This is a genomic window from uncultured Microbacterium sp. (assembly GCF_947489255.1).
Taxonomy (GTDB): domain Bacteria; phylum Actinomycetota; class Actinomycetes; order Actinomycetales; family Microbacteriaceae; genus Microbacterium; species Microbacterium phycohabitans.
The window spans coordinates 229,074-286,208 of the sequence record NZ_CANLCY010000004.1 but is presented as its reverse complement, the minus strand read 5'-3'; the positions used below and the strand labels follow the sequence as shown (position 1 = coordinate 286,208).

Annotated in this window: 54 protein-coding genes, 1 tRNA gene and 1 riboswitch (2 of these 56 running past the window's edge); of the genes, 17 read left to right on the top strand and 38 right to left on the bottom strand. The window is 70.6% G+C overall.

What is annotated here, in order from left to right; genetic code table 11:
• From prfA to Q0818_RS11660, 20 genes are all read right to left on the bottom strand, one after another.
• On the bottom strand, positions 1-614 hold the 5' portion of the coding sequence (prfA, locus tag Q0818_RS11755) for a peptide chain release factor 1 (RefSeq protein WP_298875755.1). The gene continues 463 nt to the left of window position 1, outside the view; only the first 614 of its 1,077 coding nucleotides appear in the window; it begins with the start codon at positions 612-614; the stop codon falls past the left edge of the window.
• A 33-nt stretch (positions 615-647) separates the two neighbouring features.
• Positions 648-2,828 (bottom strand): transcription termination factor Rho, encoded by a 2,181-nt coding sequence (gene rho, locus Q0818_RS11750; RefSeq protein WP_298874891.1) that lies wholly within the window; start codon positions 2,826-2,828, stop codon positions 648-650.
• 150 nt (positions 2,829-2,978) lie between these two features.
• Positions 2,979-3,911 (bottom strand): homoserine kinase, encoded by a 933-nt coding sequence (thrB, locus tag Q0818_RS11745; RefSeq protein WP_298874889.1) that lies wholly within the window; start codon positions 3,909-3,911, stop codon positions 2,979-2,981.
• Entirely contained in the window at positions 3,908-4,990 is a 1,083-nt protein-coding gene (gene thrC, locus Q0818_RS11740; protein WP_298874887.1) for a threonine synthase, read from the bottom strand. Before thrC ends, thrB begins: the two co-directional genes overlap by 4 nt.
• Position 4,991: 1 nt before the next feature.
• A complete protein-coding gene (locus Q0818_RS11735) occupies positions 4,992-6,317 on the bottom strand; it encodes a homoserine dehydrogenase (RefSeq protein WP_298874885.1) in 1,326 nt (441 codons plus the stop codon).
• On the bottom strand, positions 6,314-7,744 hold the full coding sequence (gene lysA / locus Q0818_RS11730; protein ID WP_298874883.1) for a diaminopimelate decarboxylase: 1,431 nt from the start codon (positions 7,742-7,744) through the stop codon (positions 6,314-6,316). Before lysA ends, Q0818_RS11735 begins: the two co-directional genes overlap by 4 nt.
• Before the next feature lie 300 nt (positions 7,745-8,044).
• On the bottom strand, positions 8,045-9,118 hold the full coding sequence (locus Q0818_RS11725; RefSeq protein ID WP_298874880.1) for a hypothetical protein: 1,074 nt from the start codon (positions 9,116-9,118) through the stop codon (positions 8,045-8,047).
• Between the two features lie 86 nt (positions 9,119-9,204).
• Entirely contained in the window at positions 9,205-13,620 is a 4,416-nt protein-coding gene (locus Q0818_RS11720) for a hypothetical protein (RefSeq protein ID WP_298874877.1), read from the bottom strand.
• Positions 13,621-13,821: 201 nt separating this feature from the next.
• Complete coding sequence (locus Q0818_RS11715) at positions 13,822-16,119, bottom strand: M60 family metallopeptidase (RefSeq protein WP_298874875.1); 2,298 nt, start codon at positions 16,117-16,119, stop codon at positions 13,822-13,824.
• Positions 16,120-16,230: 111 nt separating this feature from the next.
• On the bottom strand, positions 16,231-20,634 hold the full coding sequence (locus Q0818_RS11710; protein WP_298874872.1) for a hypothetical protein: 4,404 nt from the start codon (positions 20,632-20,634) through the stop codon (positions 16,231-16,233).
• A gap of 375 nt (positions 20,635-21,009) precedes the next feature.
• The gene (locus Q0818_RS11705; protein ID WP_298874869.1) at positions 21,010-21,780 is read right to left on the bottom strand and encodes a DUF2993 domain-containing protein; all 771 of its coding nucleotides are present in this window, start codon (positions 21,778-21,780) and stop codon (positions 21,010-21,012) included.
• A 2-nt stretch (positions 21,781-21,782) separates the two neighbouring features.
• Entirely contained in the window at positions 21,783-23,447 is a 1,665-nt protein-coding gene (locus Q0818_RS11700) for an arginine--tRNA ligase (RefSeq protein WP_298874867.1), read from the bottom strand.
• A gap of 130 nt (positions 23,448-23,577) precedes the next feature.
• Positions 23,578-24,390, bottom strand: a complete 813-nt coding sequence (locus Q0818_RS11695; protein ID WP_298874864.1) for a transglutaminase family protein — start codon at positions 24,388-24,390, stop codon at positions 23,578-23,580.
• Positions 24,391-24,468: 78 nt separating this feature from the next.
• Entirely contained in the window at positions 24,469-24,951 is a 483-nt protein-coding gene (locus tag Q0818_RS11690; protein WP_298874862.1) for a hypothetical protein, read from the bottom strand.
• Entirely contained in the window at positions 24,948-26,096 is a 1,149-nt protein-coding gene (locus Q0818_RS11685) for a serine/threonine-protein kinase (RefSeq protein ID WP_298874860.1), read from the bottom strand. Before Q0818_RS11685 ends, Q0818_RS11690 begins: the two co-directional genes overlap by 4 nt.
• A 34-nt stretch (positions 26,097-26,130) precedes the next feature.
• Complete coding sequence (locus Q0818_RS11680; RefSeq protein ID WP_295836307.1) at positions 26,131-26,385, bottom strand: DUF6458 family protein; 255 nt, start codon at positions 26,383-26,385, stop codon at positions 26,131-26,133.
• Positions 26,386-26,503: 118 nt separating this feature from the next.
• The gene (locus Q0818_RS11675; RefSeq protein ID WP_298874857.1) at positions 26,504-26,758 is read right to left on the bottom strand and encodes a hypothetical protein; all 255 of its coding nucleotides are present in this window, start codon (positions 26,756-26,758) and stop codon (positions 26,504-26,506) included.
• Positions 26,759-27,011: 253 nt separating this feature from the next.
• A tRNA-Arg gene (locus tag Q0818_RS11670) sits at positions 27,012-27,087 on the bottom strand.
• A gap of 114 nt (positions 27,088-27,201) precedes the next feature.
• Complete coding sequence (locus Q0818_RS11665; protein ID WP_298874854.1) at positions 27,202-27,372, bottom strand: hypothetical protein; 171 nt, start codon at positions 27,370-27,372, stop codon at positions 27,202-27,204.
• A gap of 80 nt (positions 27,373-27,452) precedes the next feature.
• Positions 27,453-27,902: a hypothetical protein gene (locus Q0818_RS11660; RefSeq protein ID WP_298874851.1), complete on the bottom strand. Its 450-nt coding sequence runs from the start codon at positions 27,900-27,902 to the stop codon at positions 27,453-27,455.
• Between the two features lie 100 nt (positions 27,903-28,002).
• Here Q0818_RS11660 and Q0818_RS11655 point away from each other — a divergent pair, with 100 nt between their 5' ends.
• The gene (locus tag Q0818_RS11655; RefSeq protein WP_298874848.1) at positions 28,003-28,398 is read left to right on the top strand and encodes a DUF5684 domain-containing protein; all 396 of its coding nucleotides are present in this window, start codon (positions 28,003-28,005) and stop codon (positions 28,396-28,398) included.
• Between the two features lie 42 nt (positions 28,399-28,440).
• Here Q0818_RS11655 and Q0818_RS11650 read toward each other — a convergent pair whose 3' ends face one another.
• The 5 genes from Q0818_RS11650 to Q0818_RS11630 all read right to left on the bottom strand — a co-directional run bounded on the left by Q0818_RS11650 (position 28,441) and on the right by Q0818_RS11630 (position 31,595).
• A complete protein-coding gene (locus Q0818_RS11650) occupies positions 28,441-28,743 on the bottom strand; it encodes a hypothetical protein (RefSeq protein WP_298874846.1) in 303 nt (100 codons plus the stop codon).
• Positions 28,744-28,897: 154 nt separating this feature from the next.
• Positions 28,898-30,067, bottom strand: coding sequence for an RtcB family protein (locus tag Q0818_RS11645; protein WP_298874844.1), 1,170 nt, complete (start codon positions 30,065-30,067; stop codon positions 28,898-28,900).
• Between the two features lie 370 nt (positions 30,068-30,437).
• On the bottom strand, positions 30,438-30,794 hold the full coding sequence (locus Q0818_RS11640) for a hypothetical protein (RefSeq protein WP_298874840.1): 357 nt from the start codon (positions 30,792-30,794) through the stop codon (positions 30,438-30,440).
• A 70-nt stretch (positions 30,795-30,864) separates the two neighbouring features.
• Positions 30,865-31,002, bottom strand: coding sequence for a hypothetical protein (locus tag Q0818_RS11635; RefSeq protein ID WP_298874838.1), 138 nt, complete (start codon positions 31,000-31,002; stop codon positions 30,865-30,867).
• Positions 31,003-31,040: 38 nt separating this feature from the next.
• Positions 31,041-31,595, bottom strand: coding sequence for a MarR family transcriptional regulator (locus Q0818_RS11630; RefSeq protein ID WP_298874835.1), 555 nt, complete (start codon positions 31,593-31,595; stop codon positions 31,041-31,043).
• A 114-nt stretch (positions 31,596-31,709) separates the two neighbouring features.
• Here Q0818_RS11630 and Q0818_RS11625 point away from each other — a divergent pair, with 114 nt between their 5' ends.
• From Q0818_RS11625 to Q0818_RS11615, 3 genes are all read left to right on the top strand, one after another.
• A complete protein-coding gene (locus tag Q0818_RS11625) occupies positions 31,710-32,087 on the top strand; it encodes a hypothetical protein (RefSeq protein WP_298874832.1) in 378 nt (125 codons plus the stop codon).
• Between the two features lies 1 nt (position 32,088).
• Positions 32,089-32,430, top strand: a complete 342-nt coding sequence (locus Q0818_RS11620; RefSeq protein ID WP_298874829.1) for a hypothetical protein — start codon at positions 32,089-32,091, stop codon at positions 32,428-32,430.
• A 189-nt stretch (positions 32,431-32,619) separates the two neighbouring features.
• Positions 32,620-32,769 (top strand): hypothetical protein, encoded by a 150-nt coding sequence (locus tag Q0818_RS11615; protein WP_298874826.1) that lies wholly within the window; start codon positions 32,620-32,622, stop codon positions 32,767-32,769.
• Between the two features lie 62 nt (positions 32,770-32,831).
• Here Q0818_RS11615 and Q0818_RS11610 read toward each other — a convergent pair whose 3' ends face one another.
• The 5 genes from Q0818_RS11610 to Q0818_RS11590 all read right to left on the bottom strand — a co-directional run bounded on the left by Q0818_RS11610 (position 32,832) and on the right by Q0818_RS11590 (position 38,017).
• The gene (locus tag Q0818_RS11610; RefSeq protein WP_298874823.1) at positions 32,832-33,902 is read right to left on the bottom strand and encodes a spore photoproduct lyase family protein; all 1,071 of its coding nucleotides are present in this window, start codon (positions 33,900-33,902) and stop codon (positions 32,832-32,834) included.
• 9 nt (positions 33,903-33,911) lie between these two features.
• Positions 33,912-34,691, bottom strand: coding sequence for a DNA-formamidopyrimidine glycosylase family protein (locus Q0818_RS11605; RefSeq protein ID WP_366943175.1), 780 nt, complete (start codon positions 34,689-34,691; stop codon positions 33,912-33,914).
• Positions 34,692-34,738: 47 nt separating this feature from the next.
• The gene (locus Q0818_RS11600; protein WP_298874817.1) at positions 34,739-36,220 is read right to left on the bottom strand and encodes an NAD(P)/FAD-dependent oxidoreductase; all 1,482 of its coding nucleotides are present in this window, start codon (positions 36,218-36,220) and stop codon (positions 34,739-34,741) included.
• On the bottom strand, positions 36,217-36,720 hold the full coding sequence (locus Q0818_RS11595; protein ID WP_298874815.1) for an SRPBCC family protein: 504 nt from the start codon (positions 36,718-36,720) through the stop codon (positions 36,217-36,219). Before Q0818_RS11595 ends, Q0818_RS11600 begins: the two co-directional genes overlap by 4 nt.
• Positions 36,721-36,859: 139 nt before the next feature.
• Positions 36,860-38,017: a GAF domain-containing sensor histidine kinase gene (locus tag Q0818_RS11590; RefSeq protein WP_298874813.1), complete on the bottom strand. Its 1,158-nt coding sequence runs from the start codon at positions 38,015-38,017 to the stop codon at positions 36,860-36,862.
• 128 nt (positions 38,018-38,145) lie between these two features.
• Here Q0818_RS11590 and Q0818_RS11585 point away from each other — a divergent pair, with 128 nt between their 5' ends.
• On the top strand, positions 38,146-38,409 hold the full coding sequence (locus Q0818_RS11585) for a hypothetical protein (protein ID WP_298874809.1): 264 nt from the start codon (positions 38,146-38,148) through the stop codon (positions 38,407-38,409).
• A gap of 82 nt (positions 38,410-38,491) precedes the next feature.
• Here the strand turns inward: Q0818_RS11585 and Q0818_RS11580 are convergent, their stop codons facing one another.
• From Q0818_RS11580 to Q0818_RS11560, 5 genes are all read right to left on the bottom strand, one after another.
• Positions 38,492-39,808 carry a hypothetical protein gene (locus tag Q0818_RS11580; protein WP_298874806.1) on the bottom strand — a complete coding sequence of 439 codons (1,317 nt, stop codon included), beginning with the start codon at positions 39,806-39,808 and terminating at the stop codon, positions 38,492-38,494.
• A 130-nt stretch (positions 39,809-39,938) separates the two neighbouring features.
• Positions 39,939-40,262, bottom strand: coding sequence for an SMR family transporter (locus tag Q0818_RS11575; RefSeq protein ID WP_298874803.1), 324 nt, complete (start codon positions 40,260-40,262; stop codon positions 39,939-39,941).
• Positions 40,263-40,275: 13 nt separating this feature from the next.
• Positions 40,276-40,339, bottom strand: a riboswitch (guanidine-III (ykkC-III) riboswitch).
• Between the two features lie 290 nt (positions 40,340-40,629).
• Entirely contained in the window at positions 40,630-41,490 is an 861-nt protein-coding gene (locus Q0818_RS11570; protein WP_298874800.1) for a CPBP family intramembrane glutamic endopeptidase, read from the bottom strand.
• Positions 41,487-42,212 (bottom strand): tRNA (guanosine(46)-N7)-methyltransferase TrmB, encoded by a 726-nt coding sequence (gene trmB / locus Q0818_RS11565; RefSeq protein ID WP_298874797.1) that lies wholly within the window; start codon positions 42,210-42,212, stop codon positions 41,487-41,489. Before trmB ends, Q0818_RS11570 begins: the two co-directional genes overlap by 4 nt.
• 104 nt (positions 42,213-42,316) lie before the next feature.
• Positions 42,317-43,150, bottom strand: coding sequence for a DUF3097 domain-containing protein (locus Q0818_RS11560; protein WP_298874794.1), 834 nt, complete (start codon positions 43,148-43,150; stop codon positions 42,317-42,319).
• A gap of 126 nt (positions 43,151-43,276) precedes the next feature.
• Here Q0818_RS11560 and Q0818_RS11555 point away from each other — a divergent pair, with 126 nt between their 5' ends.
• The 4 genes from Q0818_RS11555 to Q0818_RS11540 all read left to right on the top strand — a co-directional run bounded on the left by Q0818_RS11555 (position 43,277) and on the right by Q0818_RS11540 (position 47,552).
• The gene (locus Q0818_RS11555) at positions 43,277-45,379 is read left to right on the top strand and encodes a TPM domain-containing protein (RefSeq protein WP_298874792.1); all 2,103 of its coding nucleotides are present in this window, start codon (positions 43,277-43,279) and stop codon (positions 45,377-45,379) included.
• Between the two features lie 89 nt (positions 45,380-45,468).
• On the top strand, positions 45,469-46,224 hold the full coding sequence (locus Q0818_RS11550) for a PspA/IM30 family protein (protein WP_076674533.1): 756 nt from the start codon (positions 45,469-45,471) through the stop codon (positions 46,222-46,224).
• A gap of 63 nt (positions 46,225-46,287) precedes the next feature.
• Positions 46,288-47,100 (top strand): arginase family protein, encoded by an 813-nt coding sequence (locus Q0818_RS11545; RefSeq protein ID WP_298874787.1) that lies wholly within the window; start codon positions 46,288-46,290, stop codon positions 47,098-47,100.
• On the top strand, positions 47,097-47,552 hold the full coding sequence (locus Q0818_RS11540; protein ID WP_298874785.1) for a Fe-S oxidoreductase: 456 nt from the start codon (positions 47,097-47,099) through the stop codon (positions 47,550-47,552). Before Q0818_RS11545 ends, Q0818_RS11540 begins: the two co-directional genes overlap by 4 nt.
• A 119-nt stretch (positions 47,553-47,671) precedes the next feature.
• Here the strand turns inward: Q0818_RS11540 and Q0818_RS11535 are convergent, their stop codons facing one another.
• From Q0818_RS11535 to Q0818_RS11525, 3 genes are all read right to left on the bottom strand, one after another.
• Positions 47,672-48,136: an SIP domain-containing protein gene (locus Q0818_RS11535; RefSeq protein ID WP_298874783.1), complete on the bottom strand. Its 465-nt coding sequence runs from the start codon at positions 48,134-48,136 to the stop codon at positions 47,672-47,674.
• 69 nt (positions 48,137-48,205) lie between these two features.
• Positions 48,206-48,919 (bottom strand): tyrosine-protein phosphatase, encoded by a 714-nt coding sequence (locus tag Q0818_RS11530; protein WP_298874782.1) that lies wholly within the window; start codon positions 48,917-48,919, stop codon positions 48,206-48,208.
• On the bottom strand, positions 48,916-49,461 hold the full coding sequence (locus Q0818_RS11525; protein WP_298874780.1) for a carboxymuconolactone decarboxylase family protein: 546 nt from the start codon (positions 49,459-49,461) through the stop codon (positions 48,916-48,918). The genes Q0818_RS11530 and Q0818_RS11525 overlap by 4 nt, the downstream gene beginning before the upstream one ends.
• A 152-nt stretch (positions 49,462-49,613) precedes the next feature.
• Between Q0818_RS11525 and Q0818_RS11520 the strand changes: the two genes are divergently transcribed.
• The 8 genes from Q0818_RS11520 to Q0818_RS11485 all read left to right on the top strand — a co-directional run.
• Complete coding sequence (locus Q0818_RS11520; RefSeq protein ID WP_298874778.1) at positions 49,614-50,537, top strand: alpha/beta hydrolase; 924 nt, start codon at positions 49,614-49,616, stop codon at positions 50,535-50,537.
• A 149-nt stretch (positions 50,538-50,686) separates the two neighbouring features.
• A complete protein-coding gene (locus Q0818_RS11515; protein WP_298874776.1) occupies positions 50,687-52,198 on the top strand; it encodes an ABC transporter substrate-binding protein in 1,512 nt (503 codons plus the stop codon).
• Positions 52,195-53,145: an ABC transporter permease gene (locus Q0818_RS11510; RefSeq protein ID WP_298874773.1), complete on the top strand. Its 951-nt coding sequence runs from the start codon at positions 52,195-52,197 to the stop codon at positions 53,143-53,145. The genes Q0818_RS11515 and Q0818_RS11510 overlap by 4 nt, the downstream gene beginning before the upstream one ends.
• Positions 53,142-54,011 carry an ABC transporter permease gene (locus Q0818_RS11505; RefSeq protein ID WP_298874770.1) on the top strand — a complete coding sequence of 290 codons (870 nt, stop codon included), beginning with the start codon at positions 53,142-53,144 and terminating at the stop codon, positions 54,009-54,011. Before Q0818_RS11510 ends, Q0818_RS11505 begins: the two co-directional genes overlap by 4 nt.
• Complete coding sequence (locus tag Q0818_RS11500; protein ID WP_298874767.1) at positions 54,008-54,877, top strand: ABC transporter ATP-binding protein; 870 nt, start codon at positions 54,008-54,010, stop codon at positions 54,875-54,877. Before Q0818_RS11505 ends, Q0818_RS11500 begins: the two co-directional genes overlap by 4 nt.
• The gene (locus tag Q0818_RS11495) at positions 54,874-55,665 is read left to right on the top strand and encodes an ATP-binding cassette domain-containing protein (protein ID WP_298874764.1); all 792 of its coding nucleotides are present in this window, start codon (positions 54,874-54,876) and stop codon (positions 55,663-55,665) included. Before Q0818_RS11500 ends, Q0818_RS11495 begins: the two co-directional genes overlap by 4 nt.
• Before the next feature lie 161 nt (positions 55,666-55,826).
• A complete protein-coding gene (locus tag Q0818_RS11490) occupies positions 55,827-56,885 on the top strand; it encodes a M4 family metallopeptidase (RefSeq protein ID WP_298874760.1) in 1,059 nt (352 codons plus the stop codon).
• A protein-coding gene (locus tag Q0818_RS11485; RefSeq protein ID WP_298874758.1) for a protealysin inhibitor emfourin crosses the window boundary here: on the top strand, positions 56,872-57,135 show its 5' portion. 69 nt of this gene lie beyond the right edge of the window; 264 of the gene's 333 nt are visible here — the first part of the coding sequence; it begins with the start codon at positions 56,872-56,874; the stop codon falls past the right edge of the window. Before Q0818_RS11490 ends, Q0818_RS11485 begins: the two co-directional genes overlap by 14 nt.

The window sequence follows — 57,135 nt, the reverse complement described above, 5'->3', positions numbered from 1 at the left end:
AAGACGAGCACACCCGTCGTCGAGGTGTGGATGCGCCCCTGCGACTCCGTCGCGGGCACGCGCTGCACCCGGTGCACGCCGCCCTCGTACTTCAGGTGCGCCCACACGCCCTGGGCCGGGTCGCTCGAGGAGCCCTTGATCGCGACCTGGACGTCTTTGTACCCGCCGAGGTCGGACTCGGTGCGTTCGAGCAACTCCGTCTTCCACCCCATGGATGCCGCGTACTGCAGGTACATGCGCAGCAGATCGGCCGCGAAGAGGGCGCTCTCGGCGCCGCCCTCGCCGCCCTTGATCTCCATGATCACGTCGCGCGCGTCGTCCGGGTCGCGTGGGATGAGCAGGCGTCGCAGGCGCTCCTGCGTCTCGGAAACGCGCTCTTCGAGCGCGGGGACCTCTTCGGCGAAGGCGTCGTCTTCGCGGGCGAGCTCGCGCGCCGCCTCGAGATCATCGGATGCCGCCGTCCACGCGTCGTACGCGTGCACGATGCGGTTGAGTTCGGCGTACCGCCGATTCACCCGCTTCGCGCGCGCCGCATCCGCGTGGACGGCCGGGTCGTTGAGCTCGAGCTCGATCTGCCGGTGCTCATCGAGCAGCCCGCGGACGGACTCGAAGATGCCGGACGTCTCGGCAGGCTCAGCGGCCACGGGTCAGCGGATGCTGTTGTCGTCACCGCCGCGCGCGGGCGCCGGGATCGACTTCTGCATCTGCACGAGGAACTCGACGTTGGACTGCGTCTCCTTGAGCTTGCCGAGCACGACCTCGAGGGCCTGCTGGGGCTCGAGACCGGCCAGGGCCCGGCGCAGCTTCCAGGTGATCTTGACCTCGTCGGGCGACAGCAGCATCTCTTCGCGACGGGTGCTCGACGCGTTGACGTCGACGGCCGGGAAGATGCGCTTGTCGGCGAGCTGGCGGTTCAGGCGCAGCTCGCTGTTGCCCGTGCCCTTGAACTCCTCGAAGATCACGTCATCCATCTTGGAGCCGGTCTCGACCAGCGCCGTGGCGAGGATGGTGAGCGATCCGCCGTTCTCGATGTTGCGCGCCGCGCCGAAGAAGCGCTTTGGCGGGTACAGCGCCGAGGCGTCGACACCGCCGGAGAGCACGCGGCCCGAGGTGGGGGCGGCAAGGTTGTACGCGCGGCCGAGACGGGTGATCGAGTCGAGCAGCACGACGACGTCGCGACCGAGCTCCACGAGACGCTTCGCGCGCTCGATCGCCAGCTCGGCGACCGTCGTGTGGTCTTCGGCCGGACGGTCGAACGTCGAGGCGATGACCTCGCCGCGGACGGTGCGCTGCATGTCGGTGACCTCTTCGGGGCGCTCGTCGACGAGCACGACCATGAGGTGGACCTCGGGGTTGTTCGTGGCGATCGCGTTGGCGATCTGCTGCAGCACGATGGTCTTGCCGGCCTTCGGGGGCGCGACGATCAGTCCACGCTGGCCCTTGCCGACCGGGGCGACCAGGTCGATGATGCGCTGCGTGAGCTTCTCGGGGCCGGTCTCCAGGCGCAGGCGCTCCTGGGGGTACAGGGGGGTGAGGTTGTTGAACTCCACGCGGGCGGCGGCGTCGTCCACCGACAGGCCGTTGATGGAGTCGACCTGCACGAGCGCGTTGTACTTCTGGCGCCCCTGCTGCTCGCCCTCGCGGGGCTGCTTGATGGCGCCGACGACGGCGTCGCCCTTGCGCAGGTTGTACTTCTTCACCTGGCCGAGCGAGACGTACACGTCGCTCGGGCCGGGCAGGTAGCCGGTGGTGCGGACGAACGCGTAGTTGTCGAGCACGTCGAGCACACCGGCGATGGGGACGAGCACGTCGTCCTCGCCGATCTCGGTCTCGAACTCGTCGCCCGTCGTGTTCTGGCCGCGGCGCTTGTTGCGCTGACGGTTGCGGCTGTTGGCCGCACCGCCCTGCTGCTGCTGGGCCTGCTGGCCGTTCTGGCCGGCGTTGTCACGCTGGCTCTGACCGGCGTTCTCGCGCTGGCCGGCGTTGTCGCGCTGGGCGTTCTGCGCGGGGGCCTCGGCCTCGTCGGCGGAGCCGGTAGCCGTCGCGGCGTCGTTCTTCTCGGCGCCGTCGGCCTTGTTGCGGTTGCGGTTGCGCGACCGGCTCCGGCCACGGCCGCGGGCCGGGGTCTCGTCGGTCTGCTCGGCGGAGTCGTTCGCGTCGGCGGTCTGCTCGGACTGCTCGGTGGCGGTCTCGGCGGAGGCGTCTGCGGGGGCCTCGGGTGCGGCGTCGGCCGCGACGTCAGCCGCGGTGGTGACGGGGGTGGTGGGCTCCTCGGCCGTGGCGTCGGCGGCCGGGGCGTCGGATGCCGGGGCATCGGCGGCGTTCGCGTCGGAGGCCACGGCGTCGGTGGGGGCCTCCGCGGTCTCGGCGGAGGCAGCCTCGGCGGCAGCGGCCTCAGCGGCAGCGGCGTCGGCGGCGGCCTTCTCCTCGGCGGTGGCGCTCTTGGCACGACGCGGAGCGCGCTTGCGAGGAGCGCGAGCGGGCTTCTCGGCCGGGGCCGGCTCCTCCGCGGCGGGCGCCTCGACGGCGTCGGCAGCCGGAGCTTCGGCAGCGGCCGGGGCCTCGGCGGCAGCGGCGGGCGCCGGCTCCTCGGCCGGCGTCTCGACGGCCTCGGCCGGGAACAGCGCCTCGGGCTGCGCCTCGGTGGCGGCCTCGGCGGCCGGGGCGTCAGTGCCCTCGCCGTCGGTGGCCTCCGCCTCAGTGTCGGCGGCGGACGTGGCGTCCGTCGCGGGGTCGGTGCCCTCCGCCGCAGCCGTGGGCTGCTCTTCGGTGGGGTTCTCCGCGCTCTCGGGCGCGTCGACGGACTGGGTCTCGGAGATGGACTCCACGAGTGCTCCTCAGAAATGAAACGTGATCAGATCGCGCTTCGCCATGCAGAACGCAGACGAAGAGACACCAGCGGTTCGGGAGACTGCAGCCGATACCGGGTTCGCGATGTGTTGCGGATTTCGCAGGTGCAGAGGCTCAGATTCGCGAATTTACGCGGAACCCTCTGCGTTTTTCACTGTACCACCCTTGACGTCGACGGCGAGCATGAGTGCCTGCCACGGGGTGTCGACCACGGATGCCATAAGATCCGCCGCCGCCAGTCGCTGTCCCGGCCCGTCGGCGAGCACGAGCACACTGGGGCCGGCGCCCGACACGACCGCCGCATATCCCTCGGCGCGCAGGGCGCGCACGAGCCGATCGGTCTCGGGCATGGCCTGGGCCCGGTAGTTCTGATGCAGTTTGTCTTCGGTCGCCGCCATCAGCAGCTCGGGGCTCTGCGTCATCGCCGCGATGAGCAACGCCGACCGCGACACGTTGAACACCGCGTCCTCACGGGGCACCTGGAGCGGCTGCAGGCTGCGCGCCACGGCAGTCGACATCGTGAAGCTCGGGACGAACACGAGAGGCGAGACACCGCGGTGCACGATGAGCTGCTTGTGCTGCGGGCCCTCGGCATCCATCCACGCGATCGTCAGTCCGCCGAACAGACCGGGGGCGACGTTGTCGGGGTGCCCTTCCATCTCGGTGGCCAGGCGCAGCAGATCGACGTCGCTGAAGGCGACCTCGCCCTCGAGCAGGCCCTTCGCGGCCAGGATGCCGGCCACCACCGCCGCGCCCGACGAGCCCATGCCGCGCCCGTGCGGGATGACGTTGTGCGCGGTCAACCGCAACCCGGGAAGGGTGCGACCGACCGAGGCGTAGGTGTGCGCGATGGCGCGGACGACGAGGTGCGAGGCGTCGCGAGGGACGTCGGCCGTCCCCTCCCCCGCGACCTCGATCTCGAGGCGATCGCCGTCGAGCTGCTCGACGACGAGCTCGTCGTAGACGCTGAGGGCGAGACCCAGGGTGTCGAAGCCGGGACCGAGATTCGCGCTGGTGGCGGGAACGCGGACGGCGACCCGGCGACCGGGGCCTGAGCTCACGCGGTCACCGGCTGCAGGTCGAGCACGGAGGCGACCTCCGAGGTGGTGGCGTCGACGACGGTGGGCTCGACCGTCGTGCCGTCGGCCTTGCGCAGGGCCCACTGCGGGTCCTTCAGACCGTGACCGGTGACGGTCAGCACGACCTTCGCCCCGGCCGGGACGACGCCCGCCTCGGCGCGGCTGAGCAGACCCGCCACGCTGATCGCCGACGCGGGCTCGACGAAGACGCCGACCTCGCCCGCGAGGATCTTCTGCGCCTCGAGGATGCCCTCGTCGTCGATCGCGCCGAACCAGCCGTCGGTGGCCTCGCGCGCCTCGAGAGCGAGGTCCCACGAGGCGGGGTTGCCGATGCGGATCGCGCTGGCGATCGTCTCGGGGTTCTTCACGACCTCGCCGCGCACGAGAGGCGCAGAGCCGGCCGCCTGCAGACCGAACATGCGGGGAACCTTCGTCGCGACCCCGCGCGCGGCCTCTTCGCGGTACCCGCGCGAGTAGGCGGTGTAGTTGCCGGCGTTGCCGACGGGGATGAAGTGGAAGTCGGGGGCGTCGCCCAGCTGCTCGACGACCTCGTAGGCGGCGGTCTTCTGGCCCTCGATGCGGTCGGGGTTGACCGAGTTGACCAGGTGCACCGGGTAGTGGTCGGCGAGCTCGCGCGCGATCTCGAGGCAGTCGTCGAAGTTGCCGCGGATCTGGATGAGGCGCCCGTTGTGCGCCACCGCCTGGCTCAGCTTGCCCATGGCGATCTTGCCCTCGGGCACGAGCACCGCGGCGGTGATGCCGGCGTGCGCGGCGTAGGCCGCGGCCGAGGCCGAGGTGTTGCCGGTCGAGGCGCAGATGACGGCCTTGGCGCCGTGCTCGACGGCGCGCGAGAGCGCCACCGTCATGCCTCGGTCCTTGAACGAACCGGTGGGGTTCATGCCCTCGAACTTCACCCACACGTCGGCGCCGGTGCGGCGCGACAGTGCGGGCGCCGGGATGAGGGGCGTGCCTCCCTCGCCCAGGGTGACGACAGTGGAGGCGTCGGTGACACCCAGACGGTCGGCGTATTCGCGGAGGACTCCGCGCCAGAGGTGTGCCATGTCAGTTCCCTTCCACGCGCAGCACGGAGACCACGCGCTCGACGACGCCGCTCGCGGCGAGACGCTCGACGGTCTCGCTCAGGTCCTGCTCGCGGGCCTTGTGTGTTCCGATGACCAGGCGGGCGGAACCGCCGGTCCGGGTGTTCTCGTCCGCCTCGATGACGGTCTGCTCGACGGTCGCGATCGACACGCGGCCTTCGCTCAGGATGCCGGCGACCGTGGCCAGCACGCCCGGCTGGTCGTCGACCTCGAGCGTGATCTGGTAGCGCGTGATGACGCGTCCGATCGGTACCGCGGGCAGGTTGGCGCGCGTGGACTCACCCACGCCGACGCCTCCGGCGATGTGGCGGCGCGCGGCCGAGACGACGTCGCCGAGCACGGCGGAGGCCGTCTGCACGCCGCCGGCACCGGCGCCGTAGAACATGAGGTCACCCGCGGCCTCGGCCTGGACGAACACGGCGTTGTTCGCGCCGTGCACGCTGGCGAGCGGGTGCGTGCGCTCGACGAGCGCCGGGTAGACGCGGACCGAGATCGACTCGGTGCCGCCGTCTTCGGCCGCCAGGCGCTCGCACACGGCGAGCAGCTTGATGACGTATCCGGCGTGACGGGCGGACTCGATCATCGCGGCGTCGACGGAGGTGATGCCCTCGCGGTGCACGGCATCCAGCGGGACGGTCGTGTGGAAGGCGAGGCTCGCGAGGATCGCGGCCTTCTGCGCGGCGTCGTATCCCTCGACGTCGGCCGTCGGGTCGGCCTCGGCGTAGCCGAGGGCCTGCGCCTGGGCGAGGACGCCTTCGAAGTCGGCGCCCTCGGTGTCCATGCGGTCGAGGATGTAGTTCGTCGTGCCGTTGACGATGCCCATGATCCGCACGACGCGGTCGCCGGCGAGCGAGTCGCGAAGCGGCCGGATGATCGGGATGGCGCCGGCAGCGGCGGCTTCGTAGTACACCTCGGCGCCGACCTGGTCGGCCGCCTCGAAGACCTCGGATCCGTGGGTGGCCAGCAGGGCCTTGTTGGCCGTGACGACGTCGGCACCCGACGCGATCGCGTGCAGCACCTGCGTGCGGGCCGGCTCGATACCGCCCATGAGTTCGATCACGATGTCGGAGCCGACGATGAGGGTCTCGGCATCCGTGGTGAACAGCTCGCGGGGCAGGTCGGCGTCGCGCTTGGCGTCGACGTCACGAACGGCGATGCCGGCGAGCTCGAGCTTGGCGCCCGCGCGGTCGGCGAGCTCGTCGCCGTGCTTGAGCAGCAGGTCGGCGACCTGCGAGCCGACGGCGCCGGCGCCGAGGAGCGCCACGCGGAGCGTGCGGTAGTCGGTCATTCGGTGTCTCCGTGGGGTGTTGCGGTGGGGGCGGATGCCGGGATCCCGGCGTCGCGCAAGAGCAGATCGTCGATGGTCTCGCCGCGGACGATCACACGGGCCTGTCCGTCGCGCACGGCGACGACCGGCGGGCGCGGCGTGTAGTTGTAGTTGCTCGCGAGCGAGAAGCAGTAGGCGCCGGTCGCGGGAACGGCCAGCAGGTCGCCGGGCGTGACGTCGGCCGGGAGGTACTCGGCATCCACGACGATGTCGCCGGACTCGCAGTGGTGACCCACCACGCGAGAGAGCGCCGGTGCCTCGGAGCTCGTGCGCGAGACGATGCGGGCCGAGAAGTCGGCGCCGTAGAGGGCGGGGCGGGCGTTGTCGCTCATTCCGCCGTCGACGCTGACGTAGGTGCGCTCGAGGCCCTCCGCCGCGGCGACCGTCTTGACCGTCCCGACCTCGTACAGCGTCACCCCGGCCTGACCGACGATGACGCGGCCGGGCTCGGTGGCGACGTCGGGCATCGGGATGCCGCGCACCGCGCACTCGTCGGCGATGGCATCCAGGATGCCGTCGGCGATCTCCTCGATCGGCTTCGGGTCGTCGACCGACGTGTAGGAGATGCCGAAGCCGCCGCCCACGTTCATGAGCGGGATCTCTCCCCCGGCCAGCAGGTCGGCGTGCAGGTCGACCAGGCGCGCGGCCGACTCGCGGAACCCCGAGGAGTCGAAGATCTGGGAGCCGATGTGCGCGTGCAGGCCGACGAAGCGCAGGCTGGGGAGCTCGCGGATGCGCGAGACCGCCTCGGCCGCCCCCTCGAGGGAGAAGCCGAACTTCTGGTCTTCATGAGCGGTCGCCAGGAACGCGTGGGTCTCGGCGTGCACGCCCGTCCGCACGCGCACGAGCACGGACTGCACCGCCCCGCGGCGATCGGCGATCGCGGCCAGCCGCTCGATCTCGATCGGGCTGTCGACGACGACCGAGCCGATGCCCACCTCGACCGCGCGTTCGAGCTCGGACACGCTCTTGTTGTTGCCGTGGAACCCCAGACGCTCGGGCGCAGCGCCCGCAGCGAGGGCGACCTCGAGCTCACCGCGGGTGCAGACGTCGACGGCGAGCCCCTCGTCGGTCACCCAGCGCACGACCTCGGTCGACAGGAACGCCTTGCCCGCGTAGTACACCCGAGCCCGGATGCCGTGCCGCCCGGCAGCGACCTCGAAAGCCTCCCGTGCTCGACGGGCGTGGGCCCGCACCTCGTTTTCGTCGAGGACGTAGAGCGGGGTACCGAAGCGGTCGCGCAGGTCGAAGACGGAAACGCCGCCGATCTCGACGGACCCGTCGACCGCACGGCGGGTCGAGGTGGGCCACACGGCGGGGACGAGCTCGTTCGCTTCGGCCGGGGCGGTGAGCCACTCGGGCACGAGCGCGGAGTGCGAGGCGGACACAGGGGGACCAATCGGGTTTTGCGGCGACGCGACGGCCGCGGATCACGGCTCCCACCCCCGCGGAGAGTCACGCGGCGGGCAGTCCTTGCAGTCTAGGGCACCGCATATGCCGCTCCCGTCCCGCGCGCCCCGGGCGCCTGCGGCGGGGCTCCCCCGTCCCGTCGACGCGGGCTAGATCCGCCCCGCACCACCGGCATTCGCAAGACGGTCTCGTCCGGCGAACCGGCCTGTCATGGGACTGTCCCGGAACCCCCGTGCGGGCGGCCCGTTATCTGGCCGCTCCATCGATGTCGATCGACCTCACTGTCGGACGAGGAGACCATGCTCGACGAGCTCGTCCGCCACCCGGCGCAGGGTCTCATCGTTGAGCGTCACCGCGTCGGCTGCCGTCCGCCAGACGGCCGCCGCGTGGGGAGCGAGCACGAGCACCTGCGCGGGGCCCCCGTCGATCGCGCGCAGGAGGGCGATTTGACCGTTTTCGACGGTCAATGCGTCGACGAACGGCGATCGCGTGTAGGTCGGCCCCCGATCGTCGCGCTCGCTTCGGACAGGCTGCAGCGCGGCGAGTATCCCCGTCGAGTCGTGGTCCGTCTCCGCTTCCTCGACACGTGGTGGATCGGACAGGAGGCGGGCGACCACGTCCGGAAGGTCTCCCGCGTCGTCGTAAGCGAGGCGATGAACGCCGCCGACCCGCCGCAGGTGGGTGGACACCGTTCGAAGCGGCGACGGCATCGCGGTGAGAAAGCTGGACTGTTCCGCGAGCGTCGCGATCGCCACGCTGTCCGGCACCGGCGTCAGCGTGGGGTGACGAATCGGCCCTCCGGGGTCACGACGACGGTCCAGCACGATCAGAGAACTCACCGTCAGGGGCTTGTCGGGCAGGGGCTTCAGCCCCAGGTCCGACGGAGCCACCTGCTCCTTCACCGACTCCCCCGCGCGCACGATCGACAGCGGCTTGCGGTAGGCGAGCACCCCTCCGGATGCCGTGATCCCGATGCTCTCGTCGGATACGTAACCGAATTCCCGACCGAGAACCGCGGCAGCCGTCGTCTTGCCCGCCCCCGACGGCCCGACGAGCACCGCCACTCTCCCCTGTTCATCGGCGACGCCGCACGCGTGCAGCATCCAGACCTCGCCCCGCCGGGCGCCGAGCGCCGCGACCGTCACCCGGGTGGACAGGTCGGCGAGCACCGACGAGAACTCGAACGCGGCGCCGAGCTCGACCGAAACGAGCGTGCCGCCCGATCGGGCGAGACCGACAGAAGCGTCCGCCCACAATGCGGCGACGGTGGAACGGTCCCCCGGGGGAAGGCCCGTCAGATCGATCGCAACGCGCGCGCCGATGGCGGCGACGACGACCTGCTGCATGGGCATGTTTCCTTTTCGGTGGGCTTCACCAGACCGCATGCCGAAGCCCGGACCCGCCACCAGCGGCGGGCCCGGGATCCGGTGCGTGATCATTACTGCGTGATGATGTACATCCGACTCGACGAGTACGAGTACTGCGTGAGGTCGATCGCGGTCTGCGACCCCCATGCACGTGTCCCGTTCGCTCTGATACCGACCGAGACGGGGGTGAGACGCGAGGTGGTGGATCCGTCACCGAGCTGGCCGTATTGGTTGTCTCCCCAGCCCCTCACCGAACCGTCCGACAGCAGTGCGTAGGCCGAGTGGCCACTCGCAGCGATCTTGACGACGTTGGTCAGCCCCGCGACTTCGACGGGCGCCAGCCTGTCGCTCGTCGTGCCGTCGCCCAGCTGCCCTGCGTCGTTCAGGCCCCAGGCCTTGACTTTCCCTGTTGTGAGGAGTGCGTAGCCCGACTGGTAGCTGCCCACGATCTGAGTCGCACCGCTCAAGCCCGACACATTGACCGGCGTCGCGTTGGTGCCGGTGCCCAGGCCGTCGCCCATCTGCCCCTTGCTGCCCGCGCCCCATGCCTTCACTGAGCCATCGGACATCAAGGCGAAGCCTCCGGCACGGCCGAATCCGGCGATCGCCGATACGCCCGACGTCAGGCCCGATACCTGCCTCATAGTCGCCGAATTCCCCGAGACGCTGCCCTCACCCGCTCGCCCCGACCCCAGTGCTCCCCAGGACTTCACCGAGCCGTCGGAGAGCAGCGCATACCCCGTGGCCTCCGACGTCGCGACCTGTTTGACGCCCGACAATCCCGCAATGATCGTCGGAGTGGTGGTCGAGCCCGCCGTGACGGCGGTTCCGAGCTGATTGAAGGTGTTGTCACCCCACCCCTTCACCGTGCCGTCTGCGAGCAACGCCAGAACGAAGGCGTTCGACGCCGTGAGCTGGATGACGTTCGACAAACCCGGGATCTGCGCCCAACTGCTCCGGGAGTTGCCTGCCGTTCCCAGCTGCGCATAGCCGTTACCACCCACGGACCACACGGTTCCGTCCTTCAACAACACCAGGGTCGTCTGCGACGCACCGCCGTCGTTTCCCGAGCCGCAAGAGACGACTTGAGTCACCGGTGCGGGGAAGACCCGGAGGAACTGCGACGGCGAGGTGCGCAGGGCCCCTGTTCCCCGATCGTCTCCACCCGGTGCGCCCCCGTCGCCCATCTCGTACCAGGAGTTGTAACCGAAACCCAGGGCATTGGCGCCGAGAACCGTGAAGGTGTCGGATCCAGTGCTCGGACCACTCGATGCGCTCACTCGCACGATGGTGCCCGGCCGCGTCCATGCATCCGGCACGGAGACGGTCGTGAGGTACTCACCGTTTCCGTCTGTCTGTCCCGACGTGGCACCGAGGGTGGCCCCGGACGAGACGGACAGCGACACGGTCGCCCCCATTGCGGCCTTGGACCCCGCTCCGACACGGGCCTTCACTGTGGCGGATCCCATCGCCGCCGCGAGCTGCGATTCCACGACGTCGACCGAGACCGTCGTGTCGCCAGTGATGACGTACATCCGATCGCTGCTCGGCGAGAACGACGCCAGTCCGACCACGTTGAGCGAGCCGGGAACCCTGACCTGCACCGCCTGCGAGCGGTTGGTGGTGGATCCATCGGCGAGCTGACCGCCGGAGTTGTCGCCCCACCCGACGATGGCTCCAGTTCCCAGCAGTGCATAGGCGGCGTTTCCGCTCGCGGCGAGACGCGCCGCTCCGGTGACGCTGGTGACCGTCACGGGTGCCGTGCTGTTCGAGCCGGAGCCGTTGCCCAACTGACCCGACGAGTTCCTCCCCCACGTGCGGATGGTCTTGTCCGCCAGCAACGCATACGCGGCATCGAGGTTCGCGACGACCTGTGTGACCCCGCTCAGACCCGACACCGACACGGGGACCGCGCTGGACGTCGTGGAGTTGTTGCCGAGCTGGCCCGAGGCGTTGTTCCCCCACGCCTTCACCGTGCCGTCCGAGAGCAAGGCGAAACCGCTCGCCGACCCCGCAGCGATCTGCGTCACGCCGGCCAGATTGGACACCGTCACCGGGGTCGCGGAGAGGTCACTGGTGGTGCTACCGGATCCCAACGCGCCCCGCCCGCCGGGGGTGGCTTCCGACCCCCAGGCGTTGCGGCCGATGGCTCGCACCGTTCCATCCGAGAGCAGGAAGAAGGCCTGCTGCGTCCCGGCGGCGATCTGGGTCACACCGGACACCCCCGGCACGGTGATCGGAGTGAAAGCCGCGCTCTGCAGGGCCACCCCCGTACCGATCTCTCCGAACCAGTTGTCACCCCACGCCTTGACCGTCCCATCCGAGAGCAGCGCGTAGACGGACTCCGCCCCGGCCGAGATCTGCGTCACACCGGACAGGCCGCTGACCTGAGCCCAGGTCGTGCGTGAATTGCCGCCCGTCCCGAGCTGCCCGAATCCATTGCCGCCGACCGACCAGACCGTTCCGTCCTTGAGCAGAACGATCGTCGCGTGATTCGACCCGCCCCCCGTGCCCGTTCCGCACGAAACCACCTGCACGATCGGAGAGGGGAACGACCGTAGGAACTGCGTCGGAATCGTCCGGGCAACGCCGGTCCCCGGGTTGTCGCCCCCACCCTGACCGCCATCCCCGAGCTCGTACCAGGAGTTATAGCCGAACCCGAGGGCGTTCGCCCCCAGCACGGTGAAAGAGTCGGAGGCCGCATTCGTGTCCGTCGTGGCCTCGACCCGGACCACCGTACCCGGCTTGGTCCAGACGTCAGACGTCACGGTCGTCTGCACCTGACCGGAGGAATCCGTCTGGGCGGTCGTAGCGCCAAGGGCAGCGTTCGAGGTGGCACTCAACGTCACGCTGACACCGGCGACACCCTTCGCGCCGGTCGCCACCTTGGCCTTCACGGTTGCGGCAGTACCCGCGGAAACCTGCGTTTCGACGACATCAACGGAAAGGGTGGTCTCCCCGGTAATGAGGAAGGAGCGCCCCTGACTCGAGGTCGAGGCGACGGCGAGGGATGTGACAGAGCGTCCTGCCGGTACCTGCACCGTCACCGGGGACAGACGTGTCGTCGTCGTGCCGTCGCCGAGCTGGCCGTAGGTGTTCTGCCCCCACGCCTTCACCGTGCCATCGGACAGGAGGGCGTAGGCGGCCTTCTGCGCCGTGGAGATCTGGACGACGCCGGAGAGTCCGGAGACCGTCGTCGGAGTCAATCGCATCGTCGAGGTGCCGTCACCGACCATGCCCTCGTCATTGTTGCCCCACGCCTTGACCGACCCGTCGGTCAGAAGGGCGTATCCGGCAGTAGACCCCCCAGCGATGGCGGCGACGCCGGACAGGTTCGGGATCGCGGTCGGAGTGGCGCTATTCGTCTTCGTGCCGTTACCCAGCTGGCCGAGATTGTTCAAACCCCAACTGAGCACCGTGCCATTCGACAACAGCACCAGCGTGCTCGCATACGAGATCGAAGCGACATCCACGACATCCGAGACGTTCGGCACCGTGAACGGCGTCGTACGATTCGTCTGCGTCCCGTCGCCCAGCTGCCCCGCCCCGTTGTCGCCCCACACCTTGAGCGTTCGATCCGACATCACGACGAAGACGTTGTTGTATCCGGCCACGAGCTTGGTGGCGCCGGAGTTGATCACCTTGACCGGCGCAGGACGGTACGTCGTCGTCCCATCACCAATCTGCCCCGAGGAATTGTCTCCCCACGCCCACACTTCACCGGCCGTGGTGAGTGCGTATCCATTGACGTTGCCCATGCCGATCTGCTTCACGCCCGACAAACCGGGGACGATCTTCCACACATCGTGACCCGTGCTGTCGCCCGTACCATCACCCAACTGCCCGTACGCGTTACCGCCGATACCCCACACGGTTCCATCTCGCAGCAACGCCAGCGTGGCTCGCGCCGCGCCGCTGTCGGTCGCCCCGCCCGAGGCGATCTGCACCACGGGCGAGGGAAACGCACGGTACGTCTGCGTCGGCGCGGAGGCGGCGGCCCCGAGGCCCAACTCCGCCCAGACGTTGCGACCGAAGGCCAACACGTTGGACCCCAGCACCGTGAAAGGCTGGCTGGCCGACTGACCGCCGGACACCGCGGTGATGGAAATGGTGGATCCCGGGGTGGCCCAGGGCTTACCGAGGTCGAACGACGTCGTATACGCGCCGGCACCGTCGGCGACGCCGTCCGCGCCCCCGAACGTGGAGCCCAGCGGACCGCTGAGCGAGACGGGTGCGCCCGCGACGGGAGCGCCCTGCGCGTCGCGGACCACGGTGGTCAGCTGAACCGGACCCGACGAGGGGATTCCCGATGTCGGCACCGAAAGCGTGAGGGCCTGCTGCCCCGATGCTGCCGCGAAAGCCGGCGCCGAGGACGCCATCGCCAGGACAGGTGCACTCCACAGGCCCGCACCGACCACGGCGCGGCGCGACAGACCCTGCGCGAGAGGCGGGGCGTCGGGGGCAGGCAAGACGGGCGTCGAAGACATGTGCACTCCAGGCGTCGAGAAACGGTCCAGACCTCCATCCGGGTGGAGACGGTGTCTGCTCGCGAGTAGACACCACCCCGATACGCCTCTCCACGGACGCGCACGTATTCCTGCGCTTCACGCCGACGGATTCATCCGCCGGGTCACTCCCATGTGAACCATGGGTCGCCAACGCCCCGCTGCGGCATGGCCTGAAGTGGCCTAGAGGACGAAACGCCCACCGCTGATCCGGACCGTCGTCGGATTGGACGTCAACGTCCCCACGCGGTTGCTGTCCTGATAGACCCGCACGCGCGTCGGCTCGGCTGCACGGATGACGAATTCGTCTCCCTCCCCGCACGGCACACCGTGAAGGGCGTCGGCAACCGCCTGCGCCGTATCCTCGCCTTTCACCGACACGGTTGTGCGCGTCACCCCCGCGGCATCCCGGAGCTCGACCTCGTAGTACACCTGGCCGGCGAAGTAGATCTGGTGCGCCTGGTTGCCGCTCGAGGTCGCGACGAGACGGCTGCCGTCGGCGCTGATCCCGATCGAGCCGATCATCACGTCGTAGAAACCGACGAACTCGAGCGCCGACACCACTGTGACCGAGACCGGCCGTTGCAGCACCTCCTGGGTACCCTCCTCGGATTCCAGCACCGCGTACACGCGGCCCGTGCCCGAGCCCACCTGAACCGCGAGCGCGCCGCGAGCCATGACCACGCTCCGGGAGCCCCGCACGCTCCCGAGATCGCTCACCTCGGCAGTGCTGCCCGCGGTGTCACCCAGATAGACGGCATCCGTCGGGGTCCAGAGCGTGCCCGTCGGGGGGTTGTACGGGACCACCCGTTCGAGCGGAGCGTCGGCGGTCGTGATCGCCGTCCAGAACTCGTACTGGAGCGGTGGATGCTGCGCCATCACCGCGAGGACCTCTTCCGACACCGTGACGCCCCACGCGCGGAAGAACGGGCCGAGGTCACGATCGGCCACCTCCGAGGTGAGCAGCGCGAAGGAATCGATCTTCTGTCGGTCCGACCCCTCCGACGGACGTCCCAGCGCCCGCCGGACGCGGTACTTCTGGCTGAGCGCCGCATAGAAGTCGTCTCCGAAAGAACGCCGGAGTTGATCGAACAGGAAGAGGGGGTAGAACGGGCCCTCGTCCGTGAGGTTTTCGAAGTGGCGTTTGTCGACGGGATCGGCGAAATATCTCGAGATCCTCTGCTGCAAACCCGGAGAGTCGTCGAGCATGTTGCCGCCGGTGGTCCGCTTCTCGGCGGCCAGAGAGGAGATGTTGACGGTCACCTCCCCCAGGCCCGACCACGTGTACTGCGGGGTCTGATAGGTGTGCCCGATCTCGTGCCACATCGTCCACCAGTCGGTGCTCCTCGCCAAGGCGCGACTGGCCCCCGAACTCACATGGAACGAGAGCCATTGATAGGTAGCGAACGCGTAGGCGCCGCCGGAGTCGGGACCGGACACGTAGACGCGACCACCGTGCTTGCGTGCGACCCCGACCGCGTCGTAGCTCAGCCCGTAGATCGCATCGGTGTGTTCCCGCGCCAGATCGAGGCGGGAGGTGACGAGGTCGGGATCGTAGACGGTGGACACGTCGGGGGCGTCGATGACGGACCGCTGGATGTCGGCGAAGATGCGATCGCCCACGTGCGTCACGATCGGAGCATCGGAGAACGAGCGCATCTGGGCGTCGAAGTCATCCTTGGTCGACGCACCCTTCACCCAGACGGGTTGCGGGTGACCACCGCTGATGACGAGCGGCACGGCCGACCACTCGCTGTGATTGATGACGAAGACGATGCCGCTGCGATCGGCCGTGATCGTGTTGGTGCCGCCCGTCAAGACCGTCGAGGCCATCCCCTCGCTGCCGTCGGTGCCGAACACCTGCATCGGCCCGCGCGTGCCGATGTTCAGCTCGAGCCACCATGACGGGGAGCCGTCGACCTCGACGGTCAGCACTTCTCCCGACCGCACGTAGCGGCCGGTCGGCTGCAGGTCGCTGTGCGGCATCCCCCGGTTCTCCGCCGCCGCCGACTCGTCCTGACTGCCGTGCGGGAGCGCGAGCACCCGAGTCGAGCGTCCATCCGCGTCGTGTTCGATCACCGCGGTCTTGCGGACGGTGAACGACGCACTCGAGCTGGATCCGCCGATCGACGCCGTCACCAAGCCGGCCGCGGACGACTGCAGGTCTCGAACGCGCAGGATGGTCGAGAACGTCCCCCAGGCGTCGGTCACCCCCGTCGAGCGCTCCAGGAACGCGCTCGCCCCGCTCACAGATAAGGCCACGGCGGCGCCCGCCACGCCTCTTCCGCTTTCGTCGCGCACCGTCACCTCCACAGCGGAGACCTCCCCCGGATGCAGGACGGGATGCCACACCGCGATCGCGACCGACTGCGTGGCGCTCACCGCATAGGCCGGGCTCGTCGCGCTGAGCACGACGACGGGGGCGGCCCAGGCAGACGCCGTCAGGACGCGGCGCCGGGGCAGCTCGGAGGACAAGGGCATGTCGGTCCGTTCGTTCGGCGGAGAACGTGGAGAAGCGAACTCCGGGCCCGCCGTCGATGACGGCGGACCCGGAGCGGTCTAAGGACCGGACGTGCCGGTCCCGCCTCGTCGTCACTCCGTGATGAAGTACATCCGGTCGGTGGACGGCGAGTGGGAAGCGAAACCGACGACCGGCACCGGCCGGACAGGATTCTCGATCGGCCACCACGTGGGAATCTGAACCGGCTGCGTGCGATCGGTCGTGGATCCGTCTCCGAGCTGGCCGTTCTCATTCGCGCCCCAGCCGCCGGCCGTTCCGTTCCAGAGCCGCGCGTAACCTGACCGGCCACTCGCGCCAATCCCTACGACGCCGAAATCGGGCGTCAGCACCGACACCTGGACGGCGCTCGATCGCGAGGTCGTGGTGCCGTCTCCCACGGAGCCCGCGGAATTGTCGCCCCACGCCATCACGAAGCCGTCGGACGTCAGGACGATCCCACCGGCGCGGTTTCCCACCACCTGAGTGACGGTCTTCCCGCTGAGGCCCTGTACCTGGACCGGGGTCGACTGCGCGGGAGTCGTCTGTCCCGCAACCCACGGCCCCGGAACGGGCGTCGTCCCATCACCGAGACGGCCCGAGTCGTTCGCTCCCCACGCCCACACCGTTCCGTCGGACTTCAGCGCGTACCCGCACTGATGGCCGCCGGCGATCTGCGTCACATTCGACAGGTTGGACACGGTCACGGGAGTCGCCGAGTGATCGACCGATGAACCGTTTCCCAGCGCCGCGGAGAACGTGTTCCGCCCGATCGCGCGGACGGTGCCGTCCTCGAGCAGGAAGTATCCCTGCTGCGTTCCCGAGCTGATCTGAACGACATTCGACAGCCCCACCACCGTCACCGGAGTCGTCGCACTGTCCCCCGCGACGCCGGTACCCAACTGCCCGGAGTAGTTGTCGCCCCACCCCTTGACCGTTCCGTCCGCCAAGAGCGCGTAGACGTGGACGTTGCCCGCGGAGAGCTGCGTCACACGAGAGAGTCCGGGAATCTTGGCCCACGCGCTTCGCGAGTTCCCCGCCGTGCCGAGCTGGCCGAATCCGTTGCCCCCGACCGACCAGACGGTGCCGTCTTTCAGGAGCACGAGCGTGGTCTGGTTGGACCCGCCGCCGTTGCCGGCGCCGCACGAGACGATCTGGGTGATCGGAGCGGGAAACACGCGACGGAGCTGCGAGGGTGAGGTGCGGGCGACGCCCGTCCCGGCGTCGTCTCCGCCCGGCGTACCGCCATCTCCCATCTCGGTCCACGCGTTGTATCCGAATCCGACAGCATTCGCGCCCAGAACCGTGGAGGTGTCAGAGCCGGTGCTCGAGCCGTTCGACGCGGTCACGCGCACGATCGTGCCGGCCGTCGCCCAACGGTCCTGCACTGCGATCGGAATCTGCACGGTACCGCTCGCGTCGGTCGTGCCCGACGTCGACTGCAGCGCCGCCCCCGGCGTCACGGACAAGGTGATGGCGGCGCCGGCCACAGGCGCCGACCCGGCTGCGACCTTCGCCGTGACCGTTCCCGGATCGCCGCCCGCGGATAGCCCGTCCTCGGCGATGTCGACGGAAACCGAGGTGTCGGCAAGAGTGAAGAAGATGGTGCTTCCCCCCACTCCGTGTCCGTTGAGGGAGGAGACAGGATGCCCACCGGTGTCGAGCACCTGCGGGGTGGGGCGCGTCGTCGTCGTGCCGTCGCCCAGTTCGTACCGCGAATTCAAGCCCCATGCCCGAACCGAGCCGTCCTTCAACAACGCGAAACCCGACTGGTAGCCACCGGCCACTCGCGCGACGTCGCTCAGCCCCGTCACCGCCACCGGCGATCCGACCGACAGGGAACCCGCCGTCCCATCACCCGCAGAGCCGTTTCCGACGGCGCCGTTGTCGTTGACCCCCCATCCCCGCACCGTGCCGTCGCTCAGCAGCGCATATCCGCCGGCGTTGAACGACGCGACAGCCGTCACACCCGTCAACCCGGCGATCGGCTTGGGCGTGGTCGTGTTCGCACCGATCCCCTGCCCGGCCTCACCGTGCTCACCCCGTCCGCACGAGACGACCGTGCCGTCGGCGAGCAGAACGTAGACAGCGTCGTTCGCGGCGGCGACCTGCACCGCCGTCGACACTCCCGACATCTTCACCGGCGTTTCGCTGTTGGTGGTGTTGCCCACCCCGAACTGCCCGTACCTGTTCTCTCCCACACTCAGCACGGAGCCGTCGGGCATCACCGCGTGCACCGCAGACCCCGAACACGCGATCTGCACGGCACCGGAGATCCCCTGGACCAGTGCGGGTTCACCGCTGAATCCGCCGACGTAACCCAGCTGGCCGGCGAAGTTCGTCCCCCACCCGTAGATCTCGCCCGAGGAGGTCAACGCGTACAGCGCGCCCCACGAGGATGCCACCTGCACGACGGAGGAGAGCCCATTGACGACCTGCCACGTGTTGCGCGAGTGTGCGGACGTATCGCCGTCGCCCAGCGTCCCGTCATTGCCGTTGCCCGCCGTCCACACCGAACCGTCCGCGAGAACGACGCACGCGTGCGCGTGGCGGGAGCTGACACCGTGCAGCACCGGTGCGGGGAACACGACCGGCAGCTGCCTCGCCGACGTGTACGCCGGCCGATCCGGGTCACCGTCACCGAACTGGCCGTAGTCCCCCTCGCCCGTGGCCACCACGTTCGACCCGAGGACGGTGAAGACGTCGGATGCCTCACTCGTCGCCGTGCTGGCTGTGACGCGCACGACGGTGCCGGGCTTCGTCCACTGATCGGGCCTGACGGTGGTCTCCACCGTTCCGTGAGCGTCGGTCTGACTCTGCGTCGTGTCGAGCACCGCGCCCGACGTCGCCGACAGAGACACGTCCACCCCCGCGACACCGCCCGATCCGGAAGCGACCGTGGTCATCACCGTCCCCGCGGTTCCCGCCGACACGAACGTCTCTATGACATCGACCGAGAGCACAGCGTCACCGAGGATGACGAACGTGCAGGGTGCGGCCGGGCTGCCGTTCACCGGGATGAGCGTGGTAACCGGAATACCGACCAAAGCGGCGATCTGTTCGGGGACAAGCGCTCCGCCGCCCACCTGCGAGTGTCCGAGTTCGCCATGCTGATTATCGCCCCACGACCACACCCCGCCGTCTGCCCGCAGGGCATACGCCGCGCGGTGCACGGCCGAGATCTGCACGACGTCCGAGAGGTTGGCGACCGCTGCGGCAGTCGCGCGCGACTCCTGGGTGCCGTCTCCGAGCTGTCCCCAGTCGTTGTTCCCCCACGCAGCCACCGTTCCGTCCGCGAGCAAGGCGTAGCCGGCGAACATGCTCCCCGCCACTTGCGTCGCCGCGGTCGAAAGAGAGACCTGGACGGGAGTGAGCTGCTCCGACGTGCCCCCGACGGCGCACTGCCCCTTATCGTTCGCCCCCCACGCCCACACCGAGCCGTCGGCCTTGAGGGCGAATCCCCCGCCATCGTGCGCCGCGATTTGGACGACGTCTGCCGTCAACCCTGAGACCACTGCGGGGGTCGCATGCCCCGTCGTCGTGTCGTCACCCAAACGCCCGTGCTCGTTGTCGCCCCAGGCGACCACCGAGCCGTCGGAGCGGAGCGCGTAGACGGCGGTGATACCGGCGGCCACGTCCGTCACGTCCGAAAGAATTTGCACGGGCGTGCTCCGGTCGCTGTCGGTCCCGTCACCCAGAAGGCCGTACGTTGCCTCGCCCCACGACCAGAGGGAACCATCCGTTTTCAGCGCGAACGCCGTGTTGTACGAGCATGCCACTCGCCGGACGTCCGACAACTCTGAGAACGGTACCCACGTCAACCACGCACTCTGAGCCTCGATATCGAGACCGTCGCCTCGCAGACCGGCGCTGTCGATGTATCCGACCGAACACACCGTGCCGTCCTGCAGCACAGCGAACGTCGCACCCCACGCGGAGGTGGCGATCGACGTGATCGGCTGGGAAAACACACGCGCGAGCTGAGTCGGCGTCGGGAGGTCGTCCATGGATGCGCTGTCGAGTCCTAGCTCCAGGACGCCGTTGGGTCCCCAGCCCAGCGCATTCGCGCCCCGCACGGTGAAGGACTGCGACACGGTAGCCGACCCCGAGACAGCCGTCAGGGAGATCGAGGAGCCGGGCTTGGCCCACGTCTTCGACAGATCGAATTTGGTCTCGTACACGCCCGATCCGTCGGTGGTGCCGTCTGCAGCCCCGAACCACGATCCGCTGGGCCCCGTGAGGGAGACGAGAGCTCCCGCCACCGGCGCCCCCTGCGCGTCTGTCACGGTGGTCGACACGGTGACGGCACCCGAGGAGGGGACGGTGAACTCCGGCGTCGACAGCGTGATGACCTGCTGGCCCGACGCCGCGGCGAAAGCGGGAGCGGATGACGCGAGAGCAAGAGCGGGCGCACTCCACACGCCGGCGCCGACGACGGCGCGACGTGAGGGACCCGCGGGAGCAGGACGAAGGGCGAGAGGCGAGGGAGAGGCGGACACGAGCGCTCCAAAGGGTGAGATGTCGTGCATGCGCGTGTAGCGACGCACGGAAGGGGTCCTTCTGTCGAATGAGACCACCGACGCGGTGCGCCTGATTCGACGACTTCGAGACTCTGCGGCCGACGTGGCAGTGAATTCACCCTCGGGTTCGCGAACGCGCACCGTCATCGCCGTGCGGGACGTTTCACGCTCCACGTCGCCCGCAGGGGGTGCACGCGGTCGCCGGAGCCGAAACGACTTACCGCTCGCCGAACCATGACGTCACCAGAACGGACACCCGAGGGCGGCTACGACCGAGACCTCCGCGAGACCGTGATGCCCGCTCAGCTCGAGCCGGCTACGCCACCGTCGACCGATGCCGCCGGTGATGGGCGCTCAGCCGCAGGAGCCGTCGGCCTGCAGGGCGGGGTCGACGAGCACTCCGCCGTCGATGTCGAAAGCGGCGACGAGACTCTGACCCTGGATCGTGGCGGAGGTCAACGTCAGGGCGGCGGGGAGACGGTCGGCGATGCACAGGTTCCGCGTGCCAAGGACCGTGTCGGCGACTCCGCCGAGCTGGCTGCGCAGGGTGTCGGCATCCACCGCGTTGCCGCCGAGCTGGAAGGCGCTGGGGGTCAGCGTGAGGTCGCCGGCGGACGCCCCGGGGGTGACGGAGACTCCGACCGGGATCGCGACGCCGAACAGCGACAGCTCACTGGTGAAGGCGAGATCGGGCGCGGCGAGCGTCACGGTGCCGGAGGGGAAGTCGGGAATCTGCGAGAGGAGCGCACGCAGCTGCCCCTCGTCGAGCCGCACGGACGCGGTCCCCTCGTCGGCGGCCGCGTCGCCTGCCACGGGGACACCGCGCAGCTCCACTCGCACGTCGCCGGTGAGCGGGCCGAGGGTGACGTCGTCGGACGATGCGGTGACGTCGTCGAGACGGCCGGTCACCAGCTGAGGCAGGACGAGTCCTCCGACGGAGACATCCACCTCTTGGTCGTCGGGGAGACCGACGTTCTGCACGACGAGGGAGCGCACCGTGTTGGTGACCACGGAGCGCGCGATGAACTCGGCGGCGACCGCCAGCCCCGCGACGAGGACCACCGCGATCACCGCGACGGCGATCCAGCGGCCGGTGCGACGGCGGGGGCGGGCGGCATCCGTCATGACTACATCCGTTCCGGGGCGCTGACGCCGAGCAGAGCGAGGCCGTTGCGCAGCACCTGGCCGGTGGCGTCGTTGAGCCACAGGCGCGTGCGGTGCACCGGTTCGACGGGGGCGTCGCCGAGCGGGATGACGCGGCAGTTGTCGTACCAGCGGTGGTAGAGGCCGGCAAGCTCCTCGAGGTAGCGGGCGACGCGGTGGGGCTCGCGCACCTCGGCGGCGAACGCCACGACGCGGGGGTACTCCTGCAGAGCACCGAGCAGCGCCGACTCCGTCTCGTGGGCGAGCAGTTCGGGGGCGAATTCCGACCGGTCGACGCCGGAATCGGCGGCGTTGCGCGCGACGTTGAAAGTGCGCGCGTGCGCGTACTGCACGTAGAACACGGGGTTGTCGTTCGTGCGCTTCTGCAGGATCTCGGGATCGAGCGTCAGGGGCGAGTCGGCGGGGTACCGCGCAAGGGAGTAGCGCAGCGCGTCGGTGCCCAGCCACTGCTGCAGGTCGTCGAGCTCGATGATGTTGCCCGCGCGCTTGGACAGCTTGGCGCCGTTGATCGAGACGAGCTGCCCGATGAGCACCTCGATGTCTTTCTCGGGGTCGTCTCCGGCGGCGCCCGCGAGGGCCTTGAGGCGGTGGACGTAGCCGTGGTGGTCCGCACCGAGGAGGTAGATCTTGTGCGCGAAGCCGCGGTCACCCTTGTTCAGGTAGTAGGCGGCATCCGCGGCGAAATACGTGTACTCGCCGTTCGAACGGCGGATGACGCGGTCTTTGTCGTCACCGAAGTCGGTGGTGCGCACCCACACGGCACCCTCGTCGTCGAAGACGTGGCCCTGCTCGCGCAGACGATCGACCGCGTCGTCGACCAGGCTGGGCTGCCCGTCGACGTGCGCGTGCAGGTCGCGCTCGGAGAACCACACGTCGAAGTGCACGTTGAAGCGCTCGAGGGATGCCTGGATCTCACCCAGCTGGAAGCGGTACGCGAGCTCGGTGGCGACGGCGATCTGCTCGTCGCGGTCGAGCTCGAGCAGATCGGACCGCTCGGCGACGACGCGCTCCGCGAGAGCGGCGATGTACGCCCCGCCGTAGCCGTCGTCGGGGGTCGGCTCGCCGTGCGCCGCGGCCACGACGGAGCGACCGAAGCGCTCCATCTGGGCACCGGCGTCGTTGATGTAGAACTCGCGCACGAGCGTCGCGCCACTGGCGAGCAGCACGCGGGCGATCGCATCGCCGAGGGCCGCCCACCGCGTGTGGCCGATGTGCAGCGGCCCCGTCGGGTTGGCGCTGACGAACTCGAGGTTGATGGTGTTGCCGCGCTGGGAGTCGTTCGTGCCGAAGGCTGCACCCTGGTCGACGATCGTCTTCGCGAGGGCGCCTGCCGCCGCGGCATCCAGGCGGATGTTGATGAAGCCGGGACCGGCGACCTCGACGCTGGCGATGCCCTCGACCGACTCGAGACCGGCCGCGATCTCGGCGGCGAACTCGCGCGGGTTGGCGCCGACCACCTTCGAGAGCTTCATCGCCGCGTTGGATGCCCAGTCGCCGTGGTCACGGTTCTTGGGACGCTCCAGCGGGAGGTCGGCGGCGGTGATCCCCGCCGAAGAGCCCTCGCGTCGCGCCTCGGCGAGCGGGGCGATGACGGCGAGCAGGGCGGCGGAGAGGGCTGCGGGATCCATAACCCTGCAATTCTAGGCGGAGAGCGGTGAGCCACCCTGCGAGCCGGCGGAACGCGGGGTGACGGATGCCGCGGCGCCGGGCGGGTCGGCATCCGCTCGTCGTCGACCGGCGCACGGTGCGACGGCCGTCTCAGCCGATCTGCACCAGGGCTTCGTGGTCGTCGGGGGTCGCAGCCGCATCCGGAACCTCGCCGTCGAGCACCGCGTCGACGTGCATGCGCTCCAGCCCGACGTATCCCCCGTGGTAGCTGAGGAACGCGCAGTCGGCGGCGTCGCGCCCCGTGGCGATGCGCACGAGCGAGCGACGATCGGCGAGCCGCGTGGCGTCGACGACGTACCAGGCGCCGTCGATGTAGGCCTCGGCGACGGCGTGGAAATCCATCGGCTCGAGCCCGGGGGCGAAGCACGCGGCGTAGCGCGCGGGCATGTCCATCGCGCGGAGGAGGGCGATGACCACGTGCGCGTAGTCGCGGCAGACGCCCTGCCCGGTCATGAGCGTCGTGACGGCACTGTCGGTGCCCAGGCTCAGGCCCGGCGTGTACGTCACAGTGGATGCCACGAACGACGACACCGCGGTCAGCAGCTCCTCGCCCGCGAGCCCACGGAACTGACGGCGCGCCTGTGCGAACACCTCGTCGGACTGGCAGTACCGGCTCGGGCGCAGGTACGTGATGGTCTCGAGGTCGCTCGTGCGCGGTGTCTGCGCCGACCCGGCGACGACCGCGTCGTAGCGCACCGCGAGGGGTCCCGGTTCGCCGAGGACCCGGTGCAGGCGGCTGCCGGACTGGTCCACGATCTCGGTGGGCGTGTAGACGCGATCACCCTGCGAGAACGTCAGATTCTCGCTCAGCAGGGGCACCCCCTGCGCGGCGGAGATCTGGAAGATGAGATCGACGGAAGCCCCGAGGTCGAGGTCGAGTTCGGCGGTCACGCGGCGCGGCACCGGGCAATCCTCGCACGGTGCGTGCGCACGAGGGCCATTGCCGGCCGCCCGATCCGCGACACGCCGTCGGGCGGGTGCTCAGCCGTCTTTCTTGCCCGGGCCCTTGCCGTTTCCCGGGCCCTTCTCGTCGTCGGGCTTCTTGTCGGACGGGCCCCCGCCGTTTCCGTTCCCGCCCGTGTCATCGCCTCCGTCGTCGACGACGTTCTGCTGATCGTCGGGCGCGGGCTCGGTGGTCTGGACGGGCTCGGTCGTCTGGACGGGTTCGGGAGTCGGGGTCGGCACGAGACCGCTGAGGTCGGCGCGAACCGTCGCGATGCGGGTCAGGATGCCGTCGGCCTCCTCCGCCGTGATCTCCCCCGCGTCGCGGCGGGCGACGACCTCGGCCTCCAGAGCGTCGAGGCTCGACAGAGCGGAGGCGTAGTCGCCGGCCGACGCCTGCTCCGCGATGGTCTGGACGCTCTGCTGCCACGCCGTGGGCGTGGCGGCCGGCGGGGTGCAGGCGGCGAGCGAGAGGGAGAGGGCGACGGCGAGCGCGCCGACGAGGGCGGTGCGGAAGATCACTGACCGACCTCCTTCCACAGGTCGTCGACGTGCTGGTCGAGGGGCTGCGGCAACGAGGGCAGGTCGGGTTCGGCGACTCCCCCGCCGCCCGCGGCCACGACGGCGGTGACCCCTCCCGCGGCGATGACCGCCGCGACGACGGATGCCACGATCACGGTGCGCCGCGACGGGCGTCGACGCGCGGTGGACGTCGGGGTCGGATCAGCGCCGGACGCCCCGAGCACGCGGGTCGGCGCCGTGGAGGTGCGAGCCGCCGGGAGCCGTGCCGTCGCCTCGGCTCCGGGGGCGGCGACGGGGACGTTGGACAGGGTGCGCATCGCGACGATCAGGCCCGTGGCATCCGGTCTCTCGGCGGGGTCGACGGCCGTCATCCGCTCGAGGACCTCGCGCCACGCGGCGGGGATGTGAGCGGGGATCTCGGGCGCCGACACGAGTCGTGCGGCGAGGGCCTCGTGCGGGGTGCGCGAGCCGAACGGGCGCGATCCGGTGAGGGCCTCCAGCAGCACGAGCCCGAGGGAATAGACGTCGCTCGCCGGCGCGGCCGGCATGCCGCGGGCCTGCTCGGGACTGAGGTAGGCGGCGGTTCCGATGACGGTGTCGGCGCGCGTGACCCGGGTCGCCCCGACCAGAGAAGCGATGCCGAAGTCGGCCAGGGTCGCCCTCGGGGTCTCGCCGGTGTGGGCGGCGGGGCGCAGGAGGATGTTCGACGGCTTGACGTCGCGATGCACGATCCCCCGCCCGTGGATCACGGCGAACGCCTCGGCGATCTCCCGGCCCACGCGCGCGGCCTCGGGGCCGGCGACGCGCCCGCGTGCGATCACGTCGGTCAACGTCGGCCCGGCGATGAGCTCCATCGCGAGGTACGCGGGCGTGGCGTCGAGGCGCGCGTCGTACAGGGTGACGAGTGAGGGATGCGAGAGCGAGGCGAGGAGACGGATCTCCGACCGGACGCGGGCCACGTCGGAGGGGTCGGCACCGTCTCCGTCGATGACCTTGATCGCGAGGGTGCGCTCCAGGGCCGTGTCGACCGCCTCGTAGACGCGCGCGTAACCGCCCCGGCCGAGCAGTCGGCCGAGGCGGTAGCGGCCGTCGAACAGCTCGTCGGCGGACGAGTCGTAGGCGACGGTGGGCGTGGGTTCGGTCATGGGTGCACCTCCGGGGTGTCGACCCCGGGAGGACTCAGACGAGGTCGTCGTTGGACGAGCGCGTGGTCGAGCGGGTGACCTGGGCGCCCCCCACTCCTTCGGTGCGGGTGACCGTGTCGGTTTGCCGGCGACGCACGAGCAGCACGACGCCGATGAGGAACACGACGACGCCGGCTCCCATCATGATGTAGCCGATCATGCTCAGACTGACGTAGTCGTTGGGCAGGTTGACGGCGAAGGCGAGGATGGCGCCGATGACGAACAGCGCGATGCCGGCTCCGATGCTCATGGCAGGTCCTTTCGAGAGGGATTACAGCATCCCAACCGGACACCAAAAGGACCGATGGTCTTGACACGGGGACCCCGGGACGGATGACGTCGCCGTCGTCGCTCTGCTCGGGAAGGCTTCACCGCGCGTTTCTCGTCGAGCCCGTTTCATCGACCTCGTCCACCGAGCTCGGTTCGTGACGGAAGACAACTCGCGCGAGCATCGCGGCTCCACCGAGTACGCAGAGCCACGCGACTCCCCATGCCACGAAGCCGAGTGATGGATTCGGATCGATCCACGCTTGAACCGTGCTGGTTCCTTTCACAAGCATCCAGGCGAGAAAAAGCCCGATGAGAATGATGCCGCCGATGGCGAGTCCCAGCTTCTTTCCCATAACTCGAGGGTACCCGCACGGTCCCCCACTGCCCCGGGGAGATACGTCCTCATCGTCTGCTCATGCTCGGAGTCCGTTCTCGATGATGCGTGTGCACCCGAGGGAGAGGGACGCGACGATTTGCTCGTCGCCGAGGATCTGCACGCCGTCGCAACCGCCCCCGATCAGGCACGCCGCTCGGCGAATGTTGCCCGTTCGTTGCAATGAAGAAAGGGACCGCGAGTCTCAATGACCCGCGATCCCTTGTCTCTTCTGGTGCCCCCGACAGGAATCGAACCTGCGACCTTTGGTACCGGAAACCAACGCTCTATCCCCTGAGCTACGGAGGCGGACCGGTCCAGGCTACCACCGGAGCGGCGGCCGACCCGACGGCCGGACCCGGCCGCCAGCGCCGCGCCAAGGACCGACGGCGCGGGCTGCGGCGGCGGTCCGTGGCATCCGGATCACTCGTCGCCGATGACGCCGATGCCGCTCGCCTTGTGGTCGGCGTTCGGGTCGTCTTTCGACGGCGCCTTCGAGGCCTCGTCGACGTCGTTCTCCTGGCTCGGCTTGACCGTGGGGTCGTCTCCGAGGTCGGAAGCGTCGTCGGCCGGGGTGTTCTGCGGGTCGCTCATGGTGTTCCCTTCGTCGAGGTCACCAGCGTCGCAACCCGCTCCGGCCCGACGCACCGGGTTGACCGGGATCGCAGCTCGGCCTAATGGCGGAACATCCCCCGGACCCGTCGTGCGAGGGGAAGGTGCAGGAGCACCTCGCGTCCGTCGACGTCGACCGTGACCACCGACCCGCCGAGGCCGCGACCCGGCGCGGGGACGACGTCGGAGCGCACGTAGGCCTCCGCCACATCGACGTAGACGGCCAGCAGCTGCGCGCTCTGGTCTTTCGACGACGACGCGTCGACGAGCTGCATGCGATGACCCGTATCGGTCTCGACCGAGAACCAGCGCGAACCGGGGGTGGACACGAGCGCCCACCGGTCCCCGCGCGAGAAGCGGGCCCATGCGGCACCGTCGCGCAGCTCGGTCATGACGTCGAGATCGGCCTGCGCCACGACGAGCACCTCGAGCATGGCGAGCGCTTCAGCGGCCGTGACGTAGTCGGCACGGTCGGCGCTCAGACCGCCCCACTCGAATTTGCGCTCGCCCATGTCGCGGCCTCCTCGTTGAGAGCGTAGACCCGGCCGCTCGAGAGGCGCCTCGTCGAGGCGCAACCTGAGCGTGGGCTGGGAGAACCCCTACGATGAGCGCATGCTGACCTCTTCGCCCTCGTCGATCACCGAGCAGACCTCGATCTTCGCGCTGAGCGCGACCAACTCGCTGATCGCGCTCGCGGTCTACGTGCTGATGGTCGTCGCCCTGTGGCGCGTGTTCACCAAGGCCGGACACGCCGGCTGGCTCGCGATCATCCCGATCGTCAACCTCGTCGTCATGGTGCGCATCGCCGGTTTCTCGGGGTGGCTGACCCTGCTGTACATCGTGCCGATCGTGAACCTCGTGTTCCACATCATCGTGCACATCCGCGTGGGCCGTGCGTTCGGCCACGGGTGGGTGTTCTCGCTGCTCCTGCTGGTGATCTTCTACGTCATCGGCTATCTCGTCATCGGCTTCAGCGACGACAAGTACCGCCCCGAACGACTCGCCTGAACGGACGGGGACCGCGCGGACGGGCCGCTGCGACGGCTGCGCTCAGGCGAAGCGGAGGCGATCGTCGGGGTGAAGGCTGCGCAGCGGCACCGACCCGTCGACGATCGCACGGAGGGCCCGCGGGCTGACCTCCAGCTCCGCCGACACGCGCTCCACCCCCGCACCCGACGATAGAGCGCCGCGCAACGCCGCCTCCGCGGCGTGGGCGGCCTCGGCGACGTCGTCTGCTGAACTGCGGACGAACGCGGCGAGCTGCGCCTGCGCGTGTCGGATGCTGCGGCGCTGACGTTCGCGCCCGTCCGCGGGCTCGGCGGTGGGGGCGATTCGCTGCGTGTCGGGCGACATGATCTCCACTCCGGGGGAAGCGTTCGGCTCGCGCGGCTGCGAGCACTCCTCCAGCCTTTCCGACGGCCGGGCGTCCCACATCATCCCTGAGGACGATTTCCAGGCCGTGAACGACGGATGCCACGATCGCGCGGTCGCGATCGTGGCATCCGGTTCAGTCCCCCTTCACGTTGACGATCTGGCGGAGCGTGTGACGCACGGTCACCAGGTCGGCGGCATCCGCCATCACCCGGTCGATCGGCTTGTACGCCTGCGGGATCTCGTCGATGAAGGCGTCGGTGTCGCGGTACTCGATCCCGGTCATCGCCTCACGCAGCTGCTCGTGCGTGAAGGTCTTCCGGGCGGCCGACCGGGAGTACTCCCGGCCCGCACCGTGCGGGGACGAGTTGAGGGCGACGGGGTTGCCGCGGCCCTCGACCACGTAGGACGCGGTGCCCATCGACCCGGGGATGAGTCCGGGTCGACCGGCGTCGGCCATGATCGCGCCCTTGCGCGACACCCACACCTGCTTGCCGAAGTGCCTCTCGGACTCCGTGAAGTTGTGGTGGCAGTTGATCCGCTCCCGTTCCTCGACGGGGGTGTCGAGGAACCGACCGAGCTGGTTCGCGACCCGGTCCATCATCTCCTCGCGGTTGAGCAGGGCGAAGTGCTGGGCCCACCGCAGTTCCCGGATGTACCGCGTGAACTCGGGCGTCCCCTCGACCAGGTAGGCCAGGTCGGGGTGCGGGAGCTCGATCCACCACTGCTTCGCGAGGCGCTGCGCGACCTTGATGTGGTGCTGCGCGATGCGGTTGCCGACCCCGCGGGATCCGGAGTGCAGGAACATCCACACGTCGTCGTTCTCGTCGAGCGAGATCTCGATGAAGTGGTTGCCGCTGCCCAGCGACCCGAGCTGGTGCCGCCAATGGCCGGCGTAGGACGCGGGGTCGAACTCCGCCTTCTCGGCCAGCGCTTCGAGCTCGGTGACGCGTGGCTCGGCCGTGGCGACGATCTTCCGGTTGTCGCGACCGGCCGAGAGCGGAATGGCGCGCTCGATCTGCTGCCGCAGCTCGGCGAGCTCGCGCCCGTCGAGGTCGGAGGCGTGGAACTGCGTCTTGACGGCGATCATGCCGCAACCGATGTCGACGCCGACGGCGGCCGGCATGATCGCGCCGAGCGTCGGGATGACCGAACCGACCGTCGCACCCAAGCCCAGATGGGCGTCGGGCATGAGGGCCAGGTGGGGGTGGATGAACGGCATGGTCGAGGAGGTACGGGCCTGCTCGATGGTCTTCTCATCGATCAGGCTCGCCCACGACACCAGTCGTTCGGTGAGCTTCTGCATGGATCCTTTCCTTCTTGTGGAGGCGAGCGCGCAACGAGGTGCGGTACTCGCGCGGGGAATGAGCCTCAGGTGCGGGCGCCCTTCCCCCTCCAGGGGAAAGGGAAACGCCCCGACCTGACGGTGCGGGGCGTGAGAAGACAGGTGTCTAGACGACCGGCGCCGGAGGGTACGACGAGAGGAGGAACGGCAGGTACTGCTGCTGCTTCCCCTGCTGCTCAGCGCGGCGATCGCGGTTCGCGGTCATCGTCTCGTCTTTCCTCGGCTGTCGTGCCGGTCGGCACGGACTTGCGAACATAACGGATGCCGCCGACTCGGCGCAAGAGTCGCGGCATCCATCCTTCGTCTTCACCCGGACTCCGCCGGGCAGAGGTCAGGCCTGCGTGGGTTGGTCGAAATCCCAGTCGATGGGCTCGTCGTCGTCCTCGCCGGACGTCGGCTCGACCGCGCGCAGGTGCGGCCGCGGGAACAGCCGGTGATTCTTCAACTCCGCCGCTGCGTGGGCGAAGTCGGGCTCCTCGTCGTGCCAGTCCATGGGCGCGGACAGCACGTCGTTGCCGACGCCGATCACCAGCTCGGCCTGCGCGACCCGCTTGTCGTCGGTGACGATGGGGATGCTGACCGCTTCGGCCTGCCCCTCCTTCGCCACCGCCGCGGTCAACTCGACGAGCGACGCGGCGACGTCGTCGGTGGTCATCACGGTCTCGCCGGCATAGGTCACGCATCGCATGGGTTCCACCCTGCGGTCCCCGAATCGACGCGCGGGGTGGGTTGCCTGGACCGCGCGCGTGGGATACGCGTCAGTCCCGCCGCTGCGTGGAACGGAACATCGACTCGTCGAGCTCGAACCAGACCGCGCGGACGGTGTCGAACTCGGCGAACTGTTCCGGCTGGGGATCGGTGAGGGAGAGGCGGTAACCGCGAGGAAGATCATCCACGTGCTGTCCGTCGCGCGGGCCGCCGACGAGCACGTAGATCACGGAGAATCGACCGCCTGCTTGTCGACCGCCACGCCGTCGACGGCGTCGCTCATGCGGTGCAGGAACGCGACCACCGCCGCGGACTCCTCGGGCGTCATGTCGATGACGGCCGCGAGCATGCGGTCGTGCATGTTGCCCAGGGTCTGACGCACCTCGGCATCGGCGCGCGGCGTGGCCTGGATGAAGATGCTGCGGCGGTCGTCGGGGTTGGCGACACGCGTGATGTGGCCGGACCGCTCGAGACGGTCGAGGATCGCCGTGGTCGACGCGGTCGAGAGCCCGAGGTATCGCGTCAGCTCGCCCGGGCGCACCCGGCGGGTGGCGTCGCGCAGCAGGTAGCGCAGGACGAGGAGCTCGTTCTCCCCCATCGACATGGAATCGCGCGTGCGCCGACGCATGGCGACCTCGGCCGCGCGATAGATGCGCAGGGCTTCGAGAACGGCTTTGCTGCGTCGTCGGCGGTCGGTCGGCTCGTCGCCGTACCAGTAGGTGACTTCTTCGGTGGGTCCCGTGGTGGTGAGTCCGCGGGACGTGGTTTCGACGTCTGTCATGACACACTCCTCCCCGCTCGTGTCCCGACTATACCGCGTTAAGAATAGTTAGACAAACTAGTTACTAAGCGAGTATGTTCTACACGCAGCTAATCGCTCACGAAGGGAGTTCCCATGGGCCACCTGTTCTACGGCACCGCGACCGAACCGATCCGCATCCCGGACCGCCTTCTCTCGCACCTCAAGGTCGTCATGACGACCAAGCTCCGCCGCAGCGAGAGCTTCACCCTGAGCTGGACCCACGTCGACGGCACCCCCGGCCGCTCCACCCTCTGGCTGCAGCCGGCGATCCCGCTGCGCTTCGTCTTCGACTCGGCAGAACCCGAGACCCTCGACGCATCGACGCTCAAGAGCATGGCGGACATGGCCAACTCCTCCGCGGGCCTCATCGTCGATCTGCAGGTCGAGATCCCCGAGGCGTCGTCGACCCGTGTCGCTCCCGCGCGCACCGCGGCTCCCGCCCGCCGTCGTTCCTTCTCGGTCGCCGCCTGACATGAGCGCTCCCGTCATCCCCGCTCCCCCGACGCCGACCTCGGCCCGCGTCCTGTGGGCGAAAGTCGACACCGGCTTCTGGGTCGCCCATCGCGGCGGCGAGTACGACGGCTGCGTGGACGCGGTCGCCGGCGGATTCGTGTCGCGCGACGCGCACGGCGTCCCGATCGGCCGCTACGACAGCCTCGACGCCGCGAAAGCGTCCCTGCGGTCGACGACGCATCCCGCGAACGCGTGGCGCCGACACAAGCTGGAGCGCGCCTCGTTGATCGCCGCGACCTCCGTCGGGGGCACCGCGCTGGCGTTCGCCCTCACCGCGGGCGCCCTGGCGCCCCTGCTGTGAACGACGTGACCGACGTCGAGCTGCGCGACGCCGCCGACGATTTCGAGGACGCCGCGAGCGCGGAGTTCGCCGCCCGGTACGGCGTCACGCCGCTCTGACCGTCGACACGGCGCGGTGACCCTCGTCGACCCCCTGGACGCCGCACCGTCGACGTGAGATCGTCGCCGTCCACCAATGGATGGAGACCCCATGACGATCGACAACGGACGAACGGATGACGCTCCCGACGAGCAGTCGAACGGCTCCGGCAGCGAGTCCCCCGAAGAGGGCGCCGCGGCGCAGCGCGACGCCGACGAGGCCGCGACGACGGACGGCTCCCCTACGGGCGACATCGGCTGAGTGCACGACGACGGCCGACGCGGCTCCCTCTCGGGACGGCGTCGGCCGTTTCGCCTGCCCGGTCAGAACGCGTAGCGCACCCGGCAGTACGGCAGCTTCCGGGCGATGAGTTCGGTGAGCGTCGCGACGCTCTGCGCCTTGAGCGGATGCCGATAGCGCACGTTCACCGCACCGTTCTGCGATCGCTTCTCCTCCTGCACGGACGGCGTCCACAACAGCTCCTCGCCCTTGGGGTGCCACCCGAGGTTGACCTCGTGCAAGCCCTCGTTGTGGGTGAGGAAGATCACCTCGCACGCGAGCTGGGCCTTGGCGCGCGGATGCAGGGCCGCATCGAGCTGGTCGAAGAGCTCGCTCCAGTCCGCGAGCCACGTCGGCGTGAGGATGACCGGCGAGAAATTGACGTGCACCTCGAATCCGGCGTCGACGAAGTCGTTGATCGCGGCGATGCGCTCCGCCATCGGCGAGGTGCGGAGATCGGTGACCCGCGCGGTGCCGGCCGGCATGAGCGAGAACCGGATGCGGGTGCGACCCGCCGGGTCCCACTCGAGCAGATCGCGGTTCACGAACTTCGTCGCGAACGACGCCTTCGCCGTCGGTGTCATGCGGAACAGGTCGCACACGTCGCGGACGTTCTCGCTGATGAGCGCATCGACCGAGCAGTCGCCGTTCTCGCCGATGTCGTACACCCAGGCGTCGGGATCGCACTGGTTGGGCTCGGTCTTGGGCCCTCTCGCCGCGATATGGCGCGCGAGGTGTCGGGTGGTCTGATCGATGTTCGCGAACACGGTGATCGGGTTGCTGTAACCCTTGCGGCGGGGCACGTAGCAGTAGGCGCACGCCATCGCACAGCCGTTGGAGAGCGAGGGGGCGATGAAGTCGGCGGAGCGGCCGTTCACGCGCGTGGCGACGCTCTTCTTCACCCCCAGCACGAGGGCCTCGGTCTTGATGCGCACCCAGCGGGCGACGTTGGTCTCGTCGCCGTGAACCTCGGGGATCTGCCAGTGCGAGGCGATCGGAACGACGTCGGCGTCGGGCCAGCGCGCGACGATCTCCCGCCCGCGCTCGAGCTCGAGGGCGGCGTCCTCCGCGTAGATGCGCGTGACGCGCAGCAGGTTCTCCCGTTCGACGGCCATCGTCCCGTTCTACCCCGGGGTTCCGACATCGCCGCCCGTCGGCATCGGCTGGCACCGCGGACACCACCAGGTGCGGCGTCGCTCCGGGTCGTTCGCCACCTCGTCGCGCACCCGGATGCGCGTTCCGCACCGCAGACACGGACGCCCCGCGCGGCCGACCACCCAGTGCGACGCGCCTCGGCGACGATCCCCGGTGGTGACCTGGTACATCCCCGCCACCGTCGCCGACACGCGCAGGCACCGCGCGGCGAGCGCCACCAGGGCGTCGAGGTCGGTCGCCCCGATCGGAGCGAACGGGTGGATGCCGCGCAGGAACGCGAGCTCGTTCACCCACAGGTTGCCGAGCCCGGCCATACGGCGCTGGTCGAGCAGCGTCGCCACGAAGGGACGATCGGGGCGCGCGGCCAACCGACGCACCGCCTCGGCGGCATCCCAGTCCTCGCGGAGCGGATCGGGACCGAGGTGTCCGACGACGTCGCGTTCGTGCGCGGTGGGCACGAGCTCGACGACCGGCAGATCGAGCCCCCACACGTCGCGGCCGTCGTCGAGCCGCAGGCGCACGCGGGCTTTCTCTCGGACCGCGGTCGGCAGGGACCTCCCGGGCCTGGTGATGGTCCACGACCCCTGCATGCGCAGGTGCGTGTGCAGCGTGTCGCCGCCGTCGAATCGCGTGAGCAGATGCTTGCCGTGCGTGTCGTAGCCGACGATCGTACGGCCGGCGAGGGACAGACCGGCGGCGTTGCCGGCACGCAGCTCCCCCTCGGCCACGTGAGCACCCGTCGTCGCCACCGCCAACCGCTGGCGGAGCCGGTAGACGCTGTCGCCCTCCGGCACGGCTAGCGCGCCGCGGGGATGAGCTGATCGCCGCGCGGGGCGAGATCGGGGCGCAGGCGCGTTCCGAACTCGTGGCGCAGGGCGCTCAACGCGGCCTGCCACCCGGCGAGGCCGTGGACTCCGGGCCCCGGGCTCGTCGACGAGGAGCACAGGTACACGCCCGCCATCGGGGTACGCCAGGGGTCGGGGCTGTAGACCGGCCGACCGAGCAGCTGGGTGAGGGTAGGGGCTCCCGCGGAGATGTCGCCGCCCGGGAAGTTGGGGTTCCACGCCGCGATGTCGACCGAGGTGCGCGAGCTCGACGCGAGCACCGTGTCGCGGAAGCCGGGCGCGAAACGCTCGATCTGCCGCACGACCGCCTGCTCGCGATCGGCGGGGCTGCCGGACGGGACGTGGGTGTACGCCCAGAGCACGTGCTTGCCCTCGGGCGCGCGGGTGGGGTCGAACAACGTCGGCTGCGCGGCCAGGACGTAGGGCGCGTCGGGGAGCTCTCCCCGCGCGACGGCGTTCTCGGCGTCGGCGATCTCGGCCCGTGTGCCGCCGAGGTGGACGGTCCCGGAGCGAGCGACGTCGGGGGCGGCCCACGGCACCGGCTCGCTCAGCGCGAAATCGACCTTCGCCACTCCCCCGCCGTAGCGGAACCGTTGCAGCGCTCGACGGTACGCCGCCGGCATCCGGTCTCCGGCGAGGCGGATGAGGGCTCGGGGCGTGGTGTCGAGGAGCACGGCGCGCGCCGGGGGGAGCTCGTCGAGCGAGGTCACCTCGACACCGGCGTGCAGCACGCCGCCGTGGGCCCGGATGTCGGCGATCATCGCGTCGGCGATGGACTGGCTGCCGCCGACCGGGATCGGCCATCCGCGACCGTGCCCGTAGGTGGCCAGCACGAGACCCGCCCCACCGGCCGCGAGACTCGGCTGGTGCAGGATCGTGTGGGCGGAGACGCCCGTCATCATGCTCGGCACGACCTCTTCGCGGAACCGCGCGTTCCACCACGGACCGCCCTGCTCGAGGGCCCGGATGCCGAAGAAGAACGCCGCGAGCGGATCGCCGGGGATGCGCAGCAGCGCGTTCCCGGTGAAGTCGGCGACGCCGCGCAGGTGATCGACGAGCGGGCGCATCAGCCGCTCGTAGGCGGGGCCGTCGACGCCCAGGCCGTCGGCCGCGCGCGCGAGATCGCGGAACGCCAGGGCGGCGCGGCCTCCGTCGAGAGGGTGGGCGTACGAGACCTCGGGCACGATGAACGGCACCCGGCGGTCGAGCCCGAACTCGCGGAAGAACCACGACTCGAGGGCGAGAGGATGCACCGCCGAGCCCACGTCGTGGTGGAAGCCAGGGAGGGTCAGTTCGGCGGTGGATGCCGCTCCGCCGAACGTCGGCGACTTCTCGTAGACCGCGACCGACAGCCCGGCGCGCGCGAGGGTGACCGCGGCGGCCAGGCCGTTGGGACCCGAGCCGACGATGATCGCGTCGTACTGCTCGCTCATCGCTGGATCGGCTCCCTCTCGGCGGTGGATTCGCGCCCGATCGCCTCGGCCCCGCCGTCGGTGCCGGGAGCGCCGCCCTCGGCGAGGTAGGCGAGACGGTGCAGCGTCTCGGCGTTGCGCCAGCGGGTGATGGCGTCGAAGACGGTGTCGGGGAGAAGCCGGGCGGGTCCGGTGACGGGCTCCTCCTGGATGCGCACGACGCACCCTGCTCCTCGCCTCTTGACGTCGATCGCGACGCGCGCGACACCGATCGGACCGCCGTGCGGTTCGAGGACGGCGCGATGGGGCGGATCCCAGACACGCATGACCGTGACGTCGTTCGTCACCAGGGGCCACGACCCGAACGAGTGGTGCAGTGTCGCGCCCTCGGCGGGCCACGACTCCCCCACGTCGCGCATGCGCGAGGTCCCCACCACCCACAGCGGATAGAGCCAGCCGTTCGCGAGCACCCGGAACACGTCTTCCGGGGTGCAGTGCAGCAGACGGACGTTGCGGGCCATGGATCGCTCCTCATCGTCGTCGCGGGACGGGCGGATGCCGGGGAGGGTGTCCGACAACGCTCAGGCTACGACCCGCCCTCGACATCGGTCGCGGTGGTTGCGCCTCGGCGCGGTGGCCGATATCGAGACCGCCGTCGGCTCACGCGGCCGCGGGCAGGACGAACCACGCCCGCGTCCCGCCGGCCGGGGAGGCGTCGAGGCCGATCGTCCCGCCGTGCGCCTCGACGATGCGTCGACACGTCGCCAGACCGATGCCGATGCCCTGCACGTCGGCGCCGTGGCCGCGCTGCATGGGCTCGAAGACGCGCTCGCGCAACTCCACCGGCACCGTGTCGCCGTTGTCGTCGACGCTGATCCGCCAGCCGTCGGGCAGTGTCTCGACGCTCACGCGGACGTCGGGCACCTTCTCGGCCGCGACGGTGAACTTGACGGCGTTCGCGATGAGGTTCTGCAGCAGAACGCGCAGCAGGGTGTCATCGCCCCGGACGAACGTCGAGGCCTCCACCGTGACTTCGGCGCCCGTGCGGACGAGTGCACCGTCGAGGTCTTCGAGCACGGCATCGACGGTCTCGGCCACGTCGACCTGCGTGATGTGGGGGCGGGCACCGCCCACCCGCGCGAAATCGAGCAGGTCGGTGACCATCGAGGTCATCCGGCCGGCCGCCGCCTCGGCGCGGGCGAGCGACTGCGCCGCGCGGGGAGCGCCGGCCATCTCCGGACTGTCCGCGGCGAGCTCGAGGAAGCCCGTGAGCGCCGTGAGCGGGTTGCGCAGGTCATGGCTGACCTGCGTGGCGAAGCTCTCCAACTGCTCGTTCGACTCGAGGAGGTCGCGCTGGACGCGGCGCAGCTCCAGCACGTCGATCACCTGGTGGGCGAGCAGGTCGAGCGCGCGGCTGCTGGCATCCGAGAGCTCCCCCACCTCGTCGTCGAAGACGCAGAGCGTGCCGATCGCCACACCCGAGGGCGTGATGAGCGGGCTCGATGCGTAGAAACGCACGTTCGCGATCTCTCCCGTGACGAACGCATTCTGCGCGAAGCGGCCATCGAGCCGGGCGTCGGGGACCACGACGCGACCCGGCTGCGAGATGACCGCTGCGCACATGGAGTCCTCGCGCTCGCAGGACGCCGCCTGGATGCCGACCGCGGCGACCTGATGCTGCATGCGGTCGTCGATGATGTTGATGACCGCGGTGGGCACGCCGCACACGGTCGCGGCGAGCTCGACGAGTCCCTGGAGGTCGGGCTCGGACGGCTCGCCCACGAGACGGTACTGAGCGATCGCGTCTCGCCTGGTCACATCGTGCGCAGTCGACACGGCATCCCCCTGGTGGTCTCGCCGACGAGCCTAGCGGCTGCCGGCTACACCGAGACGGCCGGGAGAGGAAGGGGCTCGCATGCGCTGGCCGTTCGGCGCAGAGTCGCCCCATGAGCACTCCGGCCTTCCCCCAGACTCCGTCCGAGCCCACCGCACCGACCCCCGCCGAGCCGACCACGCCGGCGCCGTCCGAGCCGACCGTCCCCCTCCCGCCCGAGACGCAGCCCGCCCCGGCGGGCGAGGCCGGATCCGATGCGGCCGGTGCGTTCGCGGAGGAGCACGACGAGGCCATCGGCTCGGCCGACACCGTCGCCGACAACGAGGTCGAGCAGGCCGTGGTCGACGCGGTCGACCCGGGCGGTCGCCCCGACTGACCCGCTGAGACGAACGAAGGGGGCGGCGCCGAACCGGCACCGCCCCCTTCGCACAGTCAGGCTCCGTCGGCCCGAGCGCCGATCACGGGTTGCCGCGCGTCCACAGCAGGAGGATCGCGACGGCCTGCAGCACGAGGCATCCGACGAGGATGGCGGTCCGCCGGCGCGGCGTCGAAGACCACCGCTCATCGCCCATGAGCGGCGCCATGGGCATGAGCAGGCGGAACGTGCTCTGCTGCGGGAGGAACACCGCGAAGATGTAGACGCCGTAGCTGAACCCGTACGCGACGACCATGAGGCCGAGCTTGCGGACGGGACGCGACCACATCAGTGCGAGGAAGGCCACGATCAGCGCGATCACGAGCACGATGCCCACGACGCCCAGGTGCGTGCCGGCCTGACGGAACCACGGGGTGAACGGCGTGAACTCGTCGTTGCCGACGTAGTCGAGCCACCATCCGAGCTCGGTGCGGATGTAGGCGTTGTGCGTGCCCGTGACGAACTGGGCGATGTGGTTCCACGACAGGCCCGCGACCGCGATGACCAGACCGGATGCCATCAGCGACGCCCACTCGCGCACCGGGAACGGGTCGACACGGCGGCGGAAGAAACGCACGAGGAAGACGATGCCCAGGGCCAGGCCGAGCGCCAAGACGCCCGGACGCGTGTACGCCGTGATCAGCCCGATGGGCAGGATCCAGAGATAGCGCCGCTTGATCGCCAGCAGCATGCCGGCGAACATCAGCAGCATGAACAGGCCCTCGCTGTAGCCGATCACGAAGAGGAACGACATCGGCGCGAAGGAGAAGAACACCACCGCCCACCAGGCGGGCTGGGGCTTGGTGACGGTGCGCAGCAGGACGAAGAGCAGCCACGTGGCACCGAGGCTCGCCCCGAGGCTGAGCAGAACGGCGACGGGCTGCCACCCGAGACCCGTCGCCCCCGAGATCACCCGCACCATCGTGGGGAACACCGGCAGGAACGCCCAGTTGTTGGGGAGGATGTCGCCCGAGACGTTCATCGGCAGCGACATCGGGTAACCCTGCGCCGCGATCTGACCGTAGCGATCGGCATCCCAGCCCGTGAGGTAGTCGAAGAACGTGCCGAGGCGCTCGCTGTCGGGGCCGAAGCCCCAGCGCGCGGCCTTGGCGATCGAGTAGAACCCCCACAGGAGGCCGAAGTTCACGGTGCGCGCGATCGCCCACAGGATCAGGACGCGGGTGAAGGCCCCGCGTTCGATGGGGACGATGCCCTCGGGCGTGCGCAGCACATCGCTGCCGTACTGCCGCAACGCGCGCCCGATCCGCGATTCGCGGAGGCGATCGAGGCGTCGCGACGGACGCCCGATGACCCTCGACGGTTGGGTCGGGGTGACAAGCTCGCTCGGCGGTGCGCTCACTCGGAACCTTTCACAGGGGAAGATGAGGGCGAGTGACGACGGTGTCTGGCCCGGGGAAGTGCAGTGAGGCCAGATGGTACCGGATGAAACTGACCGTTCACTACCGTTGACTTCCAGGAGAATCCCCTGGTCAGTGGGTGTCGCCCACGATTTTCAGGCCGATCACGCAGCCGACCAGGCCGAGCACCAGGAGCACCTTCACCACCGAGATCGCCTCGGTACCGGTGATCATGGCGACGACGACCGTGAGCGCGGCTCCGATGCCGACCCAGACCGCGTAGGCCGTGCCGGTGGGGATCTCGCGCATCGCGACGGCGAGTCCCCCCATGGATGCCACGAGGGCCACGCCGAAGATCACGCTCGGCCAGAGCTTGGTGAAGCCCTCCGATCGCCCGAGGGCGGTGGCCCAGACGGCCTCGAGGACGCCGGAGAGGATGAGGATGATCCACGACATGACGGTGCAGCTCCTTGGCCAGTCTTGTCGCTGTCCGGGTACTGATCCCTCGTCCGGGGACGCGGTGGGCGTCCGGTGTCCAGGGTAGCGACCGCGCCTGTGCAGGGCCCGTGCAGTCGATCCGCTGCCGCTCCCGCTCCCGCGCCCGCGTCGGCGCCCGCGTCGGTGCCCGCGTCGGCGCCCGCGCCCGCGATAGACGCTCTCCCTGCCCAGACACGCCGTCACTCCGCGTGTCTCGCACGCATCGGCGTTTTATCGCGGACCACGCGAAGCACCCGGACGTCGAGGGGAAGCGAGACACCGGGCACCGCGGCATCCGGGCACCAGCGCGAGACGGGCCGGGGCGCGGGGACCGCGGCATCCGGGATCAGATCAGGAAGATGGATGCCGCGCCGGGATTGTGGGCGTGGACGAGCACGCCGAAGACGACGGCGTCGAACAGCAGGTGCACCGTGACGATGTACCAGAGCGAGCGCGTCTTCAGGAACAGGAACCCCTGCACGATCGCGAACGGGATCGTGAGGAAGGGGCCCCAGGCCTGGTAGCCGAGCTCCCACAGGAACGACACGAAGACCACGGCCTGGAGGAGGTTCGCGGTGAGATCGGGGAGGTGTCGCCGCAGCAGCACGAAGACCGTGCAGATGAAGAAGAGCTCGTCCCAGATGCCGACCGCGCCGACGCCGACGAACAGGCGCGCGATGAGATCGGGAGTGGTCACGGCGGGCCAGTTCAGGTAGACGCCGCTGGTGATGAAGTAGAACGGCAGGATCAGGTAGCCCAGCACGATGACCCCGCCGAGCCACGCCCACTGCCACCACGTCCACCGTCCGCCGCCGCGCCAGGGGAAGCGGATCGCGTGATCGCGGTAGACGAAGCGCGAAACGACGTAGGGCACCACCACCGCCCCACCGAGGGCGAGGGTGAAGCGCACGAAGGCGGCGTCGTCGAGCTCGGCGTGCAGCGGGATGAGGCTGACGATGAACTGGCCGATCGCGATCAGCGACACGTCGCGCGCGATGCTCGGCTCCTCGCCGCGCGCAAGGGCCACGCCGTTGCGACGGTCGACGAGAACGGCGGATGCCACGGCGAGAGCGAGCAGGATCCAGCCGAGCCACACGATCTGCACGACGAACAGCGCCGGGGCGGCGAGGCACACCGCGAGCGCCGGAACGAGCTTCGGCGTCCACGTGGAACGCTCGCGGACCGGCACCGCGGTGTGCGCGGTCACGGCGAGACCCGCGTGTAGGTCAGGTCGCGGATGTCGCGGCCCACGCGCAGGCCCTTGCGCTCGAACGCGGTGAGGACGCGACCCTCGAAGCGGTCGGCCCACTCCCCCGCGAAGGCCCGCTCGAAGCCCGGGGCGTCGTCGAGCACGTCGCGCATCTGATCGGCGTAGTCCTGCCAGTCGGTCGCCAGACGCAGGGTGCCGCCCGGACGCAGGGCCAGCGCGGCGATCCGCGCGAAGTCGGGGGCGACGAGACGGCGCTTGGTGTGCTTGTTCTTGTGCCAGGGGTCGGGGAAGAACACCCACAGCTCGTCGACGGATGCCGCCGGCAGCAGGTGCTCGAGCGCCTCGGGCGCGTTGGCCTCGACGAGGCGCAGGTTCTTCACGCCCTCGCGGTCGGCATCGAGCATGGTCCGGGCGAGGCCCGCGGTGAAGACCTCGACGGCGAGGAAGTCGGTATCGGGATCGGCGGCCGCGGCCGACACGATCTGATGGCCCTGGCCGGAGCCGATCTCCACGACCAACCGGCCACGGCGTCCGTAGACCTGCTCGAGGTCGACGGCGGTCCCCGCCCTGACGCTGGTCGCGGCCGCGGCCCGCTCGACGGGGAGCAGGTAGAACGGCGAGAGCTCGGCCCACGCGCGGTCCTGCGCCTCCGACATGCGGCCGCTGCGGCGCACGAACGACACCGGCTTGTCGCGGAACACGGGGGCGGCGGCATCCATGTCATCCAGGCTATCCGCCGCGTGACTCGCCATCATTCGTCGCTTCTCCGCCGCGGAAGCGACGGATTCCGGCGACTCGCGCGAGAGCGCGCGCTTGCGGCCGCTCACGGGACGGTCACGAAATCGATGAGCTCCTCGACGCGGCCGAGCAGGGCCGGCTCGAGGTCGCGGAACGTGGTGACCTTCGACAGGATGTGCTGCCACGCCCGCGCGGTGTCGGCCTGCTCCTCGGCGGGCCAGCCGAGGGCTCGGCACACGCCCACCTTCCACTCGATGCCGCGCGGCACCTCGGGCCACGCGGCGATGCCGAGGGCGCGCGGGGTCACGCACTGCCAGACGTCGACGAAGGGGTGGCCCACGATGCGCACGTGCGCGCCGTGGCGGCCGCGCGCGATCTTCTCGGCGATGCGCGATTCCTTGGAGTTCGGCACGAGGTGGTCCACCAGCACGCCGTAGCGTCGCTCGGCCGTGGGGGGCTCGGCATCCAATCTCTCTTCGAGCAGGTCGACGCCCTCGAGGAACTCGACCACGACGCCCTCGGCGCGCAGGTCTGCACCCCAGACCTTCTCGACGAGCTCGGCGTCGTGCTTGCCCTCGACGAAGATGCGGCTGGCGCGAGCGGTGCGGGCGCGCTGGTCGGCGACCGCGAAGGACCCGGATGCCGTGCGCGTGCGCCCCGTGGGGGCCGCAGTCGGAGCGGTGAGCACCACCGGCTTGCCGTCGACGAGGAACCCGCCGCCGAGGGGGAACAGCCGGCGCTTGCCGAAGCGGTCTTCGAGCTCGACGTTCATGCCGTCGATGCGGGTCACCGCGCCGACGTACCCGTCGCCGGCGACCTCGACCACCAGATCGGCGGCGGCCGCGACCTGGGCGGGCTTGACCCGCCCGGCGTCGCGCCAGCCGCGCGCGAGCACGTCGGTGCCGTAGCGATCGTCCATGGTGCTGTACCTCCGAGCGTTCGAGCCTAGGCGTCGCGCCGGTGCGCCGAGAGCGGACGCGCCGCTCCTACCCCGGTGTCGGTGGTCGTTTATAGGGTGGATCCGTTGCGCACCGAAGGGGGATGCATGCGGATGCCGAGAGTGGCGCGGGCGGTCGTCGCCGTCTTCCTGGCGATCGTCGCGGTCCTGGGGACGCCGCTGGCCGCGGCCGCGGTCCCCCCGCCTTCGCTCGGCTCGAGCTACGTCGTCGATCGCATCGACGCGCTCACCGACGCGCAGGAGGCCGAGGTGCAGTCGCGCCTGGTGACGTTGTCGCAGCAGACCGGCCTCGATCTGTGGGTCGTCTACGTCGACGCCTTCACCGACCCCTCCGATGCGCAGGACTGGGCGAACGACACGGCCAACCAGAACAAGCTCGGCCCGCATCAGTACGTCCTCGCGATCGCGATCGACGGCGACACCTTCTCGTTCTACCTCTCCGGCGACGTCGACGACGGGGAGCTGTCGGCCGCGCAGCTGTCGTCCATCGAGCAGGATCGCATCCAGCCGGCGCTCGAGACCGGAGACGACGCGGGCGCCGCGATCGCCGCCGCCGACGGCATCCGCACCGCGCACGCGCAGGCCGGGGGCAACCTGCCCGTCCCTCCGCCGACGCCGGCGACCGACAGCGGTCCCGCCCTCGGGCCGATCGTCCTCGTCGCGGTGCTTCTGCTGGCCATCGCGGGCGTGCTGCTGTGGCTCTTCTTCCGACGCCGGCGAGCTGAGGCGACCGCGACGGCGCCCGCGGAGAACGTCGACGACCTCGCCCGGCGCGCAGGCTCCGCGCTCGTCGCCACCGACGACGCCATCAGGACCAGCGAGCAGGAGCTCGGGTTCGCGCGCGCCCAGTTCGGCGACGACGCCGCGGCCCCCTTCGCCGACGCCCTCGCGCAGGCCAAGGCCGACCTCGACCGGGCCTTCGCCCTGCAGCAGCAGCTCGACGACGACGTGCCCGAGACTCCCGAGCAGCGACGGGACGGCTACACCGAGATCCTGCGCCTGTGCCAGGCGGCCGACGAGGCCCTGGATGCCAAGGCCGCGGCCTTCGACGAGCTCCGCGCCCTCGAAGCCGACGCTCCCGCCGCGTTGCGGACGGCGCGCACCCGACGGGAGACCGTCGCCGCAGCGCTGGCCGCCGCGGACGACGACCTCCAGCGACTGCGCTCCCGCTACGCCGACGACGAGCTGAGCCCCGTCGCCGACAATCCCGCCCAGGCCCGATCGCGTCTGGATCTCGCCGCGGCGCAGGAGGCGGAGGCCGAAGCCGCGCTGTCGGCCGGGCGCACCGGCGAAGCGGCCGTCGCCATCCGTGCGGCCCAGACCGCCGTCGCCCAGGCGGACACGCTCGAACAGGCGATCGCCACGCTCGGCTCGACCCTCGACGCCGCAGCGCAGCGTGCGGGTGCCCTCGTCGCCGAGATCGAAGGCGATCTGGCCGCCGCCGCGAGCTTGCCCGATCCCGACGGTCGGGTCGCCGCCGCGATCGCGTCGACGCGCGCGCAGCTCGACGCCGCGCGTGCGCTCCTCTCGGCCGAGCGTCCGAGCCCCCTGCGTGCCGTCGACGTGCTCCAGCAGGCGAACGCGACCATCGACGGTGTGCTCGACGCGGCCCGCGACGCCGAGGAGCGCCGCCGGCGCGCCGAAGGGCAGCTCGACACCGTGCTCGCCCAGGCCCGCGCCCAGGTGAGCGCGACCGAGGACTTCATCGCGGCGCGCCGAGGCGCCGTGGGGCCGACGGCCCGCACCCGTCTGGCCGAGGCGGGAGCCGCGCTGGTGCAGGCCGAGCAGCTTCGGGCAAGCGATCCAACCGCGGCGTTGACCACGGCGCAGCGCGCGGCGCAGCTGGCCGGCGAAGCCGCCTCGCTGGCGCAGAACGACGTCGGATCGTTCGGCGGCGGCGCGGGAGGCGGCGGCGGAGACCTCATGGGCGCGATCCTCGGCGGTATCGCCATCAACGCGCTCTCCGGCGGCGGACGACGCCGTGGCGGCTTCGGGGGTGGCGGTCTCGGCCCGCTCGGCGGGCTGGGCGGCCTCGGCGGACTCAGCGGCGGCGGGTTCGGCGGGCGCTCGCGATCGGGCGGCGGCGGCGGGTTCTCGGGCGGCGGCCGGTCGCGAAGCGGTGGCGGTCGCGGGTTCTCGAGCGGCGGCGGTCGCAGCCGCGCCGGGGGCGGAGGAGGCCGACGTCGCTGACCCCCTCGCGGCGCAGCGCCCGATCACAGAGAATTCGTAGCATTCGACACCAGACTCGACATCGTCACCCTCAGGAAGGAACACCCCGCATGGCCAAGCAGTCCATCTTCGGTCGCATCTCGACCCTCGTCCGCGCGAACATCAACGCGCTCCTCGATCAGGCCGAGGATCCGCAGAAGATGATCGACCAGCTCGTGCGCGACTACTCGAACTCCATCGCCGACGCCGAGTCCGCCATCGCCGAGACCATCGGCAACCTGCGCCTGCTCGAGCGCGACCACCAGGAAGACGTCCAGGCCGCGGCCGAGTGGGGCAACAAGGCCCTCGCCGCCAGCCGCAAGGGCGACGAGCTGCGCGCGGCGGGCAATGTCGGCGAGGCCGACAAGTTCGACAACCTCGCCAAGATCGCCCTGCAGCGTCAGATCACGGCCGAGGGCGAGGCCAAGGCCGCCGCTCCCACGATCGCCGCGCAGACCGAGGTCGTCGACAAGCTCAAAGACGGCCTGAACGGCATGAAGACCAAGCTCGATCAGCTCAAGGCGAAGCGCAACGAGCTCACCGCCCGCGCCAAGGTCGCCGAGGCGCAGAACAAGGTGCACGACGCCGTCAAGTCGATCGACGTGCTCGACCCGACCAGCGAGCTCGGGCGCTTCGAAGACAAGATCCGCCGCGAAGAGGCCCTCGCGGCCGGCAAGCAGGAGCTGGCCGCCTCGAGCATCGACGCGCAGTTCAACGCTCTCGAAGACGTGGGTGAGCTGACAGAGGTCGAGGCACGCCTGGCCGCCCTGAAGGTCGGCGGCCCGCAGCGCGCGGCGATCGACGCCCCCAGTCCCGACCAGCTCTGATCGACTCCGAGCGCGCCGTCCGAGCACCGGGCGGCGCGCTCCCCTCTCCCGTCGAGGACACCCATGGCCCGGTTCATCGTCGCCCCGCAGTGGCAAGGTTCGTCGTCGTCGCGCGCGATGCAGCTGATCGACGGGGCCGAGGCGATCGCGGGTGATCTCCCGCGCGGCTCGACGACGGTCCTCGATGCACCGACCGAGGCCGGCGACGCGCAGGGCACGCGCGTGCACCGGCTCAGCGCTCTCGTGCGTATGCGCGAGCGCATCGAAGACGCCGTCCGCGGTGCAGACGGACCCGCGGTCGTGATCGGAGGCGACTGCGGAGTCGCCCTGGGCGCCGTGGCGGCCGTGGCGGGCGACGACCTCGCCGTGGTGTGGATCGACGCCCACGCCGACCTCAACACCCCCGACTCCTCCCCCAGCGGAGCGTTCCACGGCATGGTGCTGCGCGCCATCGCGGGCGAAGGAGAGTCACCGCACCGCCTCGAACCCGGGATCTCCCCCTCCCGCCTCGTCCTCGCCGGCACCCGCTCTCTCGATGCCGAGGAGCAGCGCTTCATCGACGAGCACGCCGTCCCGGTCATCGCTCCGGCCGACCTCGCCGACCCCGACGCCCTCGCCGACGCGGTCATCGCGACCGGTGCCGCGCGAGTCCACGTGCACATCGACCTCGACGTGCTCGACCCGGCGGAGATGACGGGGGTCGCCCTGCCCGAGCCTTTCGGGGCGCGCGCGGCCGACGTCGTGGCATCCGTCCGCCGTCTGCGCGAGCGCCTGCCACTCGCCGGGGCCACTCTGACCGAGTTCTCCCCGTCCAGTCCCGCGGCTGCCGTCGACGACCTGGGCACCATCCTCCGACTGATCGGTGCGCTCGCATGAGCCCCCTCCCGCGCCCGCCGGCCGGGTGGCGCGAGCGCGCCGAGCGCGCCGTCGCTCGCGGTCGCCGGCTCGACCGGTTCATCCCCGGCGTGCTGCTCGACTCCCCGATCAGCCGCGTCGGCTATTGGTACGGATGCACCGTGGGGTGGGTCTGGGGCTCGATCTGGAGCACCGGGCGCATCGAGAAGCTCCACGGCCTGTGGGTGTTCCGCGGCCTGCCCGCGTGGGCGTTCCCCCGCGGGGGCGTCTGCGTCGGCGGCTGCTTCCTGACCGGCGACGACACGCCCACCGACGCCGTCCTCGGGCACGAGGCCGTGCACCGGCGGCAGTGGCGACGCTACGGCTTCCTCATGCCCGTTCTGTACGCCCTCGCGGGGCGTGATCCGCTGCGCAACCGCTTCGAGATCGAGGCCGGGCTCATCGAGGGCAACTACGTGCCCCGTGGCAGCTGACTCGGCGCGCGACTGATCCCACGCGACTCACCCCGCACGGCCGCGCCCATGACCGTTTCGCGCGTCCACGACACGGCGCACGGCGCGGCGAACTCACGGCGTGCCCCGCGGCAGCTGACTCAGCGCGCGGTGGCGAGGCCGAAACGCTCGGGCGTGTGGATGGAGAGCGGCTCGACACCGTGACGCGTGACAAGCTCGTCGACGATCTCGGCGGTGCCGAGGTATCCGCCGAGCAGGACGACGCGGGTCGCGTCGTCGTCGCAGCAGAGCATCTCGCCCGCCCAGGCCGACACGGCGCGGGCGAGGGCCTGACCCGGGGCGCAGGCACGGCCGGTGCCGGGGGCGCCGCCGCGGCGCGAGCGATCGAGCCACGCGATGGTCATGCGGGCGGGGGCGGCGACGCGGCCGATCCACGACGCGTCGGGGACCTCGATGAACACGCGCCCGGTCGAGCAGATCGGCAGCGTCGCCAGCAGCGCCTCGAGCTCGGCGAGAGAGGTCTCGTCGGCGGTCACGAGGTGCTGGACGCGGGTGTGCCGCGACGCGCGGCAGGCCGCGTCGTTGTGCTCGGAGGAGGTGGACATGATGAGGTCGAGTATACCCCCGACGAAGGGTTGCCTAACCTGTGTTCCTCCTGGTGGTCCACGCGTGGATCACTCCACGAGCACCTCGCGCAGGCGGTCGATCTCGGCATCCGTCATCCCGTGCGCGCGCAGGTAGCCGGCGGCGGAGCCGTACGTGCCGTCGAGGTGTGCCAGCAGCGCCCGCATGGCCCGCGCGGGCGAGCGGGTCGCCAGATCCTCGGCGTGCACGTTCTCGGGGTGCAGCGCCCGGATCGCCGAGAGCACCCGGGCGTTGCGACCGGCGGGCAGCAGGGCTTCGGTGCGCGCATAGTCCGCGACGACCGCCTCGGGGTCGACGCCCGCCGCGGCGAGCGCGATACCGACCGTCACCCCGGTGCGGTCCTTCCCGATCGTGCAGTGGACCAGCACCGGCTGATCGGCCAGGATGCCGCGGACGGCGGCGACGACCCGGTCGGCGGACGCGTCGGCGATCTCGGTGTAGAGCTGTTCGAGGCTGAGGTCGCGCGCGAAGAACGAGGCGACCGACCCCAGGAAGAGGGGTTCGTGCTGCACCTCGACGGGCAGGTCGTCGAGGCGGCTGGGGTCGACCGCGAGCTCGCTCTCGTCGCGGAGGTCGACGACGCGGCGCAGGCCGATCGAACGCAGCGTGTCGATGCCGTCGTCGTCGACCGCGACGAGGTTGCCCGAGCGGAACAGCACGCCGTCGCGCGTGCGGCCCTCGCCCGCCGGGAGACCGCCGACGTCGCGGAAGTTGACCGCCCCGGAGACCAGCGACCCGCTCACGCGGTGCCGTCCGCGTGCACGTGCGGAGCGCGGGGCGCCGCCGCCGCGGCGGCTCCCGTCGTCGGGCCCGCGGCAGCCGGTGCACGGGGCGGGACGGGGTACCGGCCGGCGATCGCGACCCGGTTGAAGGCGTTGATGGCCACGAGCACCCAGCTGAGGGCGACGTACTCGGCTTCGCTCAGGATGCCGCCCGCCTGGTCGTACACCTCGTCGGGGATGCCGTCCTCGTGGATGAAGGTGAAGGACTCCGTCAGTTCGAGCGCCGCCCGCTCGCGCTCGTCGAACACCCCGGACTCGCGCCACGTCGCGATCTGGGCGATGACGTCGGCGTCGAGTCCCGCCTTCACGGCGCCGTCGACGTGCACGCGCACGCAGTACGCGCAGCCGTTCAACTGCGAGGCGTGGATCTGGACGATCTCGCGCAACCGGGCATCGATGCCCGCGTCGGCGGCGATCCGGCCCACCGTCGTCGAGAACGCGCGCAACGCCGCGTACGCCTCGGGAGCCGACCTCGACAGGTGCACACGCCGTTCCTCGCCCATGGCGACAGCCTAGGACGGCCGCGGCCGACCGGCGCGGGAACGATCGGCGACGCCTCGGCATCGCTCCCCGACCCTCGGGATCCGGCACCTCTCGTGACGCCGCGCGGCACCGTGGTGGCGGCATCCGGTCGACGGATGACAGGCTGAACCCCATGCCCGAGCTCGACGAGTTCTCGTTCCTCCCCGCCCAGGCCGCCGATCTCGGCGCCGTCGTCCCCGCCGTCTCGCGCGTCGACCTCGCGCTCGCGGACGGGCGTCGGCTGAGCGGGTTGCGGTGGGGCGCCGCTCCCCCGGCGGTGACGCTGCTGCACGGTGCCGGGCTGAACGCGCACACGTGGGACACGACCCTGCTGCACCTCGGGCTCCCCGCCCTCGCGCTCGACCTCCCGGGGCACGGCGACTCCTCCTGGCGCGACGACGCCGCCTACGTCGCACGTGTCCTCGCCCCCGACGTGGTGCGCGCCCTCGAGACGTGGACCGACGGGCCGCAGGTGCTGGTCGGCCACTCGCTCGGCGGTCTCACGGCGGCGGCCGTGGCGGCATCCCGTCCCGATCTGGTGTCGCGGCTGGTCGTCGTCGACATCACCCCCGGCGTCGACCCGAGTGCGGGCCCCGCGCAGATCCGCGCGTTCTTCGCGGGTCCGACCGACTGGGCGTCGCGAGAGGAGCTGGTCGAGCGGGCGCTGTCGTTCGGGCTCGGGGGGTCGCCCGAGGCGGCCGCGCGGGGGGTCTTCCTCAACTCCCGCGTCCGCGACGACGGGCGCGTGGAGTGGAAGCACCACTTCGCCCACCTCGCCGCCGCGGCCGCGAACGCGGGCACCGACGCCACGACCCCGGATGCCGTGCGCGCGGTGCTGGCGGAAACGGGCTGGGACGACCTGGCGCAGGTCGACGCGCCGCTGACCCTCGTCCGCGGAGAGCGCGGTTTCGTCACGGCGGCGGACGCCGAGGAGCTCCGGCTTCGGGTGCCCGCAGCCGAGGTCCGGGTGCTCCCCACCGGTCACAACGCTCAGGAAGAGGATCCCGCCGCCCTCGCCGCGCTGATCCACCAGGTCGTGCTCGACGCCGCGCACTGAGCCGCTCCTCCCCCTGAACGACTCGTCACAAACGGCCGCGCACCGTCACACACGACGGTGAGGGAATGCGGGTGAAAGTAGGCTGTTCCCACTCCTGCACGGCATCCACAGCACTCGGATGCCATCGGCCTGCGAAAGGACACCCCGCAATGCTGCGCCGCACCGCCCTCGCCACGAGCGCGCTCCTGATCGGAGCGCTTCTGCTCACCTCCTGCACCGGCACCACCACCTCGCCGGGACCGACCGGCGACCCCGACCCGAACGCGACCCTCACGGTGCGTCTGTCGCTCGAGCCGTCGAACCTCGACATCCGCCGCACCAGTGGCGCGTCGCTGGAGCAGGCGCTCATCGACAACGTCTACCAGGGCCTCGTCACCCGCGACAGCGACCAGGACAACGCCGTCGTCCCCGCCCTCGCCACGGCGTGGGACGTCTCCCCCGACGGCCTCACCTACACCTTCACCCTGCGCGAGGGCGTGACCTTCCACGACGGCAGCGCGCTCACGGCCGACGACGTCGTGACCTCGTTGCAGACGGCCAAGGACGACGCGACGATCCAGAACAGCTCCGATCTCGCCGGCGTGAGCTCGATCGCCGCTCCCGACGCGACGACGGTGGTGATCACCCTGGCGCAGCCGAACATCGACTTCCTCTTCGCGATGACCGGCCGCGCCGGGCTGATCTTCAAGAACGGCGACACGACGAACTTCCAGACCGCGGCCAACGGCACCGGCCCGTTCCGCGTCGAGAGCTGGAGCACCGGTCAGAGCCTGACGCTCGCCCGCTTCGACGAGTACTGGGGCGACAAGGCCGGCGTGGCGGAGGTCGTGCTGGACTACATCCCCGACCAGAGCGCGGCCACGAACGCCGCCGTCAGCGGCGACGTCGACGTCGCCCTCGAGATCGACCCCGAGCTGCAGAGCCAGATCGAGGGCACCGGGAACTTCACGATCGAGTCGAGCCTGACCACCGACAAGGGGACGCTCGCCTTCAACAACGCGAAAGCACCGCTGAGCGATCAGCGCGTCCGCGAGGCCCTGCGGCTCGCGATCGACCACGACGCCCTCGCCGAGACGCTCGTCACGGCGCAGCCCCTGAACGGGCCGATCCCCCCGCTCGACCCTGGCTACGAAGACCTCACCGGCAGCATCTCGTACAACCCCGACCGCGCGCGCGAACTGCTCGCCGAGGCCGGCGCCGAGAACCTGAACCTGACGTTGACCATCCCCAACGTCTACCCCGGCACCCTCGCGACCTTCCTGGTGTCGTCGTTCGCCGACGTGGGCGTGACCCTCAAGGTCGACCAGGTGGACTTCTCGACCTGGCTGACCGACGTGTACACGAACCACGACTACGACCTGAGCTTCGTGCGTCACGTCGAGGCGCGCGACTTCGGTAACTGGGCCAACCCCTCGTACTACTTCGGTTATGACAACCCCGAGGTGCAGAGCCTGTACGCCCAGGCGCTCGCGACCACCGACGAGCAGCAGTCGTCCGACCTGCTCTCCGAGGCCGCCCGCATCGTGGACGACGAGGATGCCGCCGACTGGCTGTTCCTGTCGACCCCGCGCACCGCGGTGTCCACCGCCGTGGCGAACTTCCCGAAGAATTCCCTCAACGTGCGTCTGCCGCTGGCGGGCGTGACGGTCGCGGCGGAGTGATCCGCTACACGCTGACACGGCTGGGCCTGCTCGTGCTGGGCCTGGCCGTGGCCAGCGTGCTGATCTTCCTCTCGCTCCGGGTGCTCCCCGGCGATGTCGCGCAGCTGGTCGGCGGCACGCAGGCGAGCCCCGATCAGATCGCGGCGCTGCGCGAGAGCCTGGGCCTGAACGCACCGCTGTGGCAGCAGTACGCGGCGTGGATCGGCGGCCTGTTCCGCGGCGATCTGGGGACCTCGCTGCTGACCGGGACGCCCGTGGCCACCGAGCTGCTCGACAAGGCGCAGGTCACCGTGCCGCTCGCGGCGATGTCGTTGACCGTGGCCGTGGTGGTCGGCATCCCGTTCGGGGTCCTCTCGGCGCTCGGGCGTCGCCGGGCCGGGGGCACGGCGCTCAGCGTCGGCGCGCAGGCCCTCGCGGCGGTCCCGGTGGTGTGGGCCGGCATGATGCTCGTCGTCGTGTTCGCGGTCTGGCTGGGGTGGCTGCCTCCCCAGGGCTTCCCGCGCGCCGGGTGGAGCGATCCGGGTGCCGCCGTGCGCGCCCTGATCCTGCCCGCTCTCACGATCGGCGTGGTCGAGGGGGCGATGCTGCTGCGCTTCGTGCGGAGCGCGACCCTGCAGGCGCTCGGCGAGGACTACGTGCGCACGGCTGCGGCGAAGGGCCTCACCCGCACCCGCGCGCTGCTGCGACACGGCCTGCCCAACGTCGGCCTCTCGGTCATCACCGTGCTGGGTCTGCAGATCGCGGGCATCATCGTGGGCGCCGTCGTGATCGAGCAGCTGTTCACGCTGCCCGGGGTGGGCCGCATGCTCGTCTCCGACGTCGCCGCGCGCGACCTGCCGAAGGTCCAGGGCGAACTGCTCGCCCTGACCGGCGTCGTCCTGATCGTCGGCGCGGTCGTCGACCTCGTGCACCGCCTCATCGATCCCCGCCAGCGGGAGGCCCCATGAGCACCCTGAAACGCCTCCTCGCGCTGGGCACCGGCCGTTTCGGCATCCTGGTGGCGGGTCTGATCGTGCTGATCGCGCTGATCTCGCTCGTGTGGACGCCGTTCGACCCGGGAGCGGTCGACGTGCGCAACCGCTGGGCCGATCCGTCGTGGCCGCACGTGCTCGGCACCGACAACAGCGGACGCGACATCGCCAGTCTCCTGATGGCGGGGGCGCGCACGACGGTGGTCGTGGCGGTCGGGGCGGGCATCGTGGCATCCCTCCTCGGCATCGCCCTCGCGGCCCTCGGGGCGCTCACCGCCCGGTGGGTCCGCGAGAGCGTCGCGGTGCTCGTCGACATCCTCGTGGCGTTCCCCGTGCTGATCATCGCGATGATGATCTCCGCGGTCTGGGGCGGGTCGCTCGCGGTGGTCATCTGGTCGGTGGGCATCGGGTTCGGCGTGAACGTCGCCCGCGTCACGCGGCCCGAACTGCGGCGGGTGCTGCACAGCGACTTCGTGCTCGCCGGTCGGGCCGGCGGCCTGTCGACGTGGCAGAACCTCACCCGGCATCTCCTGCCGAACGTCGCGCCGGTCTTCATCGTGCAGCTGTCGTGGGCGATGGCGGTGGCCGTGCTGGCCGAGGCCGGCCTGTCGTACCTCGGCTTCGGCGCCCCGGTCACCCAGCCGTCGTGGGGCGTGCTGCTGAGCGATCTGCAGGCGTACATCGCCGTGCACCCCCTCACGGTCGTGTGGCCGGGATTGGCGATCACCCTCACCGTGCTCGGACTCAACCTGCTCGGCGACGCTCTGCGCGAGGCCGCCGACCCCACCCTCGCCGAACGCACCCCCTCGGCGCGGACGCCCGTTCCGGGAGTGGTCGCGTGAGCCTCGCGGTGAGAGACCTCCGCGTCGAGATCGGCGGGCACCCGGTCGTGGACGGCGTGTCTTTCGACGTGCCCGACGGCGCCCGGGTGGGGCTCATCGGCGAATCCGGTTCGGGCAAGTCGCTCACCGCTCTCGCGATCCTGGGCCTGCTGCCCGAGGGCGCGCGCGCCACGGGCAGCGTGCGCTGGAACGACCGCGAGATCCTGGGCCTGCCCGACGCCCAGCTCGCGACCCTGCGCGGCGACGACATCGGCATCGTGTTCCAGGAGCCGCGCACGGCCCTCAACCCGATCCGCACCGTCGGCCGCCAGATCGGCGAGTCCGTCCGGATCCACGAGGGCGTCTCCCGCCGCGAGGCCCTGCGCCGAGCGGTCGTCGAGGCCAAGCGGGTCGCCCTCCCCGATCCGGAGCGACTCGTCTCGCGCTACCCGCACCAGCTGTCGGGAGGGCAGCGTCAGCGCGTCGCGATCGCCATGGCGCTCGCCTGCCGCCCGCGCCTGCTGATCGCCGACGAGCCGACGACCGCGCTCGACGTGACGATCCAGGCCGGCATCCTGTCGCTGCTGCGGACCCTGGTCGAGGACGCCGGGATGTCGCTCGTGTTCATCACGCACGATCTCGCGGTGCTGGCCCAGGTCGCGACCCACGCCGTCGTGCTCGAGCACGGCCGGGTGGTCGAGGACGGCGCCGTCGACGATCTGCTGCGCGCGCCGTCGTCGCCGGTCACCCAGGCGCTGCTGCGCGATGCGACGGCGACCCTGTGGCATCCGGAGCGCTCGGCCTCCCGCGCTCCGACGTCGGAGGGGACGGATGCCGGTACCCCGGCGGCGACGGCGGACCGCACCGACGGCGAGGAGGAACGGTGAGCGACACGGTGATCCGCGCGCGCGGGCTCTCGCGCGACTACCTCACGCCGCGGACCCGCGGCTTCGGCCGGGCCGAGCGCACCGCCGGGCTCACGGACGTCGACCTGTCGGTCACGGCGGGCTCCTCGGTGGGGATCATCGGCGAGTCGGGCTCGGGCAAGTCGACCCTGGTCCGTCTGCTCCTCGGGCTCGACGTTCCGAGCGCCGGCAGCGTCGAGGTCGAGGGCCGCGCCGTCGACGGCCGCGGGTCGGCCCGCTCGCTGCACTGGCTCCGCCGCGCGACGGGCATCGTCTTCCAGGATCCGTACGCCTCGCTCGACCCGCGCATGAGCGTGGAGCGCATCGTGGGCGAGCCACTCTGGGCGCTCGGCATCGACGGCGATCGCCGGGCGCGCGTGCGCGAGGTGCTCGAGCAGGTGGGGCTCGACGCCGACATGGCGGCGCGCTTCCCGCACGAGTTCTCGGGCGGACAGCGCCAGCGCATCGCCCTCGCGCGGGCGATCGTGCACCGCCCGCGCATCCTCGTGGGCGACGAACCGCTCTCGGCCCTCGACGTCACCGTGCGGGCGCAGATCCTGCGCCTGATTTCGCGGTTGCGCGCCGAGGAGCAGCTCACGCTCGTGCTCGTCTCGCACGACATCGGCGTGGTGCAGAGCATCTGCGACCAGGTGGTCGTGATGAAGGACGGGCGCATCGTCGAGCAGGGGCCCACCGAGAAGGTGCTGTTGCAGCCGCAGGCGGCCTACACCCGCCAACTGCTCGCGTCGATCCCGACGCTGCCCGCCTGAGACCCAGCCCCGCCGGGACTCGCGGCGTCCGGGGTCGCACCCTGTGCGGTCTCACACCGTCTCCCGTGGCGGCTCCTCCCCCGCCCGCGAGGATGAGAATCCACCCACAGGTCGCGATCAAGGGATGCCGCGATGTCGGGGGTCGGCGTTAGCCTCGCCCCATGACCCCCGGTATCGTCCCTCCGTTCCTGCTCGACCGCCTCGCGCAGACCGACGACCCCCGCCTCGCGCGGGCGGCGGCCGCCGCGCGGAAGACCCTCGCTCTGCCGCGTCCGCCGCGGCCCACGCGCACGCGCCTGCGCCTGTCGATCGAGGGCGACGCCCTGGTCGCGGAGGCCGGTCCCGCCCCCGACCGCATCATCTCCGACGCCGCGAACACCGAGAACCTGCCGGGGCGCCGCGTCCGCAGCGAAGACGACGCCCCCACCGGCGACAGCGCGGTCGACGAGGCCTACGACGGCCTCGGCGAGACGTACGACTTCTTCTGGGACGCCTTCGCCCGCGACGGCATCGACGCGGCGGGCGGGTCGCTCCTGGCGACGGTGCACTACGGCGACGACTACGACAACGCGTTCTGGAACGGGGAGCGCATGGTCTTCGGCGACGGCGACGGCGACGTGTTCGTCGGGTTCACCCGTTCGCTCAGCGTCATCGCCCACGAACTGGGTCACGGCGTCACCGAGGCCGCCGGAGGGCTGGAGTACGAGGGGCAGTCGGGTGCGCTCAACGAATCGCTGTCCGACGTGTTCGGCGCCCTCGCAGAGCAGCATCACCGGCGGCAGCGCGCCGACGAGGCCTCGTGGCTGATCGGTGCCGGGATCTTCGCCGCCGCCGTGCAGGGCGAGGCCCTGCGGTCGATGAAGGCTCCGGGCACGGCGTACGACGACGACGTCCTGGGTAAGGACCCACAGCCCGCCCACATGCGGGACTACGTCGAGACCGAAGACGACAACGGGGGCGTGCACATCAACTCCGGCATCCCGAACCACGCGTTCTACCTCGCGGCGACGGCCCTCGGCGGGTTCGCCTGGGAGCGCGCCGGGCTGATCTGGTACCGCACCCTCACCGGCGGAGAGCTGACGCCCACGGCCGACTTCGTCGCCTTCGCCTCGGCGACACTGCGCACCGCCGCCACGGAGTACGGTGAGGAGTCCGAGGAGGTCGCCGCCGTCCGGGCCGCATGGGCCGGGGTCGGCGTCGTGAAGGATGCCGCAGCCTGACACCGAGACCGTCGAGCCCGAGCGTCTCGTCGTCGTGGTCGTGCGCTCGGGCGGCATCGCGGGGCTGTCGAAGCAGTGGCGCGCCGAGCCCGAACCCGCACGGGTGCCGCACTGGCGGGAGCTCGTCGAGCGTTGTCCGTGGGATGCCGCGGAGGCGCCGTCGACGGGTGCCGACCGGTATCAGTGGCGCATCGAGGTGCATCGCGGCGATGACGCGGTTCACCAGGCCCGCCTCGGCGACGGCCAGATC

Excerpts from the sequence above, each read along its gene's own strand:
- trmB (WP_298874797.1), bottom strand. The coding sequence starts at position 42,212 with ATGGATGCCGCCGCCCCCGTGTTCCGCGACAAGCCGGTGTCGTTCGTG.
- Q0818_RS11630 (WP_298874835.1), bottom strand. The coding sequence starts at position 31,595 with ATGACAGACGTCGAAACCACGTCCCGCGGACTCACCACCACGGGACCC.
- thrC (WP_298874887.1), bottom strand. The coding sequence starts at position 4,990 with ATGGCACACCTCTGGCGCGGAGTCCTCCGCGAATACGCCGACCGTCTG.
- Q0818_RS11520 (WP_298874778.1), top strand. The coding sequence starts at position 49,614 with ATGCCCGAGCTCGACGAGTTCTCGTTCCTCCCCGCCCAGGCCGCCGAT.
- Q0818_RS11600 (WP_298874817.1), bottom strand. The coding sequence starts at position 36,220 with ATGAGCGAGCAGTACGACGCGATCATCGTCGGCTCGGGTCCCAACGGC.
- Q0818_RS11645 (WP_298874844.1), bottom strand. The coding sequence starts at position 30,067 with ATGCAGAAGCTCACCGAACGACTGGTGTCGTGGGCGAGCCTGATCGAT.
- Q0818_RS11515 (WP_298874776.1), top strand. The coding sequence starts at position 50,687 with ATGCTGCGCCGCACCGCCCTCGCCACGAGCGCGCTCCTGATCGGAGCG.
- Q0818_RS11685 (WP_298874860.1), bottom strand. The coding sequence starts at position 26,096 with ATGACCGAACCCACGCCCACCGTCGCCTACGACTCGTCCGCCGACGAG.
- Q0818_RS11560 (WP_298874794.1), bottom strand. The coding sequence starts at position 43,150 with ATGGACGATCGCTACGGCACCGACGTGCTCGCGCGCGGCTGGCGCGAC.
- Q0818_RS11585 (WP_298874809.1), top strand. The coding sequence starts at position 38,146 with ATGAGCACTCCGGCCTTCCCCCAGACTCCGTCCGAGCCCACCGCACCG.
- Q0818_RS11650 (WP_298874846.1), bottom strand. The coding sequence starts at position 28,743 with ATGTCGCCCGACACGCAGCGAATCGCCCCCACCGCCGAGCCCGCGGAC.
- Q0818_RS11720 (WP_298874877.1), bottom strand. The coding sequence starts at position 13,620 with ATGTCTTCGACGCCCGTCTTGCCTGCCCCCGACGCCCCGCCTCTCGCG.
- Q0818_RS11735 (WP_298874885.1), bottom strand. The coding sequence starts at position 6,317 with ATGACCGACTACCGCACGCTCCGCGTGGCGCTCCTCGGCGCCGGCGCC.
- Q0818_RS11705 (WP_298874869.1), bottom strand. The coding sequence starts at position 21,780 with ATGACGGATGCCGCCCGCCCCCGCCGTCGCACCGGCCGCTGGATCGCC.
- Q0818_RS11660 (WP_298874851.1), bottom strand. The coding sequence starts at position 27,902 with ATGGGCGAGCGCAAATTCGAGTGGGGCGGTCTGAGCGCCGACCGTGCC.
- Q0818_RS11540 (WP_298874785.1), top strand. The coding sequence starts at position 47,097 with ATGAGCCCCCTCCCGCGCCCGCCGGCCGGGTGGCGCGAGCGCGCCGAG.
- Q0818_RS11490 (WP_298874760.1), top strand. The coding sequence starts at position 55,827 with ATGACCCCCGGTATCGTCCCTCCGTTCCTGCTCGACCGCCTCGCGCAG.
- Q0818_RS11535 (WP_298874783.1), bottom strand. The coding sequence starts at position 48,136 with ATGTCCACCTCCTCCGAGCACAACGACGCGGCCTGCCGCGCGTCGCGG.
- Q0818_RS11550 (WP_076674533.1), top strand. The coding sequence starts at position 45,469 with ATGGCCAAGCAGTCCATCTTCGGTCGCATCTCGACCCTCGTCCGCGCG.
- Q0818_RS11665 (WP_298874854.1), bottom strand. The coding sequence starts at position 27,372 with ATGAGCGACCCGCAGAACACCCCGGCCGACGACGCTTCCGACCTCGGA.
- Q0818_RS11555 (WP_298874792.1), top strand. The coding sequence starts at position 43,277 with ATGCGGATGCCGAGAGTGGCGCGGGCGGTCGTCGCCGTCTTCCTGGCG.
- Q0818_RS11725 (WP_298874880.1), bottom strand. The coding sequence starts at position 9,118 with ATGCCCATGCAGCAGGTCGTCGTCGCCGCCATCGGCGCGCGCGTTGCG.
- Q0818_RS11595 (WP_298874815.1), bottom strand. The coding sequence starts at position 36,720 with ATGGCCCGCAACGTCCGTCTGCTGCACTGCACCCCGGAAGACGTGTTC.
- Q0818_RS11505 (WP_298874770.1), top strand. The coding sequence starts at position 53,142 with ATGAGCACCCTGAAACGCCTCCTCGCGCTGGGCACCGGCCGTTTCGGC.
- Q0818_RS11715 (WP_298874875.1), bottom strand. The coding sequence starts at position 16,119 with ATGCCCTTGTCCTCCGAGCTGCCCCGGCGCCGCGTCCTGACGGCGTCT.
- Q0818_RS11680 (WP_295836307.1), bottom strand. The coding sequence starts at position 26,385 with ATGAGCATCGGAGCCGGCATCGCGCTGTTCGTCATCGGCGCCATCCTC.
- Q0818_RS11700 (WP_298874867.1), bottom strand. The coding sequence starts at position 23,447 with ATGGATCCCGCAGCCCTCTCCGCCGCCCTGCTCGCCGTCATCGCCCCG.
- Q0818_RS11615 (WP_298874826.1), top strand. The coding sequence starts at position 32,620 with ATGACGATCGACAACGGACGAACGGATGACGCTCCCGACGAGCAGTCG.
- Q0818_RS11655 (WP_298874848.1), top strand. The coding sequence starts at position 28,003 with ATGCTGACCTCTTCGCCCTCGTCGATCACCGAGCAGACCTCGATCTTC.
- Q0818_RS11620 (WP_298874829.1), top strand. The coding sequence starts at position 32,089 with ATGAGCGCTCCCGTCATCCCCGCTCCCCCGACGCCGACCTCGGCCCGC.
- Q0818_RS11545 (WP_298874787.1), top strand. The coding sequence starts at position 46,288 with ATGGCCCGGTTCATCGTCGCCCCGCAGTGGCAAGGTTCGTCGTCGTCG.
- Q0818_RS11640 (WP_298874840.1), bottom strand. The coding sequence starts at position 30,794 with ATGCGATGCGTGACCTATGCCGGCGAGACCGTGATGACCACCGACGAC.
- Q0818_RS11675 (WP_298874857.1), bottom strand. The coding sequence starts at position 26,758 with ATGGGAAAGAAGCTGGGACTCGCCATCGGCGGCATCATTCTCATCGGG.
- Q0818_RS11575 (WP_298874803.1), bottom strand. The coding sequence starts at position 40,262 with ATGTCGTGGATCATCCTCATCCTCTCCGGCGTCCTCGAGGCCGTCTGG.
- Q0818_RS11525 (WP_298874780.1), bottom strand. The coding sequence starts at position 49,461 with ATGGGCGAGGAACGGCGTGTGCACCTGTCGAGGTCGGCTCCCGAGGCG.
- Q0818_RS11610 (WP_298874823.1), bottom strand. The coding sequence starts at position 33,902 with ATGGCCGTCGAACGGGAGAACCTGCTGCGCGTCACGCGCATCTACGCG.
- Q0818_RS11625 (WP_298874832.1), top strand. The coding sequence starts at position 31,710 with ATGGGCCACCTGTTCTACGGCACCGCGACCGAACCGATCCGCATCCCG.